This is a genomic window from Devosia epidermidihirudinis, assembly GCF_000971295.1.
GTDB classification, from domain to species: Bacteria; Pseudomonadota; Alphaproteobacteria; order Rhizobiales; family Devosiaceae; genus Devosia; species Devosia epidermidihirudinis.
In genome coordinates, this window is the sequence record NZ_LANJ01000047.1 from 57,672 (window position 1) to 114,391 (window position 56,720).

Sequence of the window (56,720 nt, forward strand, 5' to 3'; positions counted from 1 at the left end):
TAACGTGCGAGAAAGCACGCGCATTTCTCGGTCAGCGAACCGGGGCTCATATAGGCGTCGAACAGGAATTGCAGTTCGGCAGGCTCGTAGCCGGTTTCCTCAATGGCCTCGCGACGCGCGGCGATGGCCGGGGCTTCCCCGTCCAGCAGCCCTGCCGGGGCCTCGATCATCCATGCGGGGTCGCCATTGAGATGAGGCGGCAGGCGAAACTGGCGGGTGAGGATCACTGTATCGGTCGCCGGCGCATGCAACAGCACGGCGGCAGCGCTGCCATGATCGTAGACCTCACGCAGAACGCTCTGGCGCGTGCCGTCGCGGCGTTCATGGGACACGCGGTAATTATCGAGCCGCCCCCAATTGCGGGCGAGCTCGGTGACCCCGTCTATGGTGATGGCATCAGTGGTGGTGTTGCGCATGGCAGGCCTCGTTGCAGGCCAGCAGCTATGCCTTAAAGCGCGTTATCCCGCCAGCGTTTGACAACGGCGGGACCAGAAAAGGGAAACGTCCCCGAGCCCGAAGCCCGAGGACGTTGGGGAACGCAGTGTTACACGTCAGAATTCTGCCCAGTCCTCCTTGGTTGCTGCCGCCCCGCCGAAATAGGCCTGGGCTGCGGTTTGCACCTTCTTGAGCATGCCGCGCGCGCCAGTTGGCTGCGCGGGCGCTGATGGGGCGGACCTGGCCGCGGCGCGGCCCCGTTCGTTGAGCGTAAAGGTTTCGACGATGCCATCGAGTCGGCTGGCCTGGCCTTCGGTCTGCTCGATCGAGGCGTTCATTTCCTCGACCAGTGCGGCGTTGTGCTGGGTCATCTCGTCCATCTGGCGAACGGCGATATTGACCTCGCCAATGCCGTCGGCCTGCGAGCGGGAGTCGCCGGCAATGGATTCCATCAGGCTGGCCGAGGTGCGGACATGATCGATGATTTCGGTGAGCCTGCCAGCCACGTCACTGACCAGACGCGCGCCGTTGCGCACTTCGGTGGAGCTCTGCTCGATCAGGGCCTTGATGTCCGATGAAGCCTGCGCTGCACTTTGAGCGAGGCGACGGACTTCCACGGCCACCACGGCAAAGCCGTTGCCGGCCTCACCAGCGCGCGCCGCTTCAACCGAGGCATTGAGCGCCAGCAGATTGGTCTGGAAGGCGATGTCGTCAATCAGCCCGATAATGTTGGAGATCTTGGACGACGAGGTCGAGATCCGGTCCATCGCCTCGGTCGCCTGGCTCATGATCTCGCTGCCGGCCTCGACAATCGTGGTCATCCGCTCAGCGCCGGTGCTGGCGTCGCGGGCCCGCTCGGCATTGAGCGTGACCGTATTGGCCATCTGCTCCATGGCGGCGGCGGTTTCTTCGATGGTGGACGCCTGCTTGGTCGAGCGTTCGCTCAGGTCATTGGCACCGGCGAGAATCTCGCCCGTGGCCAGCTTGAGCGCCCCGGAGGTATCACGCAGTTCGGTGACGATCTCCTCGAGCTTGTCGGCAACGCTATTGGTGCTGCTCTTGAGCTTGGCAAAGGCCCCCTGATAGGCACCGGCCATGCGGTCGCGCAGGTCGGCTTGTGCCAGGGCACCCAGCACACGCTCGGCCTCACTGAGAGCCTGCTGGATGGTGCCCAGCATGCCATTGAGATTGTCGGCGATACGATCGATCTCGGGGTCGCCGAACTGGTCATCAATGCGGCCATTGAAGTCGCCTTCCGTGGCCTGACCGATCACCGTGTCGCAGGCGCTCTGGAACCGCTGCATCATCGCTGCGCGGGCTGCAATTTCATCGGCACGCGCTTCCTTTTCAACTTCCGCCAGAGCGACCTGCTGGCCGTTGACGCGGAAGGTTTCCAGGGCACGGGCCATTTCGCCCAGTTCGTTCTGCGTCGTCGTGCCGTCGATGGCGATCTCGTAATCGCCGCCAGCAAGGTGCCGCATGGTCTGGGTGAGCCGCGTGAAGGTGCCGGCCAGCCAACGGCTAGTGACCAGCGCCAGCACGACGCCGATGATCAGGCCAATCACGCTGATGGCGGCCATCAGCATGAGCTGAAGCTGTTCCTGCTGGGCGATGCGCGGCCCGAGGGCGTTCTGCGCATCATGGGCGCGGGACGACATGCCGGCATAGAGTTCATACATGCGCGGACCGATCGTGGTCAGCGTCGTGGTCTGGGGCATGGTGTTCGGGTCAACGCCACGGGCGACGCCCGCAACAATGGCATCAAAGCCTTCGCCATAGCTGTGGGCCAGATCGGTGACCTCGGCGATTTCGGCGAGTGTCTCAGCTTCGCCCTCGAACAGGGTCAGCTCTTCGGGCGTGGTGGTCCCCACCTCCTCGACCATCTCATGCACCTTGCGCTCCCAGTCGGCGGACGGGTGCAGCAAGTAGTTGAGGAAGTCGATGCGCAAGGCGGCCACATCGCGCAGGTATTCGTCAATCGCCAGCGACTGTCGGGCGTGGTGACGGTACTCACCGAACAGATGTTCCGCGTTCATCATCAAGGCGCTGGCTGTACCACCAATCAGCACCACAATAATGGTCATGGCGCCAAATGCACCGTAAATGCGGGATCGGACACTTTTAAACAGACGCATGAAACAGCCCTCTAGTTTCCGTCATGATTACATGCGATTGTTATTGAAGTGTTGATAACAACCTTGCCAAACATCGTCGCTCAGTGTCTTTACGTCTCGCCGTATCGGTAAAAATACCTATGGATAGGTGTTTTTACCGATCGCATTTATACTTGCGTTGTTTCTAAATTAACTTGAACGAATATGTTCGTGTCTGGAATTTACCAGGCTGCCTGCCGGGCGGACGGCTGTTCCGGTTTTGGCGTCACCCGTCTCACTCTTGCGAAATTCGTCAAAAGTAGATGCGTTAGCGGGCTTTTCAGCTTTGATTTTGTAACTTTTGGGGGCTAGAAGTCTCGAACCATTCCAAACTGCGAGCGGCGCCTTTGCCGCATGCCAGCGAGGCTTCATGACGGTTCGCTCCCGCCCGACTTCTCCCCACCTTCAAATCTATCGCTGGACCATTACGATGGCCACGTCGATCCTGCACCGCGCCACCGGTATCGCCATGTATGCCGGTACGGTTCTGCTGGTTGCCTGGCTCGGCGCGGCGGCGATCGGGCAGGATGCCCTCAATGTGGTCAACGCCATCTATGGCAGCTGGTTCGGCCAGCTCGTGCTGTTCGGCTTTACCTGGGCCATGTTCCAGCACCTGATGAGCGGCCTGCGCCACTTCATCTGGGATTTCGCCGTGATGATGGAGCCGGGCCGCCGCGAGGCGCTCGGTTGGGCAACGCTGGCCGGTTCGGTGATCCTCACCCTCTTGGTCTGGACCGTTTTTGTGTGGGTAGGCTGATCGATGAAAGAGCAAATCATCACTCGCGACGTCGTCGCCAATCCCAAGACCAAATACGGTAACGCCAAAGCGTCCACCCGCCACTTCATCACCCAGCGGCTGACCGGCGCGATCAACGTGCTGTTCATCCTGTTTCTGGTGTTCATCGTGGCCAAGCTTGCCGGTGCCGACCGCGCCGACATGGTCGCGACCATTGGCAATGGCTGGATCGGCCTGCCGCTGGCACTGCTGCTGGTTATCGTCACCATCCACATGCGCAACGGTATGCGCGACACGCTCGAGGATTACTTCGCCGGGCGCGCCTATTCGACCTATATGACGCTCAACACGCTGTTCTGCGTTGTTATCGCGGTGGCCGGTGTTGCCGCCATTCTCAAGCTCGTCTTCTGGGGTTAGTACAGAATGGCTCAATACGAAATCATCGACCACGAATTTGACGTGGTGGTTGTGGGTGCCGGTGGCGCGGGTCTGCGCGCGACGCTGGGCATGGCCGAACAGGGTTTCAACACCGCCTGCATCACCAAGGTTTTCCCAACCCGCAGCCACACCGTGGCGGCACAGGGCGGCATTGCGGCGTCCCTGCAAAACATGGGTCCCGACAGCTGGCAGTGGCACATGTACGACACCGTCAAGGGGTCGGACTGGCTGGGCGACAATGACGCCATGGAATATCTGGCGCGCGAAGCCCCGGCGGCGATCTATGAGCTGGAACACTACGGCGTTCCGTTCAGCCGCACCCAGGAAGGCAAGATCTATCAGCGTCCGTTCGGCGGTCACATGACCGAGTTCGGCGATGGCCCACCGGTGCAGCGCACCTGCGCCGCCGCCGACCGCACCGGCCATGCGATCCTCCACACCCTCTACGGCCAGAGCCTGCGCCATGACGCGCAGTTCTATATCGAATATTTCGCGCTCGATCTGATCATGGGCGACAATGGCGAGTGCCAGGGCGTCATCGCCTGGAAGCTTGACGACGGCACGCTGCATCGCTTCCGCGCCAAGCTGGTGGTGCTGGCGACCGGCGGCTATGGCCGCTCCTATTTCTCGGCAACCTCAGCCCATACCTGCACCGGCGACGGCAATGGCATGGTGGCGCGCGCCGGCCTGCCTTTGCAGGACATGGAATTCGTGCAGTTCCACCCCACCGGCATTTATGGCGCGGGCGTTCTCATCACCGAGGGTGCGCGCGGCGAAGGCGGGTATCTGACCAATTCGGAAGGCGAGCGCTTCATGGAGCGCTATGCCCCCAATGCCAAGGATCTAGCATCGCGCGACGTGGTCAGCCGCTGCATGACGCTGGAAATCCGCGAGGGCCGTGGCGTCGGTCCGAAGAAGGACCATATCTACCTCCACCTCGATCACCTCGATCCCAAGGTGCTGCATGAGCGCCTGCCCGGCATCACCGAAAGCGCCAAGATTTTCGCGGGCGTCGACCTCACCCGCGAGCCGATCCCGGTGCTGCCGACCGTGCACTACAATATGGGCGGCATCCCCGCCAACTATCATGGCGAAGTGCTCAACCCGACCGAGGACAATCCCGACCGCGTCGTACCCGGCCTGATGGCCGTGGGCGAAGCCGCCTGCGCTTCGGTGCATGGCGCCAACCGTCTGGGCTCCAATTCGCTGACCGACCTTGTGGTGTTTGGCCGTGCCGCCGCTATTCGCGCCGGTCACGTCATCGACCGCGATGCGCCGATCCCCGGGATCAACAAGGCGCAGGACGACAAAATCCTTGCCCGCTTTGATCGCCTGCGCAACGCCTCGGGCAGCCAGCCCACCGCCAAGCTGCGCGATGAAATGCAGCACACCATGCAGGCTGATGCTGCCGTGTTCCGCACCTCGGAGTCGCTCAAGAGCGGCGTTGCCGGCATGAGCGAAATCTACTCGCGCCTCAAGGACGTAGCAGTCACCGACCGCTCGCTGATCTGGAATTCCGATCTGGTGGAAACGCTGGAGCTGGAAAACCTCATGGCCAATGCCATGGTCACCGTGGTGTCGGCCGAAGCCCGCCATGAAAGCCGTGGCGCCCATGCGCACGAAGACTATCCAAGCCGCGACGACGTCAACTGGCGCAAGCACACGCTGAGCTGGATCGACACCGATACCGGCGCGGTGCGTCTGGGCTATCGCCCGGTGCATGTCGATCCGCTGACGCCCGAAAGCGAGGGCGGCATCGATCTCAAGAAGATCGCCCCCAAGGCGCGCGTCTACTAATGCAGCTCCCGCATGGGCGGGAGCAACGGGCCTGAAATGACTAGCGCCGGTTGAGCGGCGTCGCACTGAGTAGGAAAGAGCGATCCATGGTCGAATTGATGCTCCCCAAGGCCGATCGGCCGACCAAGGGAAAGACCTGGCCAAAGCCAGCAGGCGCCAAGCGGCTGCGCGAATATCATATCTATCGCCATGATCCCGAGCAGAACGCCAATCCGCGCATCGACACCTATTTCGTCGATCTCGACGATTGCGGGCCGATGATTCTGGATGGTCTGCTCTGGATCAAGAACAAGGTCGATGCGACCCTGACGCTGCGCCGCTCCTGCCGCGAAGGCATTTGTGGCTCCTGCTCGATGAACATCAACGGGCTCAATACCCTAGCCTGCACCAAGGGCATGGACGACAGCAAGGGTCCGATCAAGATCTACCCGCTGCCCCACATGCCTGTGGTCAAGGATCTGGTGCCGGACCTGACGCTGTTCTACGCGCAGCACCGCGCCATCGAGCCCTGGCTCAAGACCACCTCGCCCACCCCGACCAAGGAATGGACGCAGAGCGTTCCCGAGCGCGCCAAGCTCGACGGGCTCTATGAGTGCATTCTGTGCGCCTGCTGCTCGACCTCGTGCCCGAGCTATTGGTGGAATGGCGAAAAGTATCTTGGCCCAGCCGCCCTGCTGCAGGCCTATCGCTGGCTGATCGATAGCCGCGATGAGAGCACCCAGGAACGCCTCGATGATCTTGAAGACCCCTTCAAGCTCTATCGCTGCCACACCATCATGAACTGCGCCAAGGTCTGCCCCAAGGGCCTGAACCCAGCCAAGGCCATTGCCGAAATCAAGAAGATGATGGTGGAGCGCAAGGTCGCCGCTTAAGCGATTTGAGCGGTTCTAAGAATTAAGCCCGTGGCATCAGCCGCGGGCTTTTGTTTTGGGTAAAGAGTACCCCCACCTAGCCTCCCCCTCAACAGGGGGAGGAACCACCCGGCGCGTTGGGTATGATCCCACACCAGCAACTCGTCACCCTCGGTGGGTGTTTTCTGCGGGGCCCGCAAGTGAAGAGCCCTCGGGTCAGGCCCGAGGGTGACGGCCGGTAGGTGAGGTGACGGCAGTGCGTTGGGGCGGTCAGAGACCGCCCATGGAACAGAGTAGTTTCCACTCTTCGGGGCTGACCTTGGAGACGGAGAGGCGCGAGAGCTTGACCAGTTCGAGGTTTTCCAGCGCGGGCGTGGCCTTGATGGTGGCCAGCGTTACCGGCTTGGGCAGGGGCTTGACGGCTTCGACATCAACGCACTCCCAGACCACTTCACCCTTGGCGTTGAGATCGGCCGTATCGTCGGGGTGAGCTAGGGCAATCACCTTGATGATGCCCACGATCTCCTTGCCGATATTGGAGTGGTAGAAGAACGCTTCGTCACCCAGCTCCATGGCCTTCATATTGTTGCGCGCCGCATAATTGCGCACACCATGCCAGGATTCAGGTTCGCCCCGTTTGGTCTTTGCCATCATGTCCTCGAAAGAGAAGACATTGGGCTCAGACTTCATCAGCCAATAGGCCATTACTGACCCCGCTTGTCCGGGTTGTTGATGCCCCAGACCCATTGCTTGACTTCATAGGAGGCAAACACGCCTTCCTTGACGAAGGGGTCCTGTGCGGTCAGCGCCTTGGCGGCGGCAAGGTCAGCCGCTTCGATGACCATCATCGAGCCCTGTGGCTTTTCATTCTCGTCCAGCAGCGGGCCGGCGAACACCATCTGGTCGCCCAGGGTCTTGAGGTGCTCGAGGTGAGTTGGGCGCACGGCAAGACGGTGCTCCAGCCCGTCGGGCTTGTCCTGGGCGATGATGACGAAAAGCGGCATGGTTAGTCCTCACGTTTGAGCGGGCGCGACATCAGGCCCGCCACAATGGTTGCGATATCGATGTTCTGGCTGAGCACGGCGTGCACGGCGGCGATCAGCGGCGCATCGACCTCAAGGCTTTTGGCCAGGGCATCGGCGACGGGCGCAGTGGCCACGCCTTCGGCCAGCTTGGCACCCGAGGCGATGATCTGCTCCACCGTCTGGCCGCGACCCAGCGCCATGCCGAACTGGTAATTGCGCGACTGCACGGACGTGCAGGTCAGCGTCAGATCGCCCAGCCCGGCCAGCCCGGTCAGTGTCGTCGCCGAACCGCCCATGGCCGTGACCATGCGCGCCATTTCGGCGTAACCACGGGCCAGCAAAGCCGCGCGGGCCGAGGCGCCGAGATTGGCGCCGTCGACCGCACCACAGGCCAGCGCATAGACGTTTTTCAGCGCCCCGGCGATTTCAACGCCGATGCGGTCATCGGCGGCATAGGGGCGAAAGGACGGACCGGCCAAAGCTGCTGCCAGCGCCGAGGTCAGCGTTGCGTCGTCTCCCGCCAGTGTCACCGCCGTTGGCCGACCGGCCGCAACGTCGGCAGCAAAACTGGGGCCGGACAGCACATAGGGAATGGCATCAGGCGCCATATCGGCGAGGATTTCGCTCTGCCTATCAAGCGTGCCCGCTTCAAGGCCCTTGGCCGAAAGGATCACCGGCTTGCCTGCCAAAAGGGCTGGATCAAGCGCCCCAAGCGCCGTGCGGCTCGCCTGAGCGGGCACAGCCAGAATGATGACATCGGCGGCGCTGGCGACGAGCGACGCGCTCAGCCCCGGATGCAGAACCTGCTCGCCCAGATAGCGCTGATTGGTGTGATGGGTGTTGATCTCGGCGACCTGTGCGGCGTCGCGCGCCACCAGCGACACACTGCGCCCTGCCATGGCGGCGGCCTGCGCAAGAGCGGTGCCCCATGAACCGCCGCCGATGACACTGACGGTTTCAAGCGGCATCGGGAACAACCTTCATATCGGGCGTATCCAGCGGCCAGCGCGGGCGGGCGGTGAAATCGAGCCCATTGGTATCGCCCAGCATGAAGCGCTCGGCACCCGCCCAGGCCACCATGGCGCCATTGTCGGTGCACAGCGCAATCGGCGGGACGATCAGCGTTGCGCCAAGTGTATCGCAGAGCGTGCGCAAACCTGCGGCGATGCGCAGATTGGCCGCGACGCCACCGGCCACCACCAATTGCATGGCCTGGCCGGGAAATTGCGCGGCGAACCGCTCCAGCGCCTGACGCGAGCGCACTTCGATGATCGTCGCCACCGTGTCCTGAAAGCTCGCCGCAATATCGGCGACGTCCTGATCGGTCAGCGGCGCCAATGCCTCGGCCTGTAGCCGCACGGCCGTCTTGAGGCCCGAGAAGGAGAAATCGAGGCGTTCTTCGCGCAGCAAGGGGCGCGGAAATTTGAACCGGCTGGCATCGCCATTGCGGGCGATTCGCTCGACGGCCGGACCGCCGGGATGACCCAGACTCAGCAGCTTGGCCACCTTGTCGAAGGCTTCGCCCAGCGCATCATCGATGGTGGTGCCCCAGCGCTCATAATCGCCAACCCCGCGCACCAGCACGAACTGGCTGTGCCCGCCCGACACCAGCAGCATCAGATAGGGAAACTGCACATTATTGGTCATGCGCGCGGTCAGGGCATGGGCTTCAAGGTGATTGATGGCCAGCAGCGGCTTGCCCAGCGCAGCCGCCATGGCCTTGGCCGTGGTCAGGCCCACAAGCACGCCCCCGATCAGCCCCGGACCAGCCGTGGCGGCGATGGCATCGACCTGGTCAAGCCGAATACCGGCCTCGCGACAGGCCTGGGCAATGATGTGGTCGAGATAGGTCACATGGGCGCGGGCGGCCAGTTCGGGCACCACACCACCAAATGCCGCATGTTCATCGAGCTGCGAACGCACCACATTGGAACGAATCGTGCCCTTGCCCGATTGCTCTCGCATGACAATGGCTGCCGCAGTCTCGTCGCAGCTGGTCTCTATGCCTAGAATGGTGGCTTGCGCTTGCCCGGTCACGTTGAACTGGTTACTCCCTGAGGGTTGCCTCTGCCTACTATAGGACGAAAACACATTGCAATCGCCAGCACCATTCACCCGGATCGGAACACGCGGCAGCCCGCTGGCGCTGACCCAGGCGCGCCTTGTGCGCAAGCTGCTCAGCGCAGCCCATGGTGTCAGCGAGGATGACATCGCCATTGAGGTGATTTCGACCGGCGGGGACCGCAGCCAGGCCAGCAATGCCAGCCTGATCGAGATCGGCGGCAAGGGCCTGTTCACCAAGGAAATCGACGACGCCATGCTCGATGGCCGCATCGATATTGGCGTGCACTCGTCCAAGGACGTAGCGACGCGCCTGCCCGATGGCATCGAGCTCGTCGGCTTTCTCGAGCGCGAAGATGTGCGCGACGCCTTCATGTCGGTAAAGGTGGCCAGCCTTGATCAGCTTCCCGAGCGCGGCCGGTTTGGCACCTCCTCCATTCGCCGTGCGGCGCAGGTTTTGCGGGTCCGCCCGGATCTGACCATCGTGCCGTTCCGTGGCAATGTCGGCACGCGGCTGCAAAAGCTGCTCGACGACGTCGCCGACGGCACCATGCTGGCCATGGCCGGCCTCAACCGTCTCGGCGAAGGCCATCGCGCCACCGCCCTGCTCGATCCCGAGATTTTCATGCCGGCCCCGGCACAGGGTGCCATCGGCATTGCCGTGCGCAGCAATGACAGCAAAACCGCGCAGCTGGTGGCCGGGCTCAACCACGCCCCCACCCATCTGACCATAACAGCCGAGCGCGCCATGCTGGCTGTGCTCGACGGCTCCTGCCGCACGCCGGTGGGCACGCTCAGCCGCCTCGACAATGGCACCGTGACGCTGAAGGGGCAGATCCTCAGCCTCGATGGCAAGACCGTGTTCGACAGCATCGCCAGCGGCACCGATCCGGTTGTTGTGGGCAAGCAGGTCGGTGATGATCTGATCGCGCAGGCCGGCACCGAGTGGCTGGCACAGTGGGCCGCTCTATGAGCCGCATGCTGGTCACCCGGCCCGAGCCCGATGCGCAATCGACGCTGGCGCGCCTGACGGCGCTCGATATCGTGGCCGATATCGCGCCGCTGATGGTGCGTGAAACACTCGACGTGAGCCTGCCCCCGGCCAATGGTTTTCAGGCCGTGGTGCTGACATCAGCCAACGCGGTGCGCTCGCTCGTCGATCGCGGCGTTGTCGCCGACTACGCTCACCTGCCGGTGTTTGCCGTGGGCGACCGGACCAAGGGCGAGGCCGAAGACGCAGGCTTTGTGCGCGTCAGCAGCGCCGCTGGGGCCTTTCAGGATCTGGTCAACGCCATTGGCATTTCCGGTCTCAAGGGGCCGCTGTTTTATCCCGCCGCCAAACACCAGAGCGCCGACCTGGCCAAGGCCATAGCGCCGTTTGGCGTCATGGTCGCGACGTCGAAGGTCTATGAAATGGTGGCCGCTGATTCCATGCCAGAGACGGTGTTGGCCGATCTCGCCAGCGGCGCCATCGGTTCGGTGCTGGTCTATTCGCGCCGCACGGCGGAAATTTTTGCGGGCCTGACGGCGACGCTGGATCAGTCACGCCGCAGCGCACTGGCCATGCTGTGCATGAGCGAAGCGGTCGCCGAGCCCCTGCTGGCCAATCATTTCAACCGAATCAGTCTGGCCGACTGGCCCGATGAAGATGCGATGATGTCGCTCGCTTTGGCTTTTGCCCGCGAGCAAACTGGGTCATGATCGGCCTCCAATAGAGGATTTACTGCACATGGCGGACAACAAGGGCAGCGATTCCAACCCCCACGAGGCCAAGAGCGGTCCGGTTAAACCGCCTGTGCTCGACCTCAAGGCCCGCCCGGCCGAGAGCGAGGCCAAAAAGGCGGATACGCCTGCTGCCGCGACCACAGCCAAGCCCAAGCCGGCCGAACCGGCCAAGCCCAGCGAAAGTGCCAAACCCGCAACGCCCGTTGCCCCGGTCGCCGCTGCGCCAGCTCGCAGCGCGCCCTATGTGGCAGCGATTGGCGGGGGCGTGCTGGGTCTGGTTGCAGCCTATGGATTGGCATTGGCGGGGCTTTGGCCTGCGCCCCCTGCACCGACCCCGGCGACCGATCCGCGTGTCGCCCAGCTCGCCAGTGCCGTTCCGGAGTTGAAGACGGTGACCGAAACGACCCAATCTGAATTGTCGGCCCTCAACCAGCGCATCGCATCGCTGGAAACGGCTGGCGAAACCGCAGCCCCCGCGGTTGAGACAAATGCTGTCGATTCCAGCGCGCTCGAGGCCGACATTGCAGCGCTCACGGCGCGCATCAACGCCCTGCCCGCGGCGCCTTCAGCGTCGACCGATACTGCAGCACTTGATTCGCTCCGTACCGACCTGGCGGCCCTGGGCTCCCGGATTGATGAAGTTGCAGCCCGTGTCGGCACCGCCGAAGCCGGTTTGCGCACGCTGGATACGAGCGTGACCCAGACCTCGGCGGCGCTGGCCAGTCAGCCCAGCGATATCGGCGCGGTGCTGCAATTGCCGCTGATTCTCTCTGGGCTCGAAACCGCCTTTGCCAATGGTCGGCCCTATGCCACCGAACTTGCCGCCCTGCGTGCCGCGTCACCCGATGCAGCTGTGCCCACCGCCATTGCCAATAGTGCCACTACAGGCCTGGCGCGCCCCGATGCGATTGCGCGCCGGTTCGATGCCGTGCTGCCCAATATGCTGGCGGGGCGTCCGGCCAACCCGGATGCACAATGGCAGGACGGCGCGCTCGACTGGCTCGCCTCCGCGGTCGCACTGCGGCCCACCGGTGAGATAGACGGCGATGGCCCCGATGCGGTGATGTCGCGGCTGGAAGGCGCCATGTCCCGACGCGACTTCGTCACGGCAAACACGTTGATCACCAAGCTGCCCCCACCAATGGTAGCGGCAGCCGAAGATGTGCCTGCACTGGTCGCGGCACAGGCCGAGGCCTCCCAGTTCCTCGATGACGTCCGCGCCAGGGCGCTGTCGCGCGAGGCCGCACAATGATCCGCCTCGCGCTGTGGATCGTCGGAAGTCTCGTCGTCGCGGCGCTGGCAGCGTGGATGATCTCGCTGCCCGGCACATTGTCGCTCGAAGTGGGCGGCTATCGCATGCAGCCGCGCCTCGGCACGGCGGTGTTCATTTTCATCCTGATCGCCATTGTGGTGATCGTAGTCTGGGCCATTATCCGCCGCATTCTGGCCGCCCCGCGCGCCATGGCGCGCCGGGGTCGTGAACGGCGGCGTGAACAGGGGGTCGAAGCCCTGTCCGACGCAATCATCGCCCTGCAGGCCGGCGACGCGGCCCGTGCCCGCTCCCTGGCGCGCGACGCTCAGGCGCGACTGCCCAGCAATGCTGCGGCACGCCTGCTCGAGGCCCGCGCCGATCTGGCACTGGGGGATATGCCCGCTGCCCGCGAGCATTATCGCGCGCTGATCGCCAGCGAGAAAACCGCCATTGCGGCCCTCACCGGCCTCTACGATCAGGCGCGCGCCCAAAATCGTCCGGAATCCGCGCTGACTTTTGCCCGCAAGGCGCTGGCGCTGGCGCCCAGCAGCGGCTGGGCCGCCGATGCGGTGTTTGATGATCTGGTACGCCGTGGCCAATGGGCCGAGGCCGTCGCAATGGTCAATGTCGAACAGGCAAGCAGCCGTGAAGACCGCGCCCGCAAACGTCGCCGCCAGGCAGTGATCGAAACGGCCCGCGCGCGGGAGCAGGAAACCAGCAACCCGCTGGTGGCGCTTGACCACGCCTTGACCGCGCTCAAGCTTCTGCCCGATTTCGTACCCGCCGCGCTGATCGCGGCACGTATTCACATCAACCGGGGCGAAACTCGCAAGGCGATGAGCCTGTTGCGGCGCATCTGGCGCGCCACCGGACACCCCGACATTGCCGCGCTCTACGCCAATGCCCAGCCCGGTGCCTCCGCCGTCGATCGCCTCAAGCGGCTTGGCGAAATCATCGAGGTGCCCCCACCCCATCGTGCCGCTGCGATGGCTTTGGCGCGCGCGGCCATTGATGCCTATGACTGGCCCCTGGCGCGCAAGGCGCTGGCGCCATTCGCCGGCGTCGATGCCACGCAGGGCGTGGCCAGCCTGATGGCCGAAATTGAAGAGGGTGAAACCGGCGACCAAGGCAAGGCCCGCGAATGGCTGGCCCGCGCCGTGCGGGCGCCGCGTGATCCGGCCTGGACCGCTGATGGCCTGGTGAGCGACGAATGGGAGCCGATTTCGCCGGTGACGGGTAAGCTCGATGCGTTTGAGTGGAAGGTGCCGATGACCGTCACCAGCCGCCCAACCCAGCCTGCGGCAATGCATTTGCCAATAGAGGCACCGTTGCCTCTTGCACCGGCAGAAAACCCAACGTAAAAGGCGATCCGTTGCCGCATTAGCTCAGTTGGTAGAGCACATCATTCGTAATGATGGGGTCAGGTGTTCGAGTCACCTATGCGGCACCATTTCCTCCTCCAAGACGCAATCTGGTTCGGCCCTTTGAAAGGGCGGGTTTTGTCGTGCCTTGCCGACGCCGGATAAGAAATTTCGGTTGCAGACGCGCCTCCTCTCAATATAGCACGTTTTCTTGCAGTCATTCATGAGCCGCACGTCGACTACTTGCGCCTTCAAGCAATTACGTGTTTCAGCGCAAGCAAAAACACCAAGTAACCGCAAACCATAATCTGCACAGTCCGGGTGGATTTGCAGTGCTGATCCGGCCCCGCGCCCAATTCGCGGCGATAATACCGGAACCATCAAGTGACACTCGCGTTCGCTTCAAGAGAGCACGAGGAGAGCACCATGTTAGACTGGACCACCCGACAAGACCAATCGCGCCGTGGAGGCTATTGGTGGCTGGTCCTGATTGCCGTGCTGCTCATTGTTTTCGGCGTGCCGATAGCCGGTGGCGGGCTCTATCTGATTGCCCTGGGCGGCTCGTGGTATTACCTGCCGGCGGGGATTGGTCTGCTACTGACGGCCTATCTGCTGGTTCGGCGCAACATCAACGCCCTCTGGGTCTACCTCGCCACCTATATTGGCACCCTAATCTGGGCGTTTTGGGAAGCGGGACTCGATGGCTGGGCGCAGCTGCCACGCCTTCTGGCGCCCACAGTCATCATGGTGCTGGTACTGACGACGTTGCCATGGCTGCGTCGTACACACACACGATTGAGCGGACGCGGCATGGCCACCCTGGTTGCCCTTGCGGGCGCCATCGGCCTGTTCGGAGTGGCGCAGAACGGGGTCGAGCGGGCCCACGCGCAGGATGCGGACATGACGCAGCCGAGCGAGCCTGCCACGGAAGGGGGCGCCTCACCGGCCGCCGTGCCACCGCCATCCGCGCCAAACCATGTCACCATCGACACCGGCGTGGATTGGCCCGCCTATGGCGGCACCAACCACGCCCTGCGCTACTCGCCGCTCAATCAGATCACCAAGGACAATATCGGCAATCTCGAAAAGATCTGGGAGTTCCGCACGGGTGACCTGCCGGAGGGTGATGAAGCCTTTGGCAACCAGAACACCCCGGTCAAGGTTGGCGAACGCCTCTACCTTTGCTCGGCCCTCAACAAGATCAGCGCGCTCAACGCGGCGACCGGTACGGAATTCTGGACCTTTGATCCCCAGGTTTCGACCGATGCGATCGGTTACAACGCATCGTGCCGTGGCCTCGTCTATTTTGAAGACCCCGGTGCCGATCGGAACCAGCTCTGTGCGGCGCGGGTGGTCAACCTCACCCATGATGCGCGCATGATTGCGCTGGACACCCAGACCGGCCAGCTTTGCCCGGGCTTTGGCAATGGCGGCATCGTCAATCTGATGGAAGGGATCGGCGAGAGCGCACCGGGCTTTTACGCGCCGACGTCGCCCCCAACCTTGGTGCGCGACGTGCTGGTTGTGGGCAGCCAGGTCAGTGATGGCCAGACCCGCGAGGCACCATCAGGCGTCATCCGCGGCTACAATGCGGTGACCGGGGATATGCAATGGGCCTGGGATATGGGCCGCCCGGGTGAGACAGGGCTCCCACCCGAGGGCGAAATCTATACGCCAGGCACGCCGAACGTGTGGACCATTGCCTCGGGTGATGACGCGCTCGGCATGGTCTACCTGCCCATGGGCAACTCGGCCGTCGACTACTGGGGCGGCGACCGCTCGGAGGCAGAAAACACCTATTCCACCGCCATCGTCGCGCTTGATGTCGAGACCGGCACCGTAGTCTGGCACTACCAGACCGTCCACTATGACGTCTGGGATTACGATCTCGGTGGCCAGGGCACGCTGGTGGATTTCCCCACGGCAGACGGGCCAGTGCCCGCCATCATCATGCCGTCCAAGCAGGCGCAGTTTTACATCTTCAACCGCCAAACCGGCGAGCCGCTGGTGACGATCGAGGAGCGGCCTGCGCCACAGGGTGGAGTTGAGCCCGAGCGGTTGTCGCCCACCCAGCCCTTCGTCACCGACTTCCCCAATCTCATCAAGCCGGACATTACCGAGGCCCAGATGTGGGGAGCGACGCCGCTCGACCAGCTCTGGTGCCGGATCCAGTTCCGTCAGGCGCATTATGACGGGGTCTATACCCCGCCCACCGTCGACAAACCGTGGATTCAATTCCCAGGCTATAATGGCGGCACCGACTGGGGTGGCGTGGCGATCGACCCGATCAAGGGCATCATGATTGCCAATTACAACAACATGCCCAACTACAATCAGCTGGTGCCGCGCGAAGAGGTGGATGCCATGGGCATTCTGCCGATCACCGATCCCGATCATGATCCATCGGCTGGCTCGGGGTCACATGGCAGCATCGCGCCGCAGGCGCTGTCGCCCTACGGCATCCGGGTCAATGCAGGCTGGCGCGTGCCGTTTACCGGCATGCTGTGCACCCAGCCGCCCTATGGTGGCATCGCCGCCATCGACCTCAATACGCGTGAAGTGCTGTGGGATCGTCCCTTTGGCTCTGCGCGCAAGAATGGGCCCTTCGGCATTCCAACCATGCTGCCCCTCGATATCGGCACCCCCAATAATGGCGGGGGCTTCGTGACGGCATCCGGCCTGTTCTTCATCGCCGCTGCGACCGACGACATCCTGCGCGCCATCGACATCGAGACCGGCGAGGAAGTCTGGCAGGTCGAATTGCCTGCCGGTGGCCAGGCGACCCCCATGACCTACGAAGTGCAGGGACGCCAGATCGTGGTCATCAATGCGGGTGGGCACGACTTCATGGAAACGCCCATCGGCGATTACTTCATCGCCTATGCCCTGCCCGGCGGCCCCTGAGGCAAGACTGTGAACACCGCCGTCCCGCACCAGGCGGGGCGGCGGACCGAAGGGGACAATATCGAACTCGGGGGCAGTGACAGGACATGAACAACGCGTCGGGCTTTTCCTTCGACATGAGCTATTGCGGCCCCCCGGTTGTGCCCGGTGAAATTTGGTCGCGCTGGAACTTCGAGCCGTTTCTGCTCGTCGGGCTGCTGGTCCTGGCGGGCCTGGGCTATCTGTCGCTGCGCACATCCGAGCGCCTGCAGCAAGTGAGCTTCGGTGCCGCCTGGACGATTTCGGTGGTCCTTTTCGTCTCGCCGCTCTGCGCCCTGACGGTCAGCTTTTTCGCCGCGCGCGTTGGCCACCATGTCGCGCTGACCATGGTCGTGGCGCCGCTTCTGGCGCTGGCACTGCCCACTCTGTGGGGGCGTCAGCTGCGCCTCATGCCGGCGCTGGTTATCTCCACCGCGGCCTTCTGGCTCTGGCATAGCCCAGATCTCTACGCGGCCAGCTTTGCCCATCCGGCCCTCTATTGGCTGATGCAGTTTAGTCTGCTGGCCAGCTTTACCTGGCTGTGGCTGGGCCTGATGCGCGGCATGCCCACGGCCGCCGGAATCGCGGCGCTTTCAAGCGCAATCCAGATGGGACTGCTTGGCGCGCTTTTGGTGTTTGCGCCCGCAGCGCTTTACCTGCCGCATTTTTCCACCACCCTGGCCTTTGGTATGTCGCCGCTCGACGATCAGCAGCTGGCGGGGCTGATCATGTGGGTTCCGGCCAATCTGCCGCTGCTCGCGCTGGTGCTGTGGCGGTTGATGGATGCCCTGCGGCAGGGCCCGGAGACGACAAAATGATCGTCACCTGGTTCAAGTTCATCCACGTCGCCGCCATCACGCTGTGGGCCGGGGGGCTGCTTGCCCTGCCCTTCCTCTACCATCAGCGCAAGGGGCTGGAGGACGAGGCGCTGTTCAAGCTCCACGCCTTTACGCGCCACTTCTATGTGGCCATCATTTCCCCCGCTGCCTTTGTCGCCATTGGCTCGGGCACGGTGCTGATCTTTCTGATGAGCACTTATGGAAACTGGTTCTCGGCCAAGCTTCTGGCTGTAGCCATGATGACCGGCATTCACATCTTTTCCGGCCTTGTCATTCTGCGCCTGTTTGAGCCGGGGCATACTTATCCCGCCTGGCGGCAGGCTGTGGTGGTCACCCTGACCGCAATCGTCATCACCGTCATTCTGACACTGGTCCTCGGCAAGCCCCGGCTGGATTGGCCGGGCCCGCTTGCCGAGGTTTTCGCGCCGGGGGCGCTGTCAAAGATCGCCGAGCAGATCATTGACGGGGCGAAATGAGGAGGCCCACGCCGTGATCAAACACGAGTTTGCCGCCATGCCATCCGGCAAAGGCCGTTGCAAGACTGGCGAGAACCGAGAGCATCAGCCCGCTGGGCAGCACCATGTCTGGCCAATAGAGCCGCAGCCCGGCATTGCAACCGGCAATGGCCAGCAGCACCATCGCCGCAATGGCATGGTTCCAACTGGCGACGCGCGCGCGGATGCCGGGCACCGCGAGCAATTCGAGCGTGCCCACTACGGCCGCCAGCACGCCGAAAATGAAGGCTGCGCCTGCGGACCACTTGCCCACTTCGAGCCAGAACCTGTCGCCATTCCACCAATAGAAAATATCCACGCCCAACGTGGCGATGACGAAGGCGATCGGGAAATGCACCAGCATGGCGTGGATAGGATGGCCCGCCACCGCAATGCTCGAGGAGATATCCTGCGCGGCAACATCGCGAATATGCGGGTTAGGGTGATCTGGCGCCACCTCCTGGCTTTCCTCCAGCTGGCCGGCGATTTTTTCGCTGTCGTTCGACGTGTCGGTCATCCACTACCCCCCATTTTCAGAACACTTGCTCTGACAGCAACGCCACTGCTGCTGAGCGGTTGCAGCGGCGAACTGTCAACGCTTGACCCGGCAGGGCCACGCGCCGCCAATCTGGCCACGCTCTGGTGGGTGATGTTCTGGGGTGCGGCAGCGCTGTTTGCGCTGGTCATGGCGCTCTTTGCCATCACCTATCTGCGGCGGGAATGGCTGGAACGCCTCTCGCCGGCGCAGTGGATCGTGGGGGGCGGATTGATCCTGCCCATGCCGATCCTGGTGCTGCTGACCGGCACGGCGCTGGTTCTGGGCGAGCAATTGCTGCCGCATGGCAATGCGCCCGTCCGGATCGAGGCCCATGCCGAACGCTGGCACTGGACCTTCACCTATCCGGGCGGCGCGCCGATGGCTGACGACGTCCTGCATATCCCGGCGGGCGAGCCGGTTGATATCGTGGTGACGGCGGGCGACGTCATTCACGCCTTCTGGGTGCCCCGGCTGGGCGGCAAGATCGATGCCATTCCCGGGCATACCAACACGATCCGTCTCCAGGCCGACAAGCCCGGCACCTATTGGGGCCAGTGCGCCGAATATTGCGGCGAGGGCCACGACACCATGTTCTTTCGCGTCGAGGCCCATTTGCCGGACGACTACGCGCGCTTGATCCCAGGGGCAGCCCAATGAGCCAGACGCCAACTCCCCTTCGTCTACACAAGGAACTCGACCGGATCTGGCGGACGCCGCCGGGCATCCATCGCCTCTCCAGCGTCAATCACACGGTGCTGGGCAAGCGCTTCATGGTGGTGGCGCTGTGCTTCTTCGCCATTGGCGGACTGCTGTCCATGCTGATCCGGGCGCAATTGGCGACGCCGAACAGCGCCTTTATCGGTCCCGAACTCTACAACCAGATTTTCACCATGCATGGCACGGTGATGATGTTTCTGTTCGCCATTCCCATGTTCGAGGGCTTCGTCATCTATATGCTGCCCAAAATGCTGGGCGCACGCGACATGGCATTTCCCCGCCTCACCGCCTACGGGTTCTGGTGTTACCTGTTCGGCGGCCTGATCCTGATCGGGGCCATGCTGGCCGGGGTAGCGCCCAATGGCGGCTGGTTCATGTACACCCCGCTATCGTCCAAGCCCTATACGCCCGGCATCAATGCCGATGTCTGGCTGCTCGGCATCACCTTTGTCGAAATCTCGGCGGTGACGGCAGCCATCGAAATCTTTGTTTCGATCCTCAAGATGCGCGCGCCCGGCATGTCGCTGACCCGCATGCCGCTGATGGGCTGGTATATGCTGGTGACCTCCGGAATGATGATCATCGGCTTTCCGCCACTGATCCTGGGCTCCATCCTGCTTGAACTGGAGCGGGCGTTCGAGCTGCCGTTCTTTGATCCGACGCGGGGTGGTGACCCTCTGCTCTGGCAGCACCTGTTCTGGCTGTTCGGGCACCCGGAGGTCTACATCATCTTCCTGCCCGCGGCCGGAGCACTGTCGACGATCATACCGGTGTTCGCGCAGCGGCCGATCCTGGGTTACCGCGCCATCATTGCCGCCATTGTCGCCATGGGCTTTCTGAGTTTCGGCCTCTGGGTGCACCACATGTTCACCGTGGGCATTCCGCACCTGGCGCTGGCCTTTTTCTCGGCGGCAAGCGCGCTGGTTGCCATTCCCACCGCGGTGCAGATCTTTGCCTGGCTGGGCACCTTAGCCTCGGGCCGTCCGCGCTGGGACATTCCGATGCTTTACGTGTTCGGCTTCTTTTTCGTCTTCGTCATTGGCGGGCTAACCGGGGTCATGCTGGCCATGGTGCCGTTCAACACGCAGGCCCATGACACCTATTTTGTCGTGGCGCATCTGCACTATGTGCTGGTCGGCGGTTTCGTGTTTCCCATGCTCGCCGGCATCTATCACTGGATGCCCCACATCTCGGGGCGGCAGAGCCTTTACCGGCTGTCCATTCCCGCCTTCTGGCTGATCTTCATCGGCTTCAACCTGACGTTCTTCCTGATGCACCTGACCGGCCTGATGGGCATGCCGCGCCGCATCTCCACCTATCCCTCCAATTGGGGCTGGGACTGGCTCAACCTGTTGTCCTCCGTCGGCGGCTTCATTCTCACCATGGGCTTTGCCCTCGTCCTTGCCGACATGGTGCTGCAGTTTCGCTTCGGGCGCTTTTTCCGTCGCGATCCCTGGAGTGCCCAGACGCTGGAATGGGCGACCGCAACGCCACCGCCCAGCTACAATTTCGCCGCCATCCCGCGCATCGACCGGCGCGCCGACCAGCTCGAACCGGCCAAGATCGGCCCCGTGCTGGCGGGCGGTTCGGGCTATCTGGGGTTTGCACGCAATGGCGATCAGGAAACCATGGGCGTCGAGATGACAACCGGCGCGCCCGAGCACGTCATCATCCTTCCGCGCCGCACCTTTTTGCCGCTGTGGACCGCCCTCGCGACCGCCAGCTTCTTTCTCGCCCTGCTGTTTGGGCTTTATGGGCTGACGCCCTTTGGTGCGCTGCTCACCTTGGTCTTGTTTTTACTCTGGCCAACCACCCTGGGGCAGAAAAAGGATTTTGGCCCGGTGTCCATCGGCATGGGGGAGACGGCTGTGCTGGACGTCGAGTGCACCAGCAATGTCAGCATTCTGGCCAATCGCGCCGCCCTGGTAATGAACGGCACGCTGTTCTCGTCCCTGCTGTTCGGGGGCCTGTTTTTGCTGGTGGTGGCGCCCAACTGGCAGGGGATAGCGCCACTCGATCTGCCGATTTGGTTGGCCGTTGTCGCCGTGCTTGCGGCCAGCCTCAGTGCGCTCTGCTGCTGGATGGCGCGACGGGCCAATACGGCGGGCAACTCGGCGGGTGTGCCGCTGGCGCTGGCCGGGCTGGGGCAGTTGGTTGCCCTCGGCCTGCTGGTCGGGTTGATGGTCTGGGTGCCGCAGCCGACCGAACACGCTCGGCAGGCTGTGATCTTCGTGGTGCTGGGTTATGCCGCACTGCATTGTGGCCTGGCCGCCCTGATGGCCTTTCATGCCCTCTTGCGCCTGCATCAGGGATATCTCTCGGCGCGGCGGCAGACCGAATGCATCTTGGCCTGGCTGTGGAACGGCTATGCCGCTGGCGCGACCTGTCTGGCGCTGGGCCTGAGCCTGTTGCTGGCAATGATGGGGCAGATCCCATGACGCCGCTGGATAAGAGATCGCTCATCCTGCTCGTCGCTGGCTTCACGCTCTGGTCGCTCGCCTTCGTCCTGCTTTACGTGCTTCAGGCGCTGGGCTGCGCCTATGACTGGAGCCACCACCGCCTGATCCTGATTGCCGCATATCTGGCCAGCCTGCTGCCCTTGGCGTGGCTGGCGCTGCAACGGTCGCGGGATAGAGGGGCCACTACAAGTCTTTCAACGGCCGCCCTCTGGGCCAACCGCGCTGCCTTCGCGGCGGGGGTACTGGTTTTTGCCCCCGTCACCTTTGGCAGTATGTGTCTGTAGGAGAGGGCGCGGACGCCCTGCCCTAAACCTCAGACGTTGCTCACAGCCACTTCGAGGGCATTGCGGGCACGATCATACGCGGTGCGCGCCGAAGCCTTGACCGGCAGATTGGCTGATTGCTGCACGGTCTGGGAGAACAGGTGGTCGCGCTCTTCGGCAGTGGACAGGAAAAACGGGAACCGCTCTGCCACGCGCGCGCGGATCGATTCGACCGTCGCGCCGAACAGCGTCACCGGGAAGTGCAGGCCCGGATAGCTGCGCACATCACTGAGCGGCTCCGAGCCAAAGACGCGCTTGTAGAAGGCACCGTGTTCCGGGCGAACCAGCGCAAGGCACTGATTGGCGTTGAACTGCACCGAGGCCATGGCGGCAATGCGCAGGGTCAGAAACGGCATGGCCGGATAGGCCAGCGAGGCTTCGTGGTCGGCGGTGAAGCGGCTTGGATCGATGAAGGTCATCCCCTGATCAATCATGGGCCCCAGCACATCAGGAAAGACCTTCATGCTGGGTGAGTTGCGGTGCTCGGCGCTTAGAATGTGCAGACGGATCGAGCTGACCAGTTCGCCATCGATATAGATGCCGAAGCTCATGCCATTGGGGGCGTTATCGAGATCGTCGACGCAGATTTCTTCGGGGTTGTGATCCATGAACCCCTCGCGCGTATAGGCGCGGTAACGGAGCTTGTAGATTGGATCATCGATGACGCCGGGATCGACCCGGGCATAACTGACCTTGTCGAGAATATCGAGCAAGGCACCAGAAAAACGCGAGGGCGTTCCTGCCCTTGCGGCAGCCGCACTGTCGGAGTCGATAAGCATGGATGTGTCGCCGCAAAAGATACAATTTGAACTTTTACGTTAACAATTTATTAACCCTAAAAGAAGGCTTCTGGGAAATTATACTTAAGAAATAAGGTTAATTTTCATCAAGGACTCAGTGACTTGAGTGCCGACGCCGGTTTGGCAAATGTCCCGCCTTGCGGTGATGGGCCTCCAGCAGGCGGCTCATGGCTTCGAAATTCAGCGGCGGTCCATAGACAAAACCCTGCACCTGATCGATGCGGGTTTCGGCCACCAGAAGGTTGAGCTGGGTCTCGGTCTCAACGCCTTCCACGGTGATCTTGAGGTCAAGATCCTTGCCGAGTTGAGCCACGTTGGCGACCAGCTTGAGCGCCTGCGGATCGGTCTCGATATCAGCCACAAAGCTGCGATCGATCTTGAGCTTGGTGAGCGGCAGCGCCATCAGATAGCTCAGCGAGGAATAGCCAGTACCAAAGTCGTCCAGCGCCACGCCGATGCCGCGTTTGCACAGGGCCGAGAGCGCCAGGGTCGCCGCATCCCGCTCCTCGATCAGCGCGGTTTCAGTCACTTCGATCTCGAGACGATGCGGCGCCAGCCCCGAAGCCTCGAGCGCCTGAACCACCACATCCTCGACATTGCAGGCGCGGAAATCGCGCGCCGAAATATTGACCGCAACCCGGGTTTCGTCGGGCCACTGGCGGCAATCGCGGGTGGCCATGGCCAGAACGCTGCGCGTCAGATCGGTGATAAGGCCGGTTTCCTCGGCGATGGGAATGAAGGTCGCCGGCGAGATGGCGCCAAAGGTCGGGTGGTTCCAGCGCGCCAGCGCCTCGCAGCCCACGATGCGGTTTTCGCGCGGATCGACGATGGCCTGATAGGCCATGGCCAGCGCCCCGGTCGCAATGGCTTCCTTGAGGTCAAGCTTGAGCTGCTGGCGCTTGTGGTATTCGGTGTCCATGCTGTCATGGAAGCGCACAACCTGACCCTTGCCATCGCTCTTGGCGGCATAGATCGCCAGGTCCGCCTTGACCATCAGGCTGTCGAGCGTGTCTCGGGGCTGATCGGAAATCACCATGCCGATACTGACATCAATGGCGAACTGGTGCCCCGGCACGGCGAAGCTGCTGCGCAGACTGTTGAGCACGCGCTGGGCCAGCTGATCGAGCTCTTCAGGAGGCGCGCCATCACTGCGGAAGGCGACGAATTCGTCGCCGCCAAGGCGGGCGCAGATGGTCTGAGGACCAAAAGCCTCCGGCAGACGCCGACCGATTTCGGCGAGCAGCTGATCGCCGGCAATATGACCCATCGTGTCGTTGACATGCTTGAAGTCGTCGACGTCGATCACCCAAAGCGCCACGGGGCCGGTGCGTCCGGCTTCCTGCTGCTCCCGCAACGCGGCTTCCACCTGCTCGGCAAAATAACTGCGGTTGGGCAGCCCGGTCAGCGCGTCATAGCGCGCCATATAGTTGATGCGCTCCTCGGCCACGATGCGCTCGGAGATATTTTCGAACAGCAGCGCCGTCTTGTTCTGGCGCGAGGACACCGTGACCTCGTAATATTTGCCCGGCCGCACGATCAGCAGCACCTTGCCGTTGGAGCGTGCGGCGATCAGGGACAGCAGCTGGCTCTGGGCCTGCGCCGGCATGGAGCCATTGTCGACGGCAACACCAAACAGCGCCTCGACCGGATGGCCGATCCAGACGCCGGAATCGGGGAGCTCGAACGCGTCGAGCGCCCGCGCATTGGTGACTTCGATTTCGCCTTCGCTGTCGAGGAGCAAAAGCCCGTGTTCGAGCGTGGCGAGCGCCGTATCGAGCTGGGTGGCAAGCGCGGATGCCGACATGCGGCCACGCACGGCACGCAGCAGCACATTGCGGGCATTGCGGGAAATCCGGCGCAGGCTGGCAAAGAACGGCAGCAGCAGCAGGGTCAGCAGCGCATAATAGATATTGCCGACCAGCAGCAAACCGGCGGCCATCGGGACGGCGATCAGCAGCACCTGAATGGTCATCAGCCGGTCGACAGCAAAATTGCGCTGCGACACGCCCACCAGAACCGAGACGGAAACCGAGGCTGCCGTCAGTTCGGCAAAGGTATCGTCAACGATCCAGAAGCTGAGCAGGCACCAGATGCCATAGATGGCGGCAATAGCGGCGGCGCCCAGCGTGGCGCGCATTTCCCAATGGAGCGCCTGGTTCACATCGGTATCCCCGATATCAACGGCTTCAAAGGCGACCATGTCTACATGGCGGGCCAGGCCCACCAGAATGAACAGCCCGGCAATAACCCAGAGAATGCCGGAATCGGCTTCATGGGCAGCCACCGCTGCGGCGAGCGCGGAACCAAAAGCCCCGAACAACATGGAGCGCCGATCCGCATAAAGCGAGCGGATCATGGCGACATAGTCGACAGGGGGCAGGATCTTGTGCGCAGCCTCGAAGATCATGTTGGCCCCGTTCCGATCATGTAGGGCCGACAGGGCTCCCGCCAACAAACCGGTTGGCGTGCACACTCGTCGGGGCGCTGCCGGAGGGGCAGAATAAATAGGGCAGTGCCCGGCATAAGGGACCTCATATGTCCCAGAAGACCACAGATGCATTAAGAGCATCTTGCCGAGCGCCTGTCCCAGCGCGGGGCGCTCGCAATTATGCGGCAAAGGTAAATTTTACATAAATGGCCGTGTTGCCCCGACACGCAGCCAAAATTGTCCAGAATCGTTGTCATGGTGGAGCGCGAGTCAAAGCGAGCGGATGGAAGTGGTGTGGACATGGTTGATAAGCTGACGGCAAAGCAGCGTGAGGCGGCCCTCAAACGGTTAAACGGCTGGGTCTATGACGAGGCCAAGGACGCCATCCACCACGTGTTCAAGTTCAAGGACTTCTCTGAGGCTTTTGGCTTCATGAGTCGCGTGGCGCTGGTTGCGGAAAAATCCGGGCATCACCCCGATTGGTCCAATAGCTATAACAGTGTCACCATCACGCTATCGACGCACGATGCGGGTGGACTCAGCGTGCGGGATGTCGAGCTGGCCAAGGCGATCGACACCATTCTGGTGTGATCCTGCCCTAGTGAAAATTCCGCCCGCCCGGCAGCGCCGTATAGGCCTCACGCCGCGCACGCTCGATTTCGAGATGCACCTGTCGGTCGCGCTCGGGTTGTGGACCTGACTTGCCCTCATCGCCGCGCGCCAGAATGCGGTCGCCAATATCGAGGCCATGCGCCAGATCAAGCAGGTGCCCGGTCATGTCGGTCAGCTGTTCGGCGATGATATGGATCACATGCCCTTCGCGCTGCAATTGCCCGCGCACCGCCAGCATACGCGCCCCCAGCACAGTCTTGCGGTTGGCCTCAAAAACCTTCGGCCAGATCACGATATTGGCGACGCCGGTCTCGTCCTCGAGCGTGGCAAAGATCACCCCGCTGGCGGTGCCGGGCCGCTGGCGCACCAGCACCAGCCCGGCCACCTCGATACGGCTACCCGGCCTCACACGGGTCAACTGATCCGAGCGGGTGACACGGCGGGCATCAAGCCGGGGCCGGATGAACTGCAGGGGATGGCCCTTGAGCGAGAAGGAGAGCGTCGAGTAATCGCGGATCACCTCCTCGCCCGGCAGCATTTTGGGCAGGCCCGCTTCGATATCGGTCTCGGTCTGAACTGAGCCGGAGGCCTCAAACAGCGGCAGCGTGTCGGCACCGTGGGTGCCGATCAGGCCTTTGACAGCCCAGAGTGCCTCACGACGGGACAGACCGAGCGAGGCAAAAGCATCGGCCTCGGCGAGTTTTTCCAGCGCTGAGATCGGCACCTGGGTGCGCAGCCAGAGGTCGCGCACAGAGTCATAACCCGCCCCGCGCTGTTCCACGATGCGTTGCTGAACCGCTTTGCCCAGCCCGATGACCGACGCAAATCCGAGCTGAAGCGGCCTGTCGCTCCAGATGTCCTCCCGCATCTCGCTGTGCTGGGACCAGACGTGATCCCCGGCGCGACGCGGCTGAATGGCGTCGACTTCGCCCAGGCAGTGTTCGATCTCCGAGGCATTGATATCGACCGGCCGGACCTCGACGCCATGCTCGATGGCATCGCGGATGATCTGGCTGGGCGCATAAAACCCCATGGGCTGACTATTGAGCAGGGCGCAGGCGAACACATCGGGGTAATGGCATTTGAGCCAGCACGAGGCGTAAACCAGAAGGGCAAAGCTAGCGGCGTGGCTTTCGGGAAAGCCATATTCGGCAAAGCCCTGGATCTGGGCGAAGCTTTGCTTGGCGAATTCGAGCTCATAGCCATTGTCGATCATGCCGCCGATAAAGTCCTCGGCGAATTGCTCGATCTTGCCGGTGCGGCGCCAGGCGGCCATGGCGCGGCGCAATTGATCGGCCTTGCCTGCCGAAAAGCCGGCGCCGACAATGGCGATCTGCATGGCCTGTTCCTGAAACAGCGGCACGCCCAGGGTGCGGTGCAACACAGCCTTGAGCGCCGGGCTGGGGTATTTGACCTCTTCGAGCCCCTGCCGGCGCCTCAGATAAGGATGAACCATATTGCCCTGAATGGGGCCGGGCCGGACGATGGCAACCTCGATGACGAGATCATAAAACTCCCGCGGCTGCAGGCGCGGCAGCATGGACATCTGTGCCCGGCTTTCGATCTGGAACACGCCGATCGTGTCGGCGCGATGGGTCATCGCATAGACGCGGGCACGCTTGTCTGGCTCGTCTTCCTCATCGAGCAGATCGGCCAGCTTGACCTGCTTGTCATAGTGGCTGTCCATCAAGGCAAAAGCGCGCCGCAAACAGCTCAACATGCCCAGCGCCAGAATATCCACCTTAAGGATGGCAAGCGCGTCGATGTCGTCCTTGTTCCATTCGATGATGGTGCGGCTGTCCATCGCCGTCTTGCCGATGGGGACCAGGCTTTCCAGCGAATCCCGAGTGATGACGAAACCGCCGACATGCTGGCTGAGATGGCGCGGAAACCCGCGCAGCACTTTGACCACCTCGAACATCTGCGCCAGCGTTGGGTCATCGGGGTTCAGCCCGATCGGTGCCATGTCGGCCAGATCGAGCCGGGACCCCCAACCCCAATGCAGTTGATTGAGCGCGGTGATGGTGTCGTCGGAAACGCCAAACACTTTGGCCGCTTCGCGGATGGCGCTTTTGGAGCGATAGGAGATCACATTGGCGGTCAGCCCGGTGCGCTTGCCGCCGTATTTCTTGTAGACATACTGCATCACCTCTTCGCGACGTTCATGCTCGAAATCGACGTCGATATCGGGCGGCTCGTCGCGCTCGGTGGAGATGAAGCGGCCAAACACCAGCGTGCTTTTTTCCGGATTGACCTCGGTGATCTCAAGACAGAAGCAGACGGTGGAATTGGCCGCCGAGCCCCGCCCCTGACAGAGGATATTCAGCGTGTAGCGGGCATAATGAACGATGTCGTGCACGGTCAGGAAATAGGCGGCATAGCCCTTGTAACCGATGAGGCTTAGCTCGGTCCAAATCGTCTTCTTGATGCTGTTGGGCACCCCTTTGGGGAAGCGCTTTGCCGCGCCCTCCCAGGCCAGCCGCTCCAGCGTTTGCTGGGCGGTTTCGCCATTGCCGACGGTCTCTTCCGGGTAATTGTATTTCAGCTGATCGAGCGAAAATTCGATGCGGGCGATAAAGCGCTGCGTTTCAAGGATCGCATTGGGGAAAGCGGAAAAAAGGCGCGCCATCTCGGTGGCAGGTTTGAGATGCCGCTCGGCATTGGCGGCCAGCGCAAAGCCAGCATTTTCAAGCGTCACATGCTGGCGGATGCAGGTGACCACGTCCTGCACCATGCGCCGGTCCGGTTCGTGATAGCGCACGTCATTGCTCGCCAACATGTGGGCGCGATGGCGCTTGGCCAGCGTATCGATCCGGTTGAGACGCGCGCGGTCCTGCCCATCAAACCGCACCGAACCAGCCACCCAGATACGGCCCGGTGCTTTTTCGGCCAAGATGGCCAAGGTCTGCTCGGTCAGGCCCCAATCGGCTTCGTCGGGGATGAGAATGAAAAGTTGTCCCTGCGCATAGTTTTCGGGAGGACCCAGCTCGGTTTCCGAGGGAGCGCCCGCGCCGAACAGGTCGCTGAGATACAGCAGGGGCTTGCCCTTTTCGCCACGCTGGTTGGCAACGGTCAGCAGCTTGCACAAGCGGCCATAGGCAATGCGATTGGTGGGATAGGCGATCACATCGGGCGTGCCATCAGCAAAGCAGAGGCGCACTCCGACCAGATAGCGAAAATCGGGGAAGTCGGCCTTGTTGTCGCGCGCCACGACATAGCCGCGCACCACGCCAGCAAAGCTGTTGCGGTCGGTTATGCCGAAAGCCTTGAGGCCCATCTGCATAGCCGCCGCCACCATTTCCTCGGGGTGAGAGCCACTGTGCAGGAAGGAGAAATTAGTGGTCGAGACCAGCTCGGCAAAACCCGGCACCGGCGGACGAGCGGTCGGGCGCGCCGCGCGGGTTTGCGGGAGATGGACAATCTCGCTCATGCGAAAAAACCGTGCAGATACCAGCGTGTTTCGCCCTCAAGGCCCTGCCGGTAAATCCAGAAGCGGCGGCCTTCGCCATCCTCGGCCATATAATAATCCCGCGTCATCGCCTCGGGATCGAACAGGGCTAGGTCGGGAATATGGGGCGGCGGTTCCGGCTTCTCGCCGGGTTCGGGCTTTTTGGGCACGGGCGGCGGCACCAGCTGCAGGCGCTGGCCGGTGCGCCACCATTCGGCGCCCAGCCGTTCGGGACCGGAAGCCTTGAGCAGACGATAGGCAACGCGCCGCCAGATCATCGAGGCCGGCAGGCCATCGGGCACTTCGGCATTGATGGCAATCGGTTCAGGAACCGGCAGCAGGCGCAGCGGCCGTGTCAGTTCGGCGACCGGTGGCGGCGCTGCGGGCTCATGCACCAAAGCGGGCACCAGCCGCACGGCGCGCTCGGGAATGTGGCTGGCCACGAACTGGGTGCGCAACACGGCCAGCGTGCCGAGCCGGCTGCTCATGCGATCCTGCAACTGATCGAGATCTTCGATGCCGTCCTCGGTGTTGAAAGCCCCCATCTGGGCCGCATCGAGAACGCCGATTGAACTCACCGCCAGTCGGATCATGTCGATGCCGAAGCCGGGATCATATTCCCCCTCCAGCCGCTCGGAGCGGTTGGAAAACAGCTTGGCGATATGGTGGGGATCGCGCGTCAGGCGCGCCGAATTGACCGATAGCGCCATGACCTTGTGGTCAACGCGGTAGAGGAACAGATGAAATGTCTGCCCGCCCAAGCCTTCGGTTTCGAGGCGCAGGCCGAGCTGCACGGCCAGATCCTGCGCGCACATCAGCACGTCATCCATCAACCCGATGGGATCGGCAAAGCGGCGCTCGGCATAGCGTTCGGCAAGAGGCAGGCGCGGCGTCATGCGCTCTTCGAGCAGGCCATAGGCCTGATCAAGCCGCTCCAGCAGCGAGACGCCGAAGCGGGCCTGCAGCGCCTTCCGATCGCGGCCCCGGATCTGCCCGATGCTCCGCAGACCCATATGGATGAGGCCCGAGGACTGGCTATCGCTGAGGCGCAGCGCATTGACTGGAAGCGCGTCCAGAATGGCCTCGAGGGCATCGGCTTCGACCACCTGGCTGCGGGCAAAATGGCTGACCGCCCAGGCGGCGCCGATGGTGGGGGCAATGGCACCGGCCACGGTATAGCCGAGATCGCGTAGCCGGCTCAGCAGCAGACGCAGCATGGGACGCTCGCCGCCAAACAGATGCGCGACGCCGGTAATATCGAGCACGAGATCGCCAAAGGCGGTCACGTCCTGCATGACGGCGACCAAAGGGCTGGCATTGGAGTGCCAGTCGGCAAAGTCGGCGAAAATGGCTTCGAGCAGCGGGCGGTCGATTTCGCGGACCGTCAGTCCCGGCAGCATGGCCCGGGCATCGGCCAGATTTTGGCCGACCCGCAAGCCCATGCGCGCGGCCTCGGCGTCGAGCGCGGCCAGCCGCAGCCCGCCCTTGATGCGCTCATAGAGCGCAAGCGGGCCCTTGAGCTCGTGGTCACGCCGTTTGAGGCAGTCGGTGGCCCAGCTGGGCAGGAACAGCACCAGAAAGCGGCGCTTGGGGAGCAAGCCGGTGTGCTGCATCGAGTGTGGTGAAACCATTTTGTGTCCAACCCAGAAGCCATTCGGTCTGCTGTTTGAGGAGTGTTCCCTTTTCCAATTGGGCCCGCCAGCGGGGCGCACCCGGCGCCAGAGGATCAAAGCGTTTGCGGGCGCTGCGGGTCGGGGTCAGGCGCCAGCGCAATTGGGCGGCGCTGGCTTCGCGCCTGGTGCCATAGCGCAGCAGGTAGATCGAACAGCCGGTGCTGCTGGCGCGCAGGTTCAGCCGTCGGCTGGCGGTGAAATCGAGGATTTTATGGTGCTCGGCGATATCGGCTACGACGGCGGCGACGGCCTTGCAGGCCAGCGCCTCTTCGGCCGCCCAGAGCAGCTCGGCCATATTGGCGGGCCGCACCAGCACCAGCGCATCGGGGTTAAAGCCGAAACTGACCAGCCCCGGTCCATAAGGCAGGCCCATTTCCTGACCATCCTTGCTCAATTGCAGATAGATCACGGCCGGACGACGCTGGGTGACAAGGCTGCGCGCCTGCCCCAGAGCAAAACCCAGCACGGCGCCAGCGTGGCGACGTTCATCGGTGAAGATTTCCTGGCTGAGCCCACCGGCCAAAACGGGAAAGCCGGAGCTCTCGACCACCGGCTGGGCGAAAGCCTCCGCCAGAGCCGGCTTCTTTTCGATATCGGCAATGGTATCGCGCAGCGCGGCAATGCGCTGTTGACGGTCGGGGGCGCTCATGGGCAACCAATTTATGTGAACATAACAAGAACATTTAGACTCAGCTCTGTTCCAGAGTCGAGTCCTATTTCTGCGCTTCCAAGTGTGGCGCTTGGGCACCAATGGCGGTCAAGAGCGCGTGAGAGGCGCTTGCGGGCATTGAGAATAGGCAACCAGACCGCCTATTTAAGACTTGCAAACCATCGGACCTGCACTTCACCAACCCGTCGTTCCCCCATCCCCGAAAGAGGCTGACGCCATGTTCGAGGCCATCACCCGCCTGTTCCAAAAAAACGATGATGTGCTTTCGGTGCATGATCCCAAGCTCGCCGTGGCGGCGCTGCTGGTGCATCTGGCTGCCGTCGACGGGCAGATGAATGACGAAGAGCGCCTGGCGATTCGTGCCGCGCTGATGGACCATTACAGCCTCGATGAAGCTGGCGTGGAAAACCTCGTGACCCAGGCTTCGCTGCGCGACGCCGAGGCGGTGGATTTTTACAAGTTCACCTCGACCCTGTCCTCACTGGACATCGATGATCGCATCGAAATCGTGCGGATGATGTGGCAGGTGGTATTTGCCGACAAGAAGAACCACGAGATGGAAGACAACATGGTCTGGCGCGTGGCCGAACTGATCGGCGTCAGCTCACGCGACCGCACCATTCTGCGCAACCAGATTTCCAAGGCCGAGCAGGGCTAAGCCCTACCAGGCGGTCATCTTGCCGAGAATTTTAGGCTTGTCCTTGGCGCAGTCGAACTTGCCCGAAGCGTCGGCAGCCTGACGGGCCAATTCAATGGCGTCGGGATTGGCCAGCACGTCCACATAGGCGATGTGACAGATATTGCCTGGAACCAGCTGCGTCACCGACAGCACCTCATGGGTGCCCGGCGCGCCGGCGTCACCATCGGCCAGAACGTAGCGCACAATTGTCGCCACGGGCAGCCAGCGCGCCAGCGCGTTGGACAGCCGCCACTCGATCTTGGGCCCAAGATAGTTCACGGGCGGCACGGTCTGGAATTTCTTAGGCTCGGCGGCGAGGTTGAACCCATAGCTGGTGGAAAAGCGCAGATCGCTTTCCTGAACCATCAGAGGATAGCCCTTATAGCCGGGACAGGCCCAACTGCTGAAGAAGTCATCAGCGTCCAGCACCATGCATTCATTGAGATCGAGATCGGTATAGGCGCTCATGAACGCGGCATGAGCGGGTGCGGCACTGAGCAGCAGAGCGGCCGAAAACAGGGGCACAATAGACTTCAGCACGGCTCTATCCTTGTGTCGCATGGCAACAGACATGCCAATGTGGCTTGCTTTTGCGGCCTGTTCTGGGCAAGAAACGGCCACTTTCTCGCCCTCCCTCGATGAACGAGACCAGAAGCCAAAATGAACATCGACGCAATCCCTACCGGCAAGTCCATTCCCGACGACCTCAATGTCATCATTGAAGTTCCCCTGGGCGGCGAGCCGATCAAGTACGAAATCGACAAGGCATCGGGCGCGCTGTTCGTTGACCGGTTCCTGTACACACCCATGCGCTATCCGGGCAATTACGGCTTCGTGCCGCATACCCTGTGCGGCGATGGCGATCCGCTCGACGTGATCGTGATGAACTCGCGCCCGCTGGTGCCCGGCGCCGTGGTGCGCTCGCGCCCCATCGGCGTGCTCTACATGGAAGACGATGGTGGCCAGGATGAGAAGATCATCGCCCTGCCCGTCTCCAAGCTGACGCGCATGTATGACAACATCCACGACATCGAAGATTTCCCCGAGATCCAGCTCGAGCGCGTGAAGCACTTCTTCACCCACTACAAGGATCTCGAGCCCGGCAAGTGGGCCAAGATCGATCGTATCGGCAACCTGGCCGATGCACGCAAGGTGATCCTTGACTCGATCGAGCTGTACAATAAGTCCAAGTAAGCCAGCGCTTGCGACACTGCTTTGATAACGCCGCGCCGGGCAACCGGGGCGGCGTTTGTGTTTGGCGACCACATCCTTGCCGCAAGTGGCTGGCAGGAGTGAATTTCGAGTTGATCAGGAGACGCTGCATGAGATCTGTTGGCTTGGCTTTGGGCGCCATTCTATTGTCCGGCACATTGGCCTTTGCACAGACGACGGATGGGACCGTGGATCAAAACGAGATCGAACAGATCGTACGCGACCGCGTCGAGCGCGACCAGCAGGGCGTGGGCCTGACCGCAGCGGTTATCGTTGATGACCAGCCGGTCTTTGCCAATACGGGCATGCAGGATGTGAACGGGGAAACCCCGGTCGATGATCACACGATCTTCGAGATCGGCTCGATCACCAAGATCTTCACCAATCTGCTGCTGGCGCAGCTGGTGGTTGAGGGCAAGATCGATCTCGACAAGCCGGTGATCGACTATCTGCCCGAAGGCACCAAACTGCCCGAGTTTGAAGGCAAGAGCATCAGCGTCTTTGATCTGGCAACGCATTATTCGGGCCTGCCTTCCGTGCCGGCAGAACTGGCCAGTGGCGATCTCGACAATCCCTATGCCGACTATGACGCGACCAAGTTCTATGCTTTCCTCGCCAGCTATACGTTGACGCGCGCGCCGGGCGCCGAGTTTGAATATTCCAATATCGGCACCTCGCTTCTGGGCCAGGCGATCAGCCATGTGGCGGGCAAGCCTTATGCTGATCTCGTCAGCGAACGCATTCTGACCCCGCTCGACATGACTGAGACCTCCATCACGGTGGATGATTTCTTTGCCTTTGCCGGTGGCCACAATGCCGATCGTCAGCCTGTATCCCATTGGGATTTCGACGTATTTGCGCCCGCAGGCGCCTATCGCTCGACGGCGACCGATATGGCCAAGTTCGTTGCGGCGGCAAGCGGACAAGTGTCGACGCCTCTGGATGCCGCTTTTGCCAAAATGTTCGACCGCACCCGACCGGCCGGCAGCCCCGGCATGAATATCGGGCTTGGCTGGATGCTGCTCGACGCACCCGATAGCCAGATCGCCTGGCACAATGGCGGCACGGGCGGCTTTAACAGCTTCATCGGCTTTGACCGCACCAGCAAGCGCGCCTCGCTGGTGCTGTCCAACGCCCTGACGCTGACCGGCATCGAGGATATCGGCTTCCACCTGATCGATGAAAAAGCCCCCCTCGCGCCCCAGCCTAAGCCGCGCACGGCCGTGGATATCGATGTGTCGGTGCTGCCCAACTACGTCGGCACCTACCAGCTGGGCCCGGAAATGGACCTTGAGGTGACGACCGACGCCGGCCATCTTTTCGTGCAGGCTTCGGGACAGGGCAAGCTCGAAGTCTTCCCCGAAAGCGCGACCGAGTTTTTCTTTAAGGATGTCGACGCGCAAATCACTTTTGAAACCGATGCCAGCGGCAAGGCCACCGGGCTCGTGCTGCACCAGAACGGCATGGACCTACCCGGCAAACGCAAGTGAGTGGCCGCATCGTCATTCTCAATGGCGCGCCGCGTGCCGGCAAATCCACCCTTGCGGCGGCGATGCAGACGGACCTCGGCGGGCACTGGATCAATCTCGGTGTCGACGTCATCAATCGATCCCTGCCCCCAGACCTGGTGCCGGGGATCGGTCTACGCCCCGGAGGCGAGCGGCCCGAATTGGAGCCGCTGCTGCCAGCGCTGTACGTCGCGCTCTATGATTCCATCGCCGCCCATGCGCGGCAGGGCTTCAACGTGGTGGCGGACCTCGGCCATCACGACCATTACAGCCAGACGCTGAACCTCTTGCCCCAATGCCTGGTGCGGCTTGCCGGGCTTGATGTGCTGCTGGTTGGCGTCAGCTGCGATCTCGACACCATCATGGCGCGGCGCAATGCCAATCCGGACGGCTACGTTGCTGGCGAGGGCGTTCCTGCGCCGGTGCAACGCTGGCAGGACAGCGTGCATGTGCCCGGGATTTACGACCTTGTGGTCGATGGCGCTGCGCCGCCCGCCGACGCGGTGGCGGCGATTGCTGCGGCGCTCGCCAATCCTCCCACGCCCAGCGCCGCCAGCCAACTCACTGGACGCTAACCCCGTCATCGCGGACGTGATTTGCGCCCGGCCGCGTTAGAGCGCACCCTTGCTACAACAAGGAGGCGCAGATGGGCATTGCCAGAGCAATTGCCGGTATCGTGCTACTGGTGATCGGCGGGCTTTGGACCCTCCAGGGGTCCAATGTCATTGCCGGCAGCGCGATGAGCGGGCAGAGCCATTGGCTCTATATCGGCATCGTCGTTTTAGTGGCGGGGATCGCCCTGCTGATCTGGTCGGTCCGCGAACGCAGGCGGCCCTGACTAGTCTTCACGCAAACCATAGCGCAGGACCACATTGCCCTTTGAGGTCTGCTGCGAGCCGATCAGCGTGAGGCGCGTGGTCGGGTCATCGGGCAGGAACAGATGACGTCCCTTGCCGCTGATCACCGGATGCATGATCAGGGTCAGCTCGTCCATCAGCCCACCCAGCATCAGCTGACGCACCAGCGACATGCCGCCCATGGCGGCAATGGTGCCGCCGGGTTGCGCCTTCAATCCGCGCACGAAATCGTGGAGATCACCGTCGATCAGGCTGGCATTGCTCCAGGCCAGCGGGCCCTTGAGCGTGTCGGAGGCGACGAATTTCGGCACCGCATTGATGAAGCTGGCAAAGCCCTCATCCTGCTGCGCATTGGGCCAATAGCCGGCCCATTCCTCATAGCCGACCCGGCCCATCAGCACGGTATCGACCTCGCCCATCACGCCGCCGAGCAGCATGCCCAATTCATCATCAAAGCTGTCGAACTGGAAAAGGTTTGGCGCTTCTGCCACGCCATCGACCGAATAGAACAAGCCTGCAGTGAGTTTACGCATTTTGTCTCCCAAAGATCTGGCCGCCCCACGGCTGCCATTTGGTAACACAACGAACCATCCCAGCGGAATTCGACACGACAGCTGAATTTTGTGAATTGGCTAACGGGGGAGAGGACAGGCCACCCGGTTGAGCTGGGGTTGGATGGGGTAGGCCCAGCCAGGCCCGGACCATAAACCCCTCCCCACCGTCATTGCCCGGCTTGTCCGGGCAATCCACCTCACCGCGCGAAGATGGATCACCCGGACAAGCCGGGTGATGACGATGGGGGCTATGGTGGTGGCAAAAGAGAAGGCCCGGAGTTTCCTCCGGGCCCTCGTCAGTGTCGGTCGAGGTGGATTCCTCGTCAGCCCAGATGTGCCAACACCGCTAGCAGCAGCAGGGCCACGATATTGGTGATCTTGATCATCGGGTTCACGGCAGGGCCTGCTGTGTCCTTGTAGGGGTCGCCGACGGTGTCGCCGGTGACGGAGGCCTTGTGGGCGTCGCTTCCCTTGTGGTGGGTGACGCCGTGGCTGTCGGTGAAGCCGTCTTCGAAGCTCTTTTTGGCATTATCCCACGCGCCGCCACCGGCGGTCATGGAGATGGCGACAAAGAGCCCGGTGACAATGACGCCCATCAGCATGGCGCCCAGCGCCGAGAAGCCTGCGGCGGGTCCGGCGATCCAGTTGATCACGAAGAACACCACGATGGGCGACAGCACGGGCAGCAGGCTCGGCACGATCATTTCGCGGATAGCGGCCTTGGTCAGCATGTCGACGGCCCGGCCATAGTCGGGCTTTTCCGTTCCAGCCATGATGCCCGGACGTTCCTTGAACTGGCGGCGCACTTCCACCACCACCGATTGAGCGGCGCGACCCACGGCCGTCATGCTCATGCCACCGAACAGGAACGGCAAGAGGCCACCAAACAGCAGGCCCACCACGACATAGGGGTCGGCCAGCGAGAAGGTGAGTTGGCCAACGCCTCGGAAGATGGCGGGGGCATCAGGCAGGGACGAGAAGTAGATCAGGTCCTGCGTATAGGCAGCGAATAGCACCAGAGCGCCGAGGCCCGCCGAGCCGATGGCATAGCCCTTGGTAACGGCCTTGGTGGTGTTGCCCACAGCGTCGAGCGCGTCGGTATTGTGGCGCACTTCCTTGTCGAGGCCCGCCATTTCGGCAATGCCGCCGGCATTGTCGGTGACAGGTCCAAAGGCGTCGAGCGCCACGACGATACCGGCCAGCGCCAGCATGGTGGCAACGGCAAAGGCAATGCCGAAAAGACCCGCCAGATTATAGGTGACGATAATGCCCGCGATGATGACCAGAGCAGGCAGCGCGGTCGATTCCAGCGATACGGCAAGGCCCTGGATGACGTTGGTGCCATGGCCGGTGACAGAGGCTTCAGCGATCGAATTGACCGGGCGGCGATTGGTGCCGGTGTAATATTCGGTGATGACGATGATCAGACCGGTGATGACCAGACCCGCCACGCCGCACCAGAACAGGCTCATCGGCGTAAAGGTCTTGTCATTGGCGGCGATGGCAACGTTGAGATCGCCAAACACAAACCACAGTACCGGCAGCAGGATGATCAGTGACAGTACGCCCGTGGCAATGATGCCCTTGTAAAGCGCGCCCATGATGTTGTTGGACGCGCCCAGCTTGACGAAATAGGTGCCGATGATCGAGGTGACGACGCAGGCGCCGCCAATCGCCAGTGGCAGCACCATGCCTGCGAGCTTGAACGCGTCGGGCAGGATGATGGCGGCCAGCACCATGGTGGCGACGATGGTCACCACATAGGTTTCGAACAGGTCGGCGGCCATACCGGCGCAGTCACCAACATTGTCGCCGACATTATCGGCGATGGTGGCTGGGTTGCGCGGATCATCTTCCGGAATGCCAGCTTCGACCTTGCCCACCATGTCGCCGCCGACGTCCGCACCCTTGGTGAAGATGCCGCCGCCGAGACGGGCGAAAATGGAAATCAGCGACGCGCCGAAGCTCAAGGCCACCAGCGAGTCGATGACGGTGCGGCTGGTTTCGCCAAAGCCAAGGAATTGGGTGAGTACGATGAAATAGAGGGTGACGCCGAGCAGGCCCAGCCCCGCCACCAAGAGGCCCGTGACTGCGCCCGATTTGAATGCGAGATCAAGGCCTTTACCGAGCGAAGAAATCGCCGCTTGGGCCACCCGCACGTTGGCGCGCACCGAGATGTTCATGCCGATAAAACCGGCTGCCCCCGACAGCACGGCGCCAAGCAGGAAGCCGATGGCGGCATAGATGCCGAGCAGGAAATAGGCGGCGATCAAGATGACGACGCCGACAATCGCAATGGTGGTGTATTGCCGTTTCAGATAAGCCGACGCCCCCTCGCGTACGGCTGCGGAGATTTCCTGCATGCGGGCTGAACCGGCATCGGCCGCCAGCAGGGTGCGCGTGGTGATCACGCCATAGACGATAGACAGACCGCCGCAGACGACGATCAGCCAAAGTGCCAAAGTCATTCTTTAGTCCCTCTCGGTGTTCCTCCGGGGACCCAATCGCAGACCTGGCCGGTCCTCCAACCGGCATGAGCCTACCCCTCCATGAGCCCCTCTGACGTCGAGATTAGCGGGATTGCATGGTTAAGCAATGGATATTGCGGTGAATTGTCGCAGGCGGCTCAGCTGGCAGAAAAGCTCACGGCTGGCGGTAAATGTCGGCTTTGACGATGGCCATCAATCGATCAGGGTTGGGTGGCGGACCAAAGCCGTATTTCTGGTAGAGGCTGTGCGCATCCTGGGTTGCCAGCATGAAACGGCGCAGGCCCTGCAAATCGGGGTGGACGAAGATTGCATCCAGCAAGCCTTTGCCAAGGCCCTTCCCCTGCAGGGCTGGATCGATGAACACATCAGCCAACCAGGCGAAGGTGGCGCGATCGGTGATCACCCGGGCGAAGCCAAGCTGTGCACCATCCGTCTTATAGAGGCCGAAAACGATGGAATTGGCGAGTGAGCGGGCCACGACATCCCGCGGAATGCCGTGGGCCCAATAGCTCACTTCGCTCAAATAGCGGTGCACGTAGTCGATATCGATCCGCGTCGGATCGCTCGACACTTCATAGCCTTGCGGCAAGGGCACGTTGGTTGCCTGGCTCACAGGGCCTTACGGGAAGTACGGATAGCCATAGCGCACGATCAGCTGCTGGATGAAGAAGATGCCCAGAAACAGGATGATGGGCGAAATATCGAGCCCGGAGAAATTGGGCATGACGCGACGGATCGGCCGCAGCAGCGGTTCGGTCAATTGGTTGACCACGCGCCAGACCGCCTCGACGAACTGATTGCGGGTATTGATGACATTGAACGAAATCAGCCAGCTCATGATGATCATGATGAGCAGAACCCACCAGTAGAGCTGGAGGATTACCATTATCACATCCAGAACGGCCTTCATCGCAGTCTCCTGTTGAATGGGCATTTATCTAATGGGTTGATGGCCTTGCCACAAGGGCTAGCGCCACAAGCAAAAGAGCCCCTTACCGGGCAAAACGGTTCGGGGCTCCAATGACTGACATCCGGTACGCACAACAAAACTCCGGATACGCCCTCAATTGCACGAAGCGTGCCAAGTCGGTGCGGCCGGCAAACCGGGGCTCAGAAGTTAAGGTGTTGTAAAAATAAGCGTTTTAGCAGCGAGGCTGCATTGCAAAATGCGAGGCGGGTTGCAGAATGCGAGCGGCAAGCGGTGTCGCCACTCCTGCGTCCCCTCGCCCCTCAGGGGAGAGGGTAGCGACGCCGGGAGCCTTGGCGACCTGGCAAAGCTAGGGTGAGGGGTGCCGTTTCTCGGCTCGAGCCGAAACATTGCACCCCTCACCCGGCGCTACGCGCCGACCTCTCCCCTGAGGGGCGAGGTGAAGTGGTGGCGTGGACTACGCCCGGGCCTTGCTCGGCTTCCAGGTCGCGACTTTGAGCAGGTAGAGCACGATCACCAGACCCAGCACGATGTAGCTCAGCGGGTCGAGCACAACCTCGATGACCTCGTAATGCTCGTGCAGGATGTATCCCGCCATGGTGAGGAAGATGTTCCAGATCAGCGCACCAGTGGTCGAGGCGGCGAGGAACACCGGCAGGCTCATACGCGACAGGCCCGCGGGAATGGAAATCAGCGTGCGGATCAGCGGGATCAGGCGACCAAACAGCACGATGATGGGCCCGAAGCGTTTGAACCACCCCACCGCCAGATCGATTTCGTCGGCATTGAAAGCCATGACGCGACCGAAACGGTCGGCCAGCCAGCGCACGCGATCAAGCCCGAACAGGCGCCCGGCATAATACCAGGGCAGCATGCCGACAACGGCGCCGATGGTGGCGGCGGCCAGCACGCCAAAAAGATTGAGATCGCCATTGGCAGCGGCATAGCCGGCAAAGGGAATGATCAGCTCGGACGGGATGGGCGGAAAGATCGATTCCGCCAGCATCACCATAAAGATGCCGACATAGCCCCAGTCGGAAATGGTCTGGATGATCCAGTCTGTCATGGGGTTCGGCTCCTGTTTGATGTGGCGGCCAAGATCGCTGCCAAATGACAAGAAAAGGTAAGGGCCCCGACGTTTCCGTGGGGCCCTGACACTTATGCCGACTTGGACGCGCGCATGTTGCGCTTGCGATCGTTTGGATCCAGCCAGATCTTGCGCAGGCGGATCGACTTGGGGGTCACTTCCACATACTCGTCATCGGCGATGTAGCCGATCGACTGCTCGAGGGTGAGCTTCTTTGGCGTGGTCAGGCGCACCGCTTCGTCCTTGGACGTGGTGCGGATGTTGGTCAGCTGCTTGCCCTTGAGTGCGTTCACTTCAAGGTCGTTCTCGCGGCTGTGCTCGCCGATGATCATGCCTTCATAGATGTCGACGCCAGCGTCGATCATGATCGGGCCACGATCTTCCAGGTTCCACAGCGCGAAGGCCACGGACTGACCGGTACCGTTCGAGATCAGAACGCCCGTGCGACGGCTGGCCAGCTCGCCCTTGAACGGGGCGAATTCGTGGAACAGACGGTTGAAGATGGCGGTGCCGCGCGTATCGCTCAGCAGTTCGGCCTGGTAGCCGATCAGCGACCGGGTTGGCACGAGCAGGCGGATACGGGTGCGGCCAACGCCGGACGGACGCATGTCAGTGAGTTCACCCTTGCGCTCGGTCAGCTTCTGCACGACCGCGCCGGTGTGCTCGTCATCGACGTCGATGATGACTTCTTCGATCGGCTCGAGCTTGACGCCGTTCTCTTCCTTGAACAGGACCTTTGGACGACCGATGGTGAGCTCAAAGCCTTCGCGACGCATGTTTTCGATCAGAACTGCGAGCTGCAATTCGCCACGACCAGCAACGTCATAGGAGTCATTGTCGTCGCCCGGGGTGACGCGGATGGCCACGTTGCCTTCGGCTTCGCGGAACAGGCGTTCACGGATGACGCGCGACTGCACCTTGTCGCCTTCGCGACCGGCCAGCGGGCCGTCATTGATGCGGAAGGTCACCGACAGGGTTGGCGGATCAATTGGCTTGGACGCGATGGGCTCGGAAACCGATGGCACAGCAATAGTGTCGGCCACAGTGGTGGTTTCGAGACCGGCAATGGCCACGATGTCGCCAGCAATGCCTTCATCGATCGGCGTCCGCTCAAGACCACGGAACGCCAGAACCTTGGAGACGCGGCCCTTTTCGACGATCTTGCCTTCGCGGTTAAGCGTGTGGATGGCTTCACCGGCCTTGATCGAACCCGAGAAGATACGACCGGTCAGAATGCGGCCGAGGAACGGGTTGCGCTCGATGGTGGTGACCAGCATACGGAATGGGCCGGTTTCGACCTTTGGCTCTGGAACGTGCTCAAGCACCTTGTCCAGCAGCGGCGCCAGGCTCTCACGCGCGCCATCGGGCTCATTGGCCATCCAGCCGAGCTTGGCAGCGCCGTAGAGCACTGGGAAGTCGAGCTGTTCTGGGGTCGCGTCCAGCGCGATGAACAGGTCGAAGATTTCTTCGAGAACTTCGAGGTGACGCTCGTCGGACTTGTCGATCTTGTTGATCGCCACGATCGGACGCAGGCCCTGGGCCAAAGCCTTGCCGAGCACGAACTTGGTCTGTGGCATCGGGCCTTCGGCCGCGTCGACCAGCAGAACCACACCGTCAACCATGGACAGGATGCGCTCGACTTCGCCGCCGAAGTCGGCGTGGCCGGGGGTGTCCACGATATTGATGCGGGTGTCTTTCCAGAGCAGCGAAGTGACCTTGGCCAGAATGGTGATGCCGCGCTCGCGCTCGATATCATTGCTGTCCATGGCGCGTTCTTCGACGCGTTCGTTTTCGCGGAAGGAGCCGGATTGCTTGAGCAGGACGTCGATCAGCGTGGTCTTGCCGTGGTCAACGTGGGCGATGATGGCGATATTGCGCAGTGACATTAAACGTTCAGCCTGGTTGGCACGATCCCAAAACCGGGCCCGCGTCAGATGGAGGCGGACTGCAACGGCTGAACCATGCGGGATGCAAACACGTGCCAAGCCCCGGCAGAAAGCCGAACTGGCGTATTTCGGGGGTGCCTTACAGGAAGATGAGCTTTTCTACAAGCGCAGGGGACGCAAGTCTGGAATGCGATGCCGCTTTTTTGACGCCGGCACACGCGCTTGGAACCCGGCCAAACCTGTCGCACGCGGTGTTTTTTGGCGTCACGAAGCCACTTTGCGCGCCTTGCCATTGCGGCTGCGCAGCAAATTGGCCAGCTGGGTCGAGGCCAGTGGCGGGGAGAACAGGAAGCCCTGCACCTCCGACACGCCATGGGCGCGCACCATCGCCAGCTGCTCGTCTGTCTCCACCCCTTCGGCCGTGGTCGACATGCCGAGCGACTGCCCCAGCCCGATCACCGCCTTGATGATGGCCTGGCTATCATCGCGGCTGGTGAGGTCCGCCATGAAGGAGCGGTCGATCTTGATCTTGTCGAAGGGGAAGGAGCGCAGATAGCTCAGCGACGAATAGCCGGTGCCGAAATCGTCCATAGAGATGCGCACGCCCATGCCGCGCAGATCATGCAGCGCCTTGAGCGTGGTTTCGCTATCGGCCAGCAGCAGGGATTCCGTGATTTCCAGCTCGAGCCGGGTGGGCGACACGCGCGCATCGGTCAGCGCACTGCGCACCATGGTCACCAGATCGCGGTTTTTGAACTGCACGGGCGAGAGGTTGACGGCAATGCGGACATCGGCCGGCCAGCTGGAGGCGGTCTTGAGCGCCTCGCGCAGCACCCATTCGCCGATCGGCACGATCAGCCCGGTTTCCTCGGCGATGGGAATGAACTCGGTGGGCGAAATAGTGCGCCCCTCATGTTCCCAGCGCAGCAGGGCCTCAACGCAACTGATGCGGTTCTCGGCCAGCCCGAGCAGTGGCTGGAACACCAGGCGCAGCTCGTTGCGTTGAAGCGCCAGGCGCAACCCGGCCTCGATGGCGCGCCGCTGCTGCAGGTTGGCGTCCATGCCCGCTTCAAAGAAATGGTAGGTTGAGCGGCCTTCGCTCTTGGCCTTGTAGAGCGCCAGATCGGCGTTCTTGACCAGGGTGTCGGTCTTGACCCCGTCACCGGGGCCGACGGCGATACCGACGCTGGCGCCGATTTCGATCTGCTGACCACCGATCATCATCGGGGCACCAATGGCCTTGATGATGCGGTCAGCAACACGCGCCGCATCGGCGGCGCTTTCCACCGGGCGCATCAGCAGTGCAAATTCGTCGCCGCCCAATCGCGCCAGCAGATCTGTTTCACGCGTCGTGCCCCAAAGGCGAGCAGAGGCCTGCTTGATCACCTCGTCGCCCACTGCATGGCCCAGCGTATCGTTGACAGCCTTGAAGTGATCGAGATCGATATACAGCACGGCCGCCATTTCACCGCGCCCAAGCGCGGCTTCAGTCTTGCCCATCTGTTCCAGAAACTCGATGCGATTGGGCAGGTCGGTCAGGGCGTCGTGACGCGCCAGATGGCGGATACGCGCCTCATTCTGGCGCTGCTCGGTAATGTCCTCGTGGGTCGAGACCCAGCCACCATCCTTCATCGGATGATGCTGCATCATGATGGTCCGGCCATTCAGCTCATGGACGGTCTTGCCGTATTCCCGGCGCGCAATGACCTCTCGCCGCCAGGTAATGTATTCCTCGCGCGTGCCGCTGGCGCTCATGCCGACATCGAACAGATGACCCAGAATGTCTTCGAGCTGGGTGCCCGGTTTGATCATCCGCTCGGGCAGATTGTAGATGCGCGCATAGGGCTCGTTGCAGATGACCAGACGCCCGCGCGCGTCCATCATGCACAGGCCCTGGCTGATATTATTGACCGCTGCGTCGAGGCGGATGTTCTGCCGCTCAAGCTCCAGCTTACGGCGTTGGACCACTTCGGAGCGGGCGATTTCTTCAGTGATGTCCTCATGGGTCACCACCCATCCGAGCGCCTCGGAATAGACATGGGCCGTTTCCACCGTGCGGCCACCACGCACGACTTCCCGGTTCTTGCACCGCGCGCCGCTGCGATTGGCCAGGAGATCGGCTGTGTAGCTCTCGTAAAAATCGGCGGGCGTGGTGTCCGTGTGGTTGCCGAGCGAACTCGATAGATCGATCAACTCCTCCAGCGTCATGCCGCGCTGAATGGCGCCCGCATCAAAGCCGTAGAGGTCACGATAGTGCTTATTCCACATCACCAGCCGAAACTGGGGGGACCACACACAGAACCCGTAGGGTATGTTTTCCAAGGCGGCGTCGAGCAGCAACGCTCCCGCCATCTCGCTCAAGCTTCCAGCGTCATCTGCGCGCACCCGCCGATACCCCTCGTCTCTACGCATGTGCATGACGTCGTGGGGAACGCTAAAGGCCCGACATTAATGGGCGATTAAAGCCGAAAAGGGCCGAAGCGGGGTGCAGAGCACTGCACCCCGCCCGAAAGCTTACTTGCCAGCCTTGATATTGCGGGCAGCGTAGGTCTTCAGACGCAGGCCATTGAGGCGGATAAAGCCCTCAGCGTCCTTGTGATCATAAGCCACGGCGCCCTCTTCGAAGGTCACCAGATCCATCGAATAGAGGCTATAGGGCGAGGTGCGGGCGATGACGCTGGCGCTGCCCTTGTAGAGCTTGATGGTGACTTCGCCGGTGACGAATTGCTGGCTCTTGTCGATCAGGGCCTGCAGCATTTCGCGCTCTGGCGAGAACCAGAAGCCATTGTAGATCAGCTCGGCATATTTCGGCATCAGCTCATCCTTGAGATGGGCTTCGCCACGGTCGAGCGTGATCGATTCAATGCCGCGGTGCGCGACGAGCATGATGGTGCCGCCGGGGGTCTCGTAGAGTCCGCGCGACTTCATGCCGACAAAGCGGTTTTCAACGAGGTCGAGACGGCCGACGCCGTGCTTGCCGCCGAGCTCATTGAGCTTGGTCAGCAGTTCAGCGGGGCTGAGCTTGACGCCATTGATCGAAACCGGGTCTCCCTTTTCGTAGCCGATGGTGATGATCTCGGCTTCGTTGGGGGCGTCTTCCGGATTGACGGTGCGCTGGGCGACATAGTCTGGGAAAGGCACGGCTGGATCTTCCAGCACCATGCCCTCGGACGAGGTGTGCAGCAGGTTCGCATCCACCGAGAACGGGGCTTCGCCGCGCTTGTCCTTGGCAATCGGGATCTGGTTGGCTTCGGCATAGGCCAGCAGCTGGGTGCGGCTGCGCAGGTCCCATTCGCGCCATGGCGCGATCACCTTGATCGAGGGATCAAGCGCGTTGGCGGTCAGCTCAAAGCGGACCTGATCATTGCCCTTGCCGGTGGCGCCATGAGAAATCGCATCGGCGCCGACTTCCTGAGCGATTTCAACCAGACGCTTGGAGATCAGCGGACGGGCGATCGAGGTGCCGAGCAGATAGACACCCTCATAGACCGCATTGGCGCGGAACATGGGGAACACGAAGTCGCGCACGAACTCTTCGCGCAGGTCTTCGATGCGAATGTCTTTGATGCCGAACATTTCGGCCTTCTTGCGGGCGGGCTCGAGCTCTTCGCCCTGCCCCAGATCAGCGGTGAAGGTCACCACTTCGCAATTATAGGTTTCCTGCAGCCATTTCAGGATGATGGAAGTGTCGAGGCCGCCCGAGTAAGCGAGCACGACTTTCTTGATGTCTTTTGCCATGGGATTGGTTCCAGTGTCTTCATTTGGAACGATAGAGCAGTTCGAGCGCAACAATCTTGCGAAAAGTACACGTATGGGCAAATCTATGGCATTAAGTGCCAACTACTGAATTCATTGAGGCAGGAAATGCCAGAATCGTTTGATGCCATCGATCGCCGCATTCTGCGTGCCCTGCAGCGCAATGGGCGGATCAGCAATGTGGAGCTGGCCAGCGAAGTGGGCCTGTCGCCCTCCCCCTGCCTCCGGCGGGTCAAATTGCTGGAAGAGTCCGGCATTATCGACCGCTATGTGGCCGTGCTCGACGGCGCCAAGATCGGCGTCGGGCTGACAGTGTTTGCGCGCATCTGGTTCAAAACGCAGGATGCCGAAATCACCAACCAGTTTGCCGAAACCGTGCGCAAGTTTCCCGAAGTGGTCGAGTGCTACCTCACTACCGGGGAATGCGACGCCATCATGCGCATCGTCACAGCCGACTTGCACGCCTATTGGCGGTTCCAGTCCGACTACCTCATGCGCATTCCGAGCGTGCAGAGTGTCAAGACCGACGTGCCGATGGAGACCATCAAACGGACGTATGAGCTACCGCTGCTGTAGGAATGCTTGGCGGGGCTGCTGATATCCAACCTCCCACAATCGCTGTCCTCGGACTTGATCCGAGGATCACGCGCCTCACCTGCCGAGTTGAGAGAGGCCCTCGGATCAAGTCCGAGGGCAGCGCCGGTGGGTGGTGTGATTGAGTGCCCAGGACGCATTCTGGACAAAAGACCAGAGACCTCATCCTGAGCCCGCCGAAGGACGAGGTCAGGGTACGAGGACCTCGCCGCTCACGCTGCACTCTCGCCACCGGGCTCTCGTCGCGTTATGCCTAATCCACCCACACCTGCGGAACTGCCATGTCCTTCATCCCCGATGTCTCCGTCATCCTCGCCTTTGCCCTCGCCACCGTGGTTCTGGCCATCACGCCGGGGCCGGATATGGCGCTGCAGATGTCGCGCGCCATCAATTATGGCCGCAGCCATGGATTGGCGACCGCAGCCGGCGCGATGACGGGGATTTTCGTTCACACGTGCCTCGTGGCCTTTGGCATTTCGGTGCTGATCGTTGCGGCGCCGACGGCCTTTCTCGTGCTCAAGATTGCCGGTGCGCTCTATCTGCTCTGGCTGGCCTATGGCGCCATTGCCCATGGCGGTGGGCTGAGACTGTCGCAAAAGGCGGCCAAGACCCCCACCGTGGCGCAGAGCTATCTCACCGGCGTCGGCATCAACCTCTTGAACCCCAAGGTCGTGCTGTTTTTCATGACCTTTCTGCCGCAATTCGTCGATCGCACCGATCCCGCGGCCGGGCAGAAGCTGTTCTTCCTTGGCGCCGAATTCATCCTCGTGTCGATCCCGCTGGCTGTGCTGACCGTGTTTGCCGCCGAGCGGTTGGCGGCGCTTTTGGTCAAGAGCGTCTGGGTGCAGCGGGCGCTCAACTGGAGTTTTGCCGCGGTGTTCACCGCCTTCGCCGCGACCATCCTTTTTGCCGAAGGGCGCAAATAGGCTCACGCAGGCGTCATTAACCCTGGCCGCATAGCGCCACCGTTCTGCCGATATCGCTGTGTTAACGTTGCCTTGATGGGCTCCATCGGGCCCGAGGGGCCCCTTGCACATGCAGCTGAAACCCAATGCCTATCGCCTCAACGAGACCGTAAAGGGCGTCGAGACGATGACCCGCTTTGCGCTGGCTGTGCTGGCGCTGGCCTCCGGCGTCTACACCTATCTCGGCGTGCGCGGCATTCTCGATGGCTCGGCCAGCTTCGTGTTCTTTGCCGCCATCATCTATTCAGCCGCTGTTTCAGTGGCGATCTATGCATTCTGGAGCTTCATGCTGCGGTTCGTGCCGCTGGTGACCTCTGGCACCCAGCGTATCGGGCTGTTTCTCACCATGGCTGTGGGCTGCTGCATGATCATTGCCATGTCGAGCTGGCTCAATGCCGCCGCTCTGGCCGGATCTGCCGCCACCGAACAGCATCTGGCCGTGACCTTGCAGGGTTATGCCGAAGATCTCGACAAAGCCCACTCCAATGCGCTGGCCGCACAAAGCCTGCTGCCGGACGTGCAGCGTGCAGCCGAGCGCTTTTCGGGCCTTGCCGCTGATGAGCGCGAATCCGGCGCTTTGACGGGAACCACAGGCTCGGGCAGCGTCGTGCAGTTGCTGACGCAGATGGGCACGCAGATGACCCAACTCGGCACCACCATCACCGGCAGTCGCGATGAAGTGGCGAGCCTGTTCGAACAGGGTTCGGCCCGCCTTGCCAGCATGCGCGAGCTGGTCTCGACGCCCGGCGCCATCGAGCCACGCGCCGATAGTTTCCAGACTGAAGCGGTACAACTCTCGGCCATCATTGCCGCACTGCAGCAGACCGACGTCGCTGCCTCGGTGAAGCGCGCCGCAGCTGATCTCTCCGCCGGCTTCATCGCGCCAGTCGCCAATGGGCAGAGCGCCGATCTGGTCAACAGACAGGATCAGGTGATGGAAACCGTCCGTGCCTCAGTGGCCGCCCAATCGGCAGCGCTGAGTGCGGCAGCCGACGAAATCCTAGCGACACCCGCCGTCGAGCAGCGCCGCTATGTGCCGCTATCGAGCGCGGAAGCAGTGATCCGCTATTGGCAGGATTTCATCCCAAGCTGGGCGGGTGCCATTTCCATCGACCTGCTCCCCGTCGTTTTGGTCCTGGTGCTGATGATCGTCCATGACGCCATGCGCAAGGATTCAGAATCCCTCGAGGAAGCCGAGAACATAACCGCCGCCGAAATGCTGCGGGCGCTGGCGCTCTATCGCAAGATGGAGGCCGCGGGGGTTGTGCTGCCGCAGCCGCTAACAACTCCTGCCGAACCCGAAGTCGACGATCCCGTTACCGTCGAAGAGGTGGCGGTGGTTACACCGGACGACGCGACCGTCACCTCCATCGATAGCGCCTCCCGCAAGCGCACCGAGGGGCCACGACCAGCATGAAAAGCGAGGCCAATGCCCGCGCCAAAACCGATGAAAGCTCCCTCTACCGCAGCTTTGTCCGCTGGGTGGCAGAGGTCGATGACGGCGCGATTGTGCGCGTGGTGTTCTTTGCCCTGTTGCTGGGCACGGCTTCGGTGCTGTTTGTCGATTATCGCGAACTGACCGAAAATGAGGGATCGGCGCTCTCGGTGCCGCTGCAGCCCATTCTGCCGCCGGCCAGTGTGGACGGTCCCGACCAGGGGCCGATGCCCAGGATTACCACAAACCCGGAAACGCTTGAGAAACCACTCGAGATTGCGCTCGGCACCGGCGGTGAACTCCATCTCACCGGCACCATCGATCCCGGAGCTGCTGACAGATTCGCGAGCGAGATTGCCGCGCGCGGCGAGTACGTCCAGACTGTGGTTCTGGATTCGCCTGGAGGATCTGTCGTGGATGCACTGGCTATAGGCAGTCTGATCCATGAAAGCGGCCTTGCCACCAAGGTTGCGGCCGGGTCTCTGTGCGCCTCGTCCTGTCCCCTTATTTTCGCCTCGGGCAAGGCGCGCATAGCCAGCGCGGCATCGGCCATTGGTGTGCACCAGATTTACGCCTCGGCCCTTGCCGGGGATGCGCAAAATGCGCTGCGCCTTGCCAGCACGGCAATGAGCGATGCTCAGTCCGCCACCGCCGATATTCTGGCGCACCTCACCGAAACGGGCGTTGATCCGGCCATGTGGGTCCATGCGCTGCAGACCCCGCCCGACCGGCTATATTACTTCAAACCAGAGGAGATGCTGCGTCTCAAGCTTGTGACAGAACTCGTCGACAATTGAACAGCCAGGGGCGGAACCGGTGGAGGACCGGCGTCGTTGGTTGGTTAACAAAACCTATGGCAGAGGAGGCCAGCATGAATAATGTTCATACTTTGACGCGCCACCGCGACATCCAGGCATGGGTGACCAATCGCCGTGGCGGACCGGCAATTGCCCGAATTCGCGACAGGTTTGGCGAGGAGCGCGCCGAGCTCAAACTCAGCTTCGACCGCAACGCACGAAACACCGGCGATATGGCGCGCGCCGATGACGGGATCAGCCCGTGTTCCTGGACAGCCTGGTTTGCCGAACTGGATCGCCAGCAGCTTGCGCTCAAGATCGATCCAGATGTGGATGCGTTTGAGCTCGTGCAGCGACAACCCAATTAGCCACCTAAAACCACTGTAAATTTGGCGGCCTTCGGAGTGTTCCGGAGGCCGCTTTATTTTTTCTATGCGCGCGGCGTGACACCGAAGGCGTTGGCGATCAGCGCGTAGGAGCGGCGGCGCAACTCATAGCTGTGCACGGTGGTGGTGATCATCACCTCGTCGGCCCCGGCAAGCTCTGCCTTTTCCGCAATGGTGTCGCGCACGGTTTCGGGCGAGCCAACGATCCACAGCGTCGACTGATGGTCGATGACACTCTGCTGCTGCGGCGTCAGCACGCGGGCGTGGGCCTCCTCCGGGCTCATCAGCTTGCGCTGCTCGCCAGTGGTAAACAGGGCCCAGCTCACAGCCTGCGAGCGCGACAGATATTGCGCTTCCTCATCGGTCGGCGCGCAGATCACCGAGACGCACATCATCGCCCGCGAGCGCGGGAAGGCTTCCGTGCCCTTGAAGGCATAGCGATAGGCTTCGAATGCTGGCGCGGCCGGCGTATGGCTGAAATGAGCGGCAAAGGCATAGCCAATGCCCAATTGTCCCGCCGCCTGCGCGCTCGCCCCCGACGAGCCAAGCAGCCACATTGGCGGCAGGCGAACGCCCCCAGGCGACACCGGCACGCGCGAATAAGGATGCTCGGGCGGGAAGCTGTCCTCATCAAACGCCATCAGCTCGGCCAGATAGGCGGAAAATTCCTCGCCGCCACCCGAGCGCAGCGCGCGCATGGCATAGCCATCGCCACCGGGCGCGCGGCCAAGGCCGAGATCGATACGGCCGGGATGCAGCCCCTCCAGCGTTCGATAAGCCTCAGCAATGCGCAGCGGCGCGTGGTTGAGCAGCATGACACCGCCCGAGCCGACACGGATGTTTTTGGTATGCGCAGCCGCGCTACCGATCAGGATTTCAGGAACCGATGAGGCAATGGACGGCATGCCGTGGTGTTCGGCATACCAGAGCCGTGTATAGCCCAGATCGTCGGCCGCCTGCGCCAGCTTGATGGTCTCGGCCATAGCCTCAGCCGTGGTCGTACCCTCAGCGATCGGGGCGAGGTCTTGCAGGGACAGGGCGAAAGGGGCGCTCATGGCAAATATCCGAGTTGAGGCGTTTGCCGCGTTCTATCGGTAAAATGCGATGAAGGCGAGGCGGGAATTGTTCGGACCAGAGATCTCATGGCGAGCTTGCGAACCACCAGGTCGGACGTCGGCCCCAGGCTGCCACGCCCTCGTCCTTCGACAAGCTCAGGATGAGGTCTGATGTGGGGGTGCCTGTCGCCAAAGATCGCTCCCCACCCACCACGCGTCACCCTCGGGCTTGACCCGAGGGCTCTTCCACAATCGCAAACGCTCTTGGGTCGAGCCCGAGAGTGACGATCCGGCGGTTAAGAAGGATCAGGCCGCTTGCCCAGCAGCCCAGCCCGAGGCCCACGCCCATTGGAAATTATACCCGCCGAGCCAACCGGTGACGTCGACAACTTCGCCGACGAAGAACAGGCCGGGCACGTTGCGGGCGCCCAGGGTCTTAGCGTCGAGATCGCGGGTATCGACACCACCAAGAGTGACTTCGGCGGTGCGGTAGCCTTCCGAGCCGACGGGCTTGAGCGTCCAGCTTTTGAGGATAGACTCGACCTCGGCCAGTTTTTTGTCGGAGAAGTCGCCGACCATGCCGGGCAGGTCGAGTTCTTCGCCCAGCAGCTGCGCCAGCTTTTTGGGCAGCAAGGCGCCGAGCACGGTTTGCACCTGCACCTTTGGTGTAGCCTTGCGCAAGGCGCGGATGGCTTCGCCAGCGTCTTCGTGCGGCAGCAGGTCAACCGAAATGCTGTCCCCCTCGCGCCAATAGGACGAGATCTGCAGAATTGCCGGACCGGACAGGCCGCGATGGGTGAACAACAACGCTTCTTCGAACGAGGTCTTGCCATGGCTGACAATGGCATCAGCGGCGATGCCGGAGAGGTTCTTGAGCTTTTCCAACGCGCCGGTTTCAAAGGTCAACGGCACCAACGCCGGTCGGGTCTCGGTCAGGCGCAGGCCAAACTGGGTAGCCAACTGATACCCAAGGCCGGTGGCGCCCATCTTGGGAATGGATTTGCCGCCCGTGGCAACGATCAGGCTGTCGCTGGTGATGGACGCGTTCGACAGTTCGACGGCAAAGCCTTCGACATCCCGGCTGACGCTTTCGATGATTGTGCCCAGCGACAACACCACATTGGCCTGGCGCAGCTCGCTCAGCAGCATGGTATTGATCTGGGTGGCCGGGCCATCGCAGAACAACTGGCCGAGGGTCTTTTCGTGGAAGGCAATGCCGTAGCGCTGCACCAGCGCGATAAAATTCTCGGGCGTGTAACGGCTCAGCGCCGAGAGGGCAAAGCGCGGGTTCTCGCTAAGGAAGCGATCGCGGCCCTTGTCGGTGGTGGCATTGATATTGGTGAAATTGCAGCGGCCACCGCCCGAAATGCGGATCTTGTCGCCGACATGGGTGGCATGATCGACCAGCATCACCGTGCGACCGCGTTTGCCAGCCTCGATGGCGGCCATCATGCCAGCGGCACCTGCACCGAGTACGATCACGTCATAATGGGCCATGGTCAGCATCCTTGGCGGTCTTGATGCCGCGAAAAGCGTGGGAACGGGCTCAGCCGAGATGATTGAGCCGCGTGCGTAAAGCGCTCTCCCTAGCGGAGGGGAAAGGCCCTATCAATGGATGACGTGTATTCTGGGCCGCGGCAATTGGCGTTGTGAATTGACTTTTACTCTTCGCAACGGGCTTTATGACGCGATTATTCGGGTGGGTATCGGTATGGCCAAGCTTGGCAAATCTATCGTGGCAGCGCTGGCTCTGCTTGGCATGAGCCTTCCGGCTGTTGCTCAAAGCGTTTATGCGCCTGCGCCAATGGCCGATATCGTCGATGAACTGCGCTTTGGCATCAATGCTCATGATGTGCACCACGCGGCCCTGCCCTTTCTCGTCAATGAGTGGCGCCTCGACAAGATCGAAGATGTGAGCTTTGACGTGCTGTTCCGCACGCCAGATCTTGAGGCCTTCCGCTGGATCGGCTCGCCACGTCCCGAATTCGGCACCACCATCAATCTCGCCGGACGCGACAGCCTCGCCCATCTGGGGTTGACCTGGCAGCTGCCCATCTTCGAGACGCCGGTTTACCTCGAAGGCTCGTTTGGTGCCGCCATCAACAATGGCTACCTGACCAATGCGCCCGAGGGCCGCAAGGGCTTTGGCTGTCGCGTCAACTTCTACGAGCGCTTTGGCGTTGGCATGCATGTGACCGACAGCGTCACCGCAACGCTGACCTACGAGCACACGTCTAACAACGAATATTGCGACGCCAATGACGGGCTCTCTAACTTTGGCCTACGTGTAGGCTGGAAGTTCTAGAGGCGCAAGAAAGCGACGGATTGACTCTTTCCTATTTGAGAGTATGACAAGTCCTGCTTTTCAACCAAAGCAGTCAATTGATGCGCAGCTTTTTCGACATTGCGGACCTCTCAACCACTCTGGCCCCGGCCGGTGGCGTCGCTGCTTTCATGACCAAAACCACCAAAACCGCCTGAAGCTTTTCCCCGGGTCACCTCCCCGACGGGGAGAGGCCGAAACGGACGGCCGTAACGCATGAAGCGTTGCGCGGGGGCGGGACTGGTAAGGGACTGGAGTTCCAAAAATGGGTTATCGCGTCGCTGTCATCGGAGCCACGGGCAATGTGGGCCGGGAAGTTCTCAATATTCTGGCGGAACGCAAGTTTCCCGCTGACGAGGTCATCGCCCTCGCATCGTCCAAGTCGACCGGACGTGAAATCTCCTATGGCGACAAGATCCTCAAGGCGAAGAACCTCGACGATTTCGACTTCAAGGGCGTCGATTTCGCCATCATGTCGGCGGGCTCGTCGGTGTCCAAGGATCTGGCCCCGCGCATTGGCGCTTCGGGCTGCATCGTCATCGATAACTCCAGCTTCTGGCGCTATGATTCCAACGTACCGCTGATCGTGCCGGAAGTGAACGCGCATGTTCTGGACAGCTGGCTGGCCAATCCGCACCGCACCAATATCATTGCCAATCCAAACTGCTCGACCGCCCAGCTCGTGGTGGCTCTGAAGCCCCTCCATGACTTTGCCAAGATCAAGCGCGTTGTCGTCTCGACCTACCAGTCCGTTTCGGGCGCCGGCAAGGAAGGCATTGACGAGCTGTGGAACCAGACCAAGGGCATTTTCGTCAATGACAGCCCGGGCAATGGCACCAAGTTCCCCAAGCAAATCGCCTTTAACGTCATTCCCCATATCGACGTCTTCATGGAAGACGGCTCGACCAAGGAAGAGTGGAAGGTGATGGCGGAGACCAAGAAGATCCTCGATCCCAAGATCAAGGTGACCTGCACCGCCGTGCGCGTGCCGGTGTTTGTTGGTCACTCCGAAGCGGTCAATATCGAGTTCGAAAACCCGATTTCGGCTGATGAGGCCCGCGATATCCTGCGCGAGGCAGATGGCATCTCGGTGATCGATAAGCGCGAGCCCGGCGGCTATGCAACCCCGGTCGAAAGCGTTGGCGACGACGCCACCTATGTCTCGCGCATCCGCGAAGACAGCACGATCGAAAACGGCCTCAATATCTGGGTCGTCTCGGACAATCTGCGCAAGGGCGCAGCGCTCAACACCATCCAGATCGCCGAAACGCTGATCGCCAAGGGCCTCCTCCCGCGCAACGCGGCCTAGCACTTTGTGGCACCCCGCCATGCGCGAACAGCGCTTCGCAATGGGGAGAGGGTCACGTAAACGAGGCGGGCAGCAATGCCCGCCTTTTTCATTTGGACGCTTTCAATGCCCTTGCGCGATATCGGTCTGGCCCTTGGCGTCGTCGTGATCTGGGGGCTCAACTTCGTTGCCATCAAATGGGGGGTCGATGAAGTCTCCCCCTTCATGCTGACGGCTTTGCGCTATCTGGGCTGCGCCCTGCCCGCGGTGTTTTTCATCCGCCGCCCCAAGGTCAGCTGGGGCCTGCTCATCGCCTATGGCATGACCGTGGGCGTGTTGCAGTTCAGCTTCCTCTTCACCGCGATCCGAATGGGCATGCCGGCGGGGCTGGCGAGCCTGATTATGCAGATGCAGGTGTTTTTCACCATGGGGCTAGCGGTGCTGTTCCTGGGCGAGCGACCGACGCGGTTGCAACTAGGCGGCGCGTTCATCGCTCTTATTGGCCTCACCACGATCGGGGCCGAGCATCTTGGCGGTGCCGTTTTGGTGCCGCTGGTGATGACGCTGGCCGGAGCGTTTTTCTGGGCCACCTCCAATATCGTCACCAAGCGTGCGGGCAAGGTCGACATGGTGGGCTTTGTGGTCTGGGGCGCACTGATCCCGCCGCTGCCGATGGTTGCACTGTCCCTGATCTTTGAGGGCCCGCAGGCGATTGCCGCGCTGCCCTTTATCAGCCTTCAGGCACTGGGATCGGTGCTGTTCATCGCTTATGGCTCGACTCTACTGGGCTATGCAGGCTGGGCCGTGCTGCTGGGGCGATACCCAGCAAGCCTTGTCGCACCATTTTCGCTCCTGGTGCCCGTAGTTGGGTTTGCCGCCGCCTTCGTGCTGCTGGGCGAGCAGATGACGGTGCTGGAAGTGGTCGGCAGTGGGCTGATTTTTGTCGGGCTCCTGCTCAATGTTTTCGGACCGCGCCTGCTGGCGCGATGGCGCCAACTGGCCTGAGGAAAGGCCGCCCGAAGGCGGCCTTAAGGTGGTCAATCCGAGATGGTCTCGGCCGAAACGCCCGCGTCGCTCGAGGGCGTTGCCCGCAGGGCCGCTGGTTGCAGCGTATTGAGCTCCTTCACGCTCAGCCCGCCACTGCCATCGACGTCGGCAGCATCA

The 56,720-nt window shown here is 62.0% G+C and carries 52 protein-coding genes and 1 tRNA gene (2 of these 53 cut by a window edge); 29 read left to right on the forward strand and 24 right to left on the reverse strand.

The genetic code is table 11. The features are described from left to right. A protein-coding gene (locus tag WH87_RS17995; protein WP_046139640.1) for an NUDIX domain-containing protein crosses the window boundary here: on the reverse strand, positions 1-416 show its 5' portion. The gene continues 169 nt to the left of window position 1, outside the view; the window shows 416 of its 585 coding nt (coding positions 1-416); it begins with the start codon at positions 414-416; the stop codon falls past the left edge of the window. A 135-nt stretch (positions 417-551) separates the two neighbouring features. After that, positions 552-2,570, reverse strand: a complete 2,019-nt coding sequence (locus tag WH87_RS18000) for a methyl-accepting chemotaxis protein (RefSeq protein WP_082092786.1) — start codon at positions 2,568-2,570, stop codon at positions 552-554. Positions 2,571-2,958: 388 nt separating this feature from the next. Here WH87_RS18000 and sdhC point away from each other — a divergent pair, with 388 nt between their 5' ends. From sdhC to WH87_RS18020, 4 genes are all read left to right on the forward strand, one after another. After that, positions 2,959-3,345: a succinate dehydrogenase, cytochrome b556 subunit gene (sdhC, locus tag WH87_RS18005; protein WP_046139639.1), complete on the forward strand. Its 387-nt coding sequence runs from the start codon at positions 2,959-2,961 to the stop codon at positions 3,343-3,345. Positions 3,346-3,348: 3 nt separating this feature from the next. Next, a complete protein-coding gene (gene sdhD, locus WH87_RS18010; RefSeq protein ID WP_046139638.1) occupies positions 3,349-3,741 on the forward strand; it encodes a succinate dehydrogenase, hydrophobic membrane anchor protein in 393 nt (130 codons plus the stop codon). A 6-nt stretch (positions 3,742-3,747) separates the two neighbouring features. After that, a complete protein-coding gene (gene sdhA / locus WH87_RS18015) occupies positions 3,748-5,559 on the forward strand; it encodes a succinate dehydrogenase flavoprotein subunit (protein WP_046139637.1) in 1,812 nt (603 codons plus the stop codon). Positions 5,560-5,645: 86 nt separating this feature from the next. Then, the gene (locus WH87_RS18020; protein ID WP_046139636.1) at positions 5,646-6,431 is read left to right on the forward strand and encodes a succinate dehydrogenase iron-sulfur subunit; all 786 of its coding nucleotides are present in this window, start codon (positions 5,646-5,648) and stop codon (positions 6,429-6,431) included. Positions 6,432-6,680: 249 nt separating this feature from the next. Here the strand turns inward: WH87_RS18020 and WH87_RS18025 are convergent, their stop codons facing one another. From WH87_RS18025 to tsaD, 4 genes are read right to left on the reverse strand one after another with little or no spacing between them, the layout of a single operon-like run. Continuing rightward, positions 6,681-7,115: an EVE domain-containing protein gene (locus tag WH87_RS18025; protein WP_046139635.1), complete on the reverse strand. Its 435-nt coding sequence runs from the start codon at positions 7,113-7,115 to the stop codon at positions 6,681-6,683. Beyond that, complete coding sequence (locus WH87_RS18030) at positions 7,115-7,414, reverse strand: YciI family protein (RefSeq protein WP_046139634.1); 300 nt, start codon at positions 7,412-7,414, stop codon at positions 7,115-7,117. Before WH87_RS18030 ends, WH87_RS18025 begins: the two co-directional genes overlap by 1 nt. A gap of 2 nt (positions 7,415-7,416) precedes the next feature. Beyond that, positions 7,417-8,403: an NAD(P)H-dependent glycerol-3-phosphate dehydrogenase gene (locus WH87_RS18035; RefSeq protein WP_046139633.1), complete on the reverse strand. Its 987-nt coding sequence runs from the start codon at positions 8,401-8,403 to the stop codon at positions 7,417-7,419. After that, a complete protein-coding gene (tsaD, locus tag WH87_RS18040) occupies positions 8,393-9,472 on the reverse strand; it encodes a tRNA (adenosine(37)-N6)-threonylcarbamoyltransferase complex transferase subunit TsaD (RefSeq protein ID WP_281175358.1) in 1,080 nt (359 codons plus the stop codon). Before tsaD ends, WH87_RS18035 begins: the two co-directional genes overlap by 11 nt. 55 nt (positions 9,473-9,527) lie before the next feature. On the opposite strand from tsaD, the gene hemC reads away from it, so the two are divergent. From hemC to WH87_RS18080, 8 genes are all read left to right on the forward strand, one after another. Next, entirely contained in the window at positions 9,528-10,469 is a 942-nt protein-coding gene (gene hemC, locus WH87_RS18045; protein ID WP_046139632.1) for a hydroxymethylbilane synthase, read from the forward strand. Beyond that, positions 10,466-11,197 carry a uroporphyrinogen-III synthase gene (locus WH87_RS18050; RefSeq protein WP_046173288.1) on the forward strand — a complete coding sequence of 244 codons (732 nt, stop codon included), beginning with the start codon at positions 10,466-10,468 and terminating at the stop codon, positions 11,195-11,197. The genes hemC and WH87_RS18050 overlap by 4 nt, the downstream gene beginning before the upstream one ends. Before the next feature lie 28 nt (positions 11,198-11,225). After that, positions 11,226-12,473, forward strand: a complete 1,248-nt coding sequence (locus tag WH87_RS18055) for a COG4223 family protein (protein WP_046139630.1) — start codon at positions 11,226-11,228, stop codon at positions 12,471-12,473. Beyond that, the gene (locus tag WH87_RS18060) at positions 12,470-13,834 is read left to right on the forward strand and encodes a heme biosynthesis protein HemY (protein ID WP_052726509.1); all 1,365 of its coding nucleotides are present in this window, start codon (positions 12,470-12,472) and stop codon (positions 13,832-13,834) included. Before WH87_RS18055 ends, WH87_RS18060 begins: the two co-directional genes overlap by 4 nt. Before the next feature lie 13 nt (positions 13,835-13,847). Then, positions 13,848-13,923: transfer RNA gene (locus WH87_RS18065), tRNA-Thr, on the forward strand. Positions 13,924-14,260: 337 nt separating this feature from the next. Beyond that, a complete protein-coding gene (locus WH87_RS18070) occupies positions 14,261-16,738 on the forward strand; it encodes a membrane-bound PQQ-dependent dehydrogenase, glucose/quinate/shikimate family (protein ID WP_046139629.1) in 2,478 nt (825 codons plus the stop codon). Positions 16,739-16,824: 86 nt separating this feature from the next. Beyond that, positions 16,825-17,574, forward strand: coding sequence for a cytochrome c oxidase assembly protein (locus tag WH87_RS18075; protein ID WP_052726508.1), 750 nt, complete (start codon positions 16,825-16,827; stop codon positions 17,572-17,574). Next, entirely contained in the window at positions 17,571-18,071 is a 501-nt protein-coding gene (locus WH87_RS18080; protein WP_082092787.1) for a CopD family protein, read from the forward strand. Before WH87_RS18075 ends, WH87_RS18080 begins: the two co-directional genes overlap by 4 nt. Here WH87_RS18080 and WH87_RS18085 read toward each other — a convergent pair. After that, positions 18,052-18,606: a DUF2231 domain-containing protein gene (locus WH87_RS18085; protein WP_082092801.1), complete on the reverse strand. Its 555-nt coding sequence runs from the start codon at positions 18,604-18,606 to the stop codon at positions 18,052-18,054. The genes WH87_RS18080 and WH87_RS18085 overlap by 20 nt on opposite strands. Positions 18,607-18,738: 132 nt before the next feature. Here WH87_RS18085 and coxB point away from each other — a divergent pair, with 132 nt between their 5' ends. Genes coxB through WH87_RS18100 form a run of 3 tightly spaced genes read left to right on the forward strand, consistent with a single transcriptional unit; the run spans position 18,739 to position 22,087 of the window. Next, positions 18,739-19,284 carry a cytochrome c oxidase subunit II gene (gene coxB / locus WH87_RS18090; protein WP_245622487.1) on the forward strand — a complete coding sequence of 182 codons (546 nt, stop codon included), beginning with the start codon at positions 18,739-18,741 and terminating at the stop codon, positions 19,282-19,284. Then, entirely contained in the window at positions 19,281-21,782 is a 2,502-nt protein-coding gene (gene ctaD / locus WH87_RS18095) for a cytochrome c oxidase subunit I (protein ID WP_046139628.1), read from the forward strand. Before coxB ends, ctaD begins: the two co-directional genes overlap by 4 nt. After that, the gene (locus WH87_RS18100) at positions 21,779-22,087 is read left to right on the forward strand and encodes a hypothetical protein (protein WP_046139627.1); all 309 of its coding nucleotides are present in this window, start codon (positions 21,779-21,781) and stop codon (positions 22,085-22,087) included. The genes ctaD and WH87_RS18100 overlap by 4 nt, the downstream gene beginning before the upstream one ends. A 29-nt stretch (positions 22,088-22,116) precedes the next feature. On the opposite strand, the gene WH87_RS18105 is transcribed toward WH87_RS18100, so the two are convergent. Both WH87_RS18105 and WH87_RS18110 read right to left on the reverse strand, forming a co-directional pair. Continuing rightward, on the reverse strand, positions 22,117-22,905 hold the full coding sequence (locus WH87_RS18105) for an N-acyl amino acid synthase FeeM domain-containing protein (protein ID WP_046139626.1): 789 nt from the start codon (positions 22,903-22,905) through the stop codon (positions 22,117-22,119). Between the two features lie 115 nt (positions 22,906-23,020). Further along, complete coding sequence (locus WH87_RS18110) at positions 23,021-25,333, reverse strand: putative bifunctional diguanylate cyclase/phosphodiesterase (RefSeq protein WP_052726507.1); 2,313 nt, start codon at positions 25,331-25,333, stop codon at positions 23,021-23,023. A gap of 321 nt (positions 25,334-25,654) precedes the next feature. On the opposite strand from WH87_RS18110, the gene WH87_RS18115 reads away from it, so the two are divergent. After that, positions 25,655-25,945, forward strand: a complete 291-nt coding sequence (locus tag WH87_RS18115) for a 4a-hydroxytetrahydrobiopterin dehydratase (protein ID WP_046139881.1) — start codon at positions 25,655-25,657, stop codon at positions 25,943-25,945. A gap of 7 nt (positions 25,946-25,952) precedes the next feature. On the opposite strand, the gene WH87_RS18120 is transcribed toward WH87_RS18115, so the two are convergent. From WH87_RS18120 to WH87_RS19210, 3 genes are read right to left on the reverse strand one after another with little or no spacing between them, the layout of a single operon-like run. Beyond that, the gene (locus WH87_RS18120) at positions 25,953-29,396 is read right to left on the reverse strand and encodes an error-prone DNA polymerase (protein WP_082092789.1); all 3,444 of its coding nucleotides are present in this window, start codon (positions 29,394-29,396) and stop codon (positions 25,953-25,955) included. Continuing rightward, positions 29,393-31,045 (reverse strand): Y-family DNA polymerase, encoded by a 1,653-nt coding sequence (locus WH87_RS18125; protein ID WP_156458292.1) that lies wholly within the window; start codon positions 31,043-31,045, stop codon positions 29,393-29,395. Before WH87_RS18125 ends, WH87_RS18120 begins: the two co-directional genes overlap by 4 nt. Then, the gene (locus tag WH87_RS19210; protein WP_052726505.1) at positions 30,942-31,736 is read right to left on the reverse strand and encodes a hypothetical protein; all 795 of its coding nucleotides are present in this window, start codon (positions 31,734-31,736) and stop codon (positions 30,942-30,944) included. Before WH87_RS19210 ends, WH87_RS18125 begins: the two co-directional genes overlap by 104 nt. Before the next feature lie 238 nt (positions 31,737-31,974). On the opposite strand from WH87_RS19210, the gene WH87_RS18135 reads away from it, so the two are divergent. Further along, positions 31,975-32,415 (forward strand): tellurite resistance TerB family protein, encoded by a 441-nt coding sequence (locus tag WH87_RS18135; protein ID WP_046139625.1) that lies wholly within the window; start codon positions 31,975-31,977, stop codon positions 32,413-32,415. Positions 32,416-32,418: 3 nt separating this feature from the next. On the opposite strand, the gene WH87_RS18140 is transcribed toward WH87_RS18135, so the two are convergent. Then, on the reverse strand, positions 32,419-32,976 hold the full coding sequence (locus WH87_RS18140; RefSeq protein ID WP_046139877.1) for a hypothetical protein: 558 nt from the start codon (positions 32,974-32,976) through the stop codon (positions 32,419-32,421). 120 nt (positions 32,977-33,096) lie between these two features. On the opposite strand from WH87_RS18140, the gene ppa reads away from it, so the two are divergent. The 4 genes from ppa to WH87_RS18160 all read left to right on the forward strand — a co-directional run bounded on the left by ppa (position 33,097) and on the right by WH87_RS18160 (position 35,994). Continuing rightward, entirely contained in the window at positions 33,097-33,630 is a 534-nt protein-coding gene (ppa, locus tag WH87_RS18145; protein ID WP_046139624.1) for an inorganic diphosphatase, read from the forward strand. A 128-nt stretch (positions 33,631-33,758) separates the two neighbouring features. Continuing rightward, complete coding sequence (locus tag WH87_RS18150) at positions 33,759-35,138, forward strand: serine hydrolase (RefSeq protein ID WP_082092790.1); 1,380 nt, start codon at positions 33,759-33,761, stop codon at positions 35,136-35,138. Next, complete coding sequence (locus WH87_RS18155; RefSeq protein WP_046139623.1) at positions 35,135-35,731, forward strand: chloramphenicol phosphotransferase CPT family protein; 597 nt, start codon at positions 35,135-35,137, stop codon at positions 35,729-35,731. The genes WH87_RS18150 and WH87_RS18155 overlap by 4 nt, the downstream gene beginning before the upstream one ends. A gap of 71 nt (positions 35,732-35,802) precedes the next feature. Further along, entirely contained in the window at positions 35,803-35,994 is a 192-nt protein-coding gene (locus WH87_RS18160; protein ID WP_046139622.1) for a hypothetical protein, read from the forward strand. Here WH87_RS18160 and WH87_RS18165 read toward each other — a convergent pair whose 3' ends face one another. From WH87_RS18165 to WH87_RS18200, 8 genes are all read right to left on the reverse strand, one after another. Beyond that, on the reverse strand, positions 35,995-36,546 hold the full coding sequence (locus WH87_RS18165; RefSeq protein ID WP_046139621.1) for a dihydrofolate reductase family protein: 552 nt from the start codon (positions 36,544-36,546) through the stop codon (positions 35,995-35,997). Positions 36,547-36,890: 344 nt separating this feature from the next. Then, the gene (locus tag WH87_RS18170) at positions 36,891-39,035 is read right to left on the reverse strand and encodes a sodium-translocating pyrophosphatase (RefSeq protein ID WP_046139620.1); all 2,145 of its coding nucleotides are present in this window, start codon (positions 39,033-39,035) and stop codon (positions 36,891-36,893) included. Positions 39,036-39,210: 175 nt separating this feature from the next. Further along, complete coding sequence (locus WH87_RS18175; RefSeq protein ID WP_197410852.1) at positions 39,211-39,651, reverse strand: GNAT family N-acetyltransferase; 441 nt, start codon at positions 39,649-39,651, stop codon at positions 39,211-39,213. 24 nt (positions 39,652-39,675) lie between these two features. Then, positions 39,676-39,966, reverse strand: coding sequence for a YggT family protein (locus WH87_RS18180; RefSeq protein WP_046139619.1), 291 nt, complete (start codon positions 39,964-39,966; stop codon positions 39,676-39,678). Between the two features lie 475 nt (positions 39,967-40,441). Then, entirely contained in the window at positions 40,442-41,050 is a 609-nt protein-coding gene (locus tag WH87_RS18185) for a DedA family protein (RefSeq protein ID WP_046139874.1), read from the reverse strand. Positions 41,051-41,142: 92 nt separating this feature from the next. Beyond that, positions 41,143-42,957 (reverse strand): translational GTPase TypA, encoded by a 1,815-nt coding sequence (gene typA, locus WH87_RS18190; RefSeq protein WP_046139618.1) that lies wholly within the window; start codon positions 42,955-42,957, stop codon positions 41,143-41,145. A gap of 264 nt (positions 42,958-43,221) precedes the next feature. Beyond that, positions 43,222-45,309, reverse strand: coding sequence for a putative bifunctional diguanylate cyclase/phosphodiesterase (locus WH87_RS18195; protein WP_197410853.1), 2,088 nt, complete (start codon positions 45,307-45,309; stop codon positions 43,222-43,224). A 162-nt stretch (positions 45,310-45,471) separates the two neighbouring features. Continuing rightward, positions 45,472-46,695, reverse strand: coding sequence for an argininosuccinate synthase (locus tag WH87_RS18200; protein WP_046139617.1), 1,224 nt, complete (start codon positions 46,693-46,695; stop codon positions 45,472-45,474). Positions 46,696-46,821: 126 nt separating this feature from the next. Between WH87_RS18200 and WH87_RS18205 the strand changes: the two genes are divergently transcribed. The 5 genes from WH87_RS18205 (at position 46,822) to WH87_RS18225 (ending at position 50,872) form a co-directional block, all read left to right on the forward strand. After that, positions 46,822-47,289: an Lrp/AsnC family transcriptional regulator gene (locus tag WH87_RS18205; RefSeq protein ID WP_046139616.1), complete on the forward strand. Its 468-nt coding sequence runs from the start codon at positions 46,822-46,824 to the stop codon at positions 47,287-47,289. A gap of 299 nt (positions 47,290-47,588) precedes the next feature. Next, positions 47,589-48,233 carry a LysE family translocator gene (locus WH87_RS18210; protein ID WP_046139615.1) on the forward strand — a complete coding sequence of 215 codons (645 nt, stop codon included), beginning with the start codon at positions 47,589-47,591 and terminating at the stop codon, positions 48,231-48,233. A gap of 109 nt (positions 48,234-48,342) precedes the next feature. Then, positions 48,343-49,689: a hypothetical protein gene (locus WH87_RS18215; RefSeq protein ID WP_046139614.1), complete on the forward strand. Its 1,347-nt coding sequence runs from the start codon at positions 48,343-48,345 to the stop codon at positions 49,687-49,689. Continuing rightward, a complete protein-coding gene (locus WH87_RS18220) occupies positions 49,686-50,504 on the forward strand; it encodes a COG3904 family protein (protein ID WP_245622488.1) in 819 nt (272 codons plus the stop codon). The genes WH87_RS18215 and WH87_RS18220 overlap by 4 nt, the downstream gene beginning before the upstream one ends. 74 nt (positions 50,505-50,578) lie before the next feature. After that, on the forward strand, positions 50,579-50,872 hold the full coding sequence (locus tag WH87_RS18225; protein WP_156458293.1) for a hypothetical protein: 294 nt from the start codon (positions 50,579-50,581) through the stop codon (positions 50,870-50,872). Between the two features lie 62 nt (positions 50,873-50,934). Here WH87_RS18225 and WH87_RS18230 read toward each other — a convergent pair whose 3' ends face one another. Both WH87_RS18230 and WH87_RS18235 read right to left on the reverse strand, forming a co-directional pair. Then, on the reverse strand, positions 50,935-51,945 hold the full coding sequence (locus tag WH87_RS18230; protein ID WP_046139612.1) for an LLM class flavin-dependent oxidoreductase: 1,011 nt from the start codon (positions 51,943-51,945) through the stop codon (positions 50,935-50,937). Between the two features lie 306 nt (positions 51,946-52,251). Next, positions 52,252-53,442, reverse strand: coding sequence for a BaiN/RdsA family NAD(P)/FAD-dependent oxidoreductase (locus WH87_RS18235; protein WP_046139871.1), 1,191 nt, complete (start codon positions 53,440-53,442; stop codon positions 52,252-52,254). 157 nt (positions 53,443-53,599) lie between these two features. Here WH87_RS18235 and WH87_RS19215 point away from each other — a divergent pair, with 157 nt between their 5' ends. From WH87_RS19215 to WH87_RS18250, 3 genes are all read left to right on the forward strand, one after another. Then, on the forward strand, positions 53,600-54,250 hold the full coding sequence (locus WH87_RS19215; RefSeq protein ID WP_197410854.1) for an acyloxyacyl hydrolase: 651 nt from the start codon (positions 53,600-53,602) through the stop codon (positions 54,248-54,250). 283 nt (positions 54,251-54,533) lie between these two features. Continuing rightward, a complete protein-coding gene (locus WH87_RS18245) occupies positions 54,534-55,577 on the forward strand; it encodes an aspartate-semialdehyde dehydrogenase (protein WP_046139611.1) in 1,044 nt (347 codons plus the stop codon). Between the two features lie 105 nt (positions 55,578-55,682). After that, positions 55,683-56,561 carry an EamA family transporter gene (locus WH87_RS18250; protein ID WP_046139869.1) on the forward strand — a complete coding sequence of 293 codons (879 nt, stop codon included), beginning with the start codon at positions 55,683-55,685 and terminating at the stop codon, positions 56,559-56,561. Between the two features lie 32 nt (positions 56,562-56,593). On the opposite strand, the gene WH87_RS18255 is transcribed toward WH87_RS18250, so the two are convergent. Further along, positions 56,594-56,720, reverse strand: partial view of an EF-hand domain-containing protein gene (locus WH87_RS18255; RefSeq protein ID WP_052726500.1) — the final stretch only. The gene runs 161 nt beyond the window's last position; 127 of the gene's 288 nt are visible here — the last part of the coding sequence; its start codon lies beyond the right edge, outside the window — the gene reads right to left on this strand; the stop codon is at positions 56,594-56,596.

Excerpts from the sequence above, each read along its gene's own strand:
- WH87_RS18000 (WP_082092786.1), bottom strand. The coding sequence starts at position 2,570 with ATGCGTCTGTTTAAAAGTGTCCGATCCCGCATTTACGGTGCATTTGGC.
- sdhC (WP_046139639.1), top strand. The coding sequence starts at position 2,959 with ATGACGGTTCGCTCCCGCCCGACTTCTCCCCACCTTCAAATCTATCGC.
- sdhD (WP_046139638.1), top strand. The coding sequence starts at position 3,349 with ATGAAAGAGCAAATCATCACTCGCGACGTCGTCGCCAATCCCAAGACC.
- sdhA (WP_046139637.1), top strand. The coding sequence starts at position 3,748 with ATGGCTCAATACGAAATCATCGACCACGAATTTGACGTGGTGGTTGTG.
- WH87_RS18020 (WP_046139636.1), top strand. The coding sequence starts at position 5,646 with ATGGTCGAATTGATGCTCCCCAAGGCCGATCGGCCGACCAAGGGAAAG.
- WH87_RS18025 (WP_046139635.1), bottom strand. The coding sequence starts at position 7,115 with ATGGCCTATTGGCTGATGAAGTCTGAGCCCAATGTCTTCTCTTTCGAG.
- WH87_RS18030 (WP_046139634.1), bottom strand. The coding sequence starts at position 7,414 with ATGCCGCTTTTCGTCATCATCGCCCAGGACAAGCCCGACGGGCTGGAG.
- WH87_RS18035 (WP_046139633.1), bottom strand. The coding sequence starts at position 8,403 with ATGCCGCTTGAAACCGTCAGTGTCATCGGCGGCGGTTCATGGGGCACC.
- WH87_RS18050 (WP_046173288.1), top strand. The coding sequence starts at position 10,466 with ATGAGCCGCATGCTGGTCACCCGGCCCGAGCCCGATGCGCAATCGACG.
- WH87_RS18055 (WP_046139630.1), top strand. The coding sequence starts at position 11,226 with ATGGCGGACAACAAGGGCAGCGATTCCAACCCCCACGAGGCCAAGAGC.
- WH87_RS18060 (WP_052726509.1), top strand. The coding sequence starts at position 12,470 with ATGATCCGCCTCGCGCTGTGGATCGTCGGAAGTCTCGTCGTCGCGGCG.
- WH87_RS18070 (WP_046139629.1), top strand. The coding sequence starts at position 14,261 with ATGTTAGACTGGACCACCCGACAAGACCAATCGCGCCGTGGAGGCTAT.
- WH87_RS18075 (WP_052726508.1), top strand. The coding sequence starts at position 16,825 with ATGAACAACGCGTCGGGCTTTTCCTTCGACATGAGCTATTGCGGCCCC.
- WH87_RS18080 (WP_082092787.1), top strand. The coding sequence starts at position 17,571 with ATGATCGTCACCTGGTTCAAGTTCATCCACGTCGCCGCCATCACGCTG.
- WH87_RS18085 (WP_082092801.1), bottom strand. The coding sequence starts at position 18,606 with ATGACCGACACGTCGAACGACAGCGAAAAAATCGCCGGCCAGCTGGAG.
- coxB (WP_245622487.1), top strand. The coding sequence starts at position 18,739 with ATGTTCTGGGGTGCGGCAGCGCTGTTTGCGCTGGTCATGGCGCTCTTT.
- ctaD (WP_046139628.1), top strand. The coding sequence starts at position 19,281 with ATGAGCCAGACGCCAACTCCCCTTCGTCTACACAAGGAACTCGACCGG.
- WH87_RS18100 (WP_046139627.1), top strand. The coding sequence starts at position 21,779 with ATGACGCCGCTGGATAAGAGATCGCTCATCCTGCTCGTCGCTGGCTTC.
- WH87_RS18105 (WP_046139626.1), bottom strand. The coding sequence starts at position 22,905 with ATGCTTATCGACTCCGACAGTGCGGCTGCCGCAAGGGCAGGAACGCCC.
- WH87_RS18110 (WP_052726507.1), bottom strand. The coding sequence starts at position 25,333 with ATGATCTTCGAGGCTGCGCACAAGATCCTGCCCCCTGTCGACTATGTC.
- WH87_RS18115 (WP_046139881.1), top strand. The coding sequence starts at position 25,655 with ATGGTTGATAAGCTGACGGCAAAGCAGCGTGAGGCGGCCCTCAAACGG.
- WH87_RS18120 (WP_082092789.1), bottom strand. The coding sequence starts at position 29,396 with ATGAGCGAGATTGTCCATCTCCCGCAAACCCGCGCGGCGCGCCCGACC.
- WH87_RS18125 (WP_156458292.1), bottom strand. The coding sequence starts at position 31,045 with ATGGTTTCACCACACTCGATGCAGCACACCGGCTTGCTCCCCAAGCGC.
- WH87_RS19210 (WP_052726505.1), bottom strand. The coding sequence starts at position 31,736 with ATGAGCGCCCCCGACCGTCAACAGCGCATTGCCGCGCTGCGCGATACC.
- WH87_RS18135 (WP_046139625.1), top strand. The coding sequence starts at position 31,975 with ATGTTCGAGGCCATCACCCGCCTGTTCCAAAAAAACGATGATGTGCTT.
- ppa (WP_046139624.1), top strand. The coding sequence starts at position 33,097 with ATGAACATCGACGCAATCCCTACCGGCAAGTCCATTCCCGACGACCTC.
- WH87_RS18150 (WP_082092790.1), top strand. The coding sequence starts at position 33,759 with ATGAGATCTGTTGGCTTGGCTTTGGGCGCCATTCTATTGTCCGGCACA.
- WH87_RS18160 (WP_046139622.1), top strand. The coding sequence starts at position 35,803 with ATGGGCATTGCCAGAGCAATTGCCGGTATCGTGCTACTGGTGATCGGC.
- WH87_RS18165 (WP_046139621.1), bottom strand. The coding sequence starts at position 36,546 with ATGCGTAAACTCACTGCAGGCTTGTTCTATTCGGTCGATGGCGTGGCA.
- WH87_RS18170 (WP_046139620.1), bottom strand. The coding sequence starts at position 39,035 with ATGACTTTGGCACTTTGGCTGATCGTCGTCTGCGGCGGTCTGTCTATC.
- WH87_RS18180 (WP_046139619.1), bottom strand. The coding sequence starts at position 39,966 with ATGAAGGCCGTTCTGGATGTGATAATGGTAATCCTCCAGCTCTACTGG.
- WH87_RS18185 (WP_046139874.1), bottom strand. The coding sequence starts at position 41,050 with ATGACAGACTGGATCATCCAGACCATTTCCGACTGGGGCTATGTCGGC.
- typA (WP_046139618.1), bottom strand. The coding sequence starts at position 42,957 with ATGTCACTGCGCAATATCGCCATCATCGCCCACGTTGACCACGGCAAG.
- WH87_RS18195 (WP_197410853.1), bottom strand. The coding sequence starts at position 45,309 with ATGGCGGGAGCGTTGCTGCTCGACGCCGCCTTGGAAAACATACCCTAC.
- WH87_RS18200 (WP_046139617.1), bottom strand. The coding sequence starts at position 46,695 with ATGGCAAAAGACATCAAGAAAGTCGTGCTCGCTTACTCGGGCGGCCTC.
- WH87_RS18205 (WP_046139616.1), top strand. The coding sequence starts at position 46,822 with ATGCCAGAATCGTTTGATGCCATCGATCGCCGCATTCTGCGTGCCCTG.
- WH87_RS18210 (WP_046139615.1), top strand. The coding sequence starts at position 47,589 with ATGTCCTTCATCCCCGATGTCTCCGTCATCCTCGCCTTTGCCCTCGCC.
- WH87_RS18215 (WP_046139614.1), top strand. The coding sequence starts at position 48,343 with ATGCAGCTGAAACCCAATGCCTATCGCCTCAACGAGACCGTAAAGGGC.
- WH87_RS18220 (WP_245622488.1), top strand. The coding sequence starts at position 49,686 with ATGAAAAGCGAGGCCAATGCCCGCGCCAAAACCGATGAAAGCTCCCTC.
- WH87_RS18225 (WP_156458293.1), top strand. The coding sequence starts at position 50,579 with ATGAATAATGTTCATACTTTGACGCGCCACCGCGACATCCAGGCATGG.
- WH87_RS18230 (WP_046139612.1), bottom strand. The coding sequence starts at position 51,945 with ATGAGCGCCCCTTTCGCCCTGTCCCTGCAAGACCTCGCCCCGATCGCT.
- WH87_RS18235 (WP_046139871.1), bottom strand. The coding sequence starts at position 53,442 with ATGGCCCATTATGACGTGATCGTACTCGGTGCAGGTGCCGCTGGCATG.
- WH87_RS18245 (WP_046139611.1), top strand. The coding sequence starts at position 54,534 with ATGGGTTATCGCGTCGCTGTCATCGGAGCCACGGGCAATGTGGGCCGG.
- WH87_RS18250 (WP_046139869.1), top strand. The coding sequence starts at position 55,683 with ATGCCCTTGCGCGATATCGGTCTGGCCCTTGGCGTCGTCGTGATCTGG.